General features: G+C 34.4%; 47 protein-coding genes (1 of these 47 only partly in view). 27 read left to right on the top strand and 20 right to left on the bottom strand.

Annotated features, from left to right (window positions below):
• Nucleotides 1-214 carry the 3' portion of a single-stranded DNA-binding protein gene (locus tag NU08_RS14230; protein ID WP_410501067.1) on the top strand. 110 nt of this gene lie to the left of the window's left edge, so only the last 214 of its 324 coding nucleotides appear in the window; its start codon lies beyond the left edge, outside the window; the stop codon is at nt 212-214.
• A 261-nt stretch (nt 215-475) separates the two neighbouring features.
• Here NU08_RS14230 and NU08_RS14235 read toward each other — a convergent pair whose 3' ends face one another.
• The 9 genes from NU08_RS14235 to metG form a co-directional block, all read right to left on the bottom strand.
• Nucleotides 476-1,168 (bottom strand): DUF2461 domain-containing protein, encoded by a 693-nt coding sequence (locus NU08_RS14235; RefSeq protein ID WP_129747848.1) that lies wholly within the window; start codon nt 1,166-1,168, stop codon nt 476-478.
• Nucleotides 1,169-1,253: 85 nt separating this feature from the next.
• Complete coding sequence (locus tag NU08_RS14240) at nt 1,254-1,439, bottom strand: hypothetical protein (RefSeq protein ID WP_029271150.1); 186 nt, start codon at nt 1,437-1,439, stop codon at nt 1,254-1,256.
• Nucleotides 1,440-1,521: 82 nt separating this feature from the next.
• Complete coding sequence (locus tag NU08_RS14245) at nt 1,522-2,040, bottom strand: ferritin (RefSeq protein WP_008465537.1); 519 nt, start codon at nt 2,038-2,040, stop codon at nt 1,522-1,524.
• Nucleotides 2,041-2,265: 225 nt separating this feature from the next.
• Nucleotides 2,266-3,402: an OmpA family protein gene (locus NU08_RS14250; RefSeq protein WP_129747849.1), complete on the bottom strand. Its 1,137-nt coding sequence runs from the start codon at nt 3,400-3,402 to the stop codon at nt 2,266-2,268.
• Between the two features lie 168 nt (nt 3,403-3,570).
• A complete protein-coding gene (locus NU08_RS14255; protein ID WP_129747850.1) occupies nt 3,571-4,965 on the bottom strand; it encodes a hypothetical protein in 1,395 nt (464 codons plus the stop codon).
• Between the two features lie 32 nt (nt 4,966-4,997).
• On the bottom strand, nt 4,998-5,627 hold the full coding sequence (locus tag NU08_RS14260) for a chloramphenicol acetyltransferase (RefSeq protein WP_129747851.1): 630 nt from the start codon (nt 5,625-5,627) through the stop codon (nt 4,998-5,000).
• Nucleotides 5,627-6,334: an HAD family hydrolase gene (locus NU08_RS14265; protein WP_129747852.1), complete on the bottom strand. Its 708-nt coding sequence runs from the start codon at nt 6,332-6,334 to the stop codon at nt 5,627-5,629. The genes NU08_RS14260 and NU08_RS14265 overlap by 1 nt, the downstream gene beginning before the upstream one ends.
• Nucleotides 6,335-6,645: 311 nt before the next feature.
• Nucleotides 6,646-7,533 (bottom strand): DMT family transporter, encoded by an 888-nt coding sequence (locus tag NU08_RS14270; protein ID WP_129747853.1) that lies wholly within the window; start codon nt 7,531-7,533, stop codon nt 6,646-6,648.
• 106 nt (nt 7,534-7,639) lie between these two features.
• Nucleotides 7,640-9,775 carry a methionine--tRNA ligase gene (gene metG / locus NU08_RS14275; RefSeq protein WP_129747854.1) on the bottom strand — a complete coding sequence of 712 codons (2,136 nt, stop codon included), beginning with the start codon at nt 9,773-9,775 and terminating at the stop codon, nt 7,640-7,642.
• Between the two features lie 446 nt (nt 9,776-10,221).
• On the opposite strand from metG, the gene NU08_RS14280 reads away from it, so the two are divergent.
• Both NU08_RS14280 and NU08_RS14285 read left to right on the top strand, forming a co-directional pair.
• Nucleotides 10,222-10,449 (top strand): CDGSH iron-sulfur domain-containing protein, encoded by a 228-nt coding sequence (locus NU08_RS14280; protein WP_129747855.1) that lies wholly within the window; start codon nt 10,222-10,224, stop codon nt 10,447-10,449.
• A 132-nt stretch (nt 10,450-10,581) separates the two neighbouring features.
• Entirely contained in the window at nt 10,582-11,712 is a 1,131-nt protein-coding gene (locus NU08_RS14285; RefSeq protein WP_129747856.1) for a DinB family protein, read from the top strand.
• 48 nt (nt 11,713-11,760) lie between these two features.
• On the opposite strand, the gene NU08_RS14290 is transcribed toward NU08_RS14285, so the two are convergent.
• The 3 genes from NU08_RS14290 to NU08_RS14300 form a co-directional block, all read right to left on the bottom strand.
• Nucleotides 11,761-12,393 carry a DUF4304 domain-containing protein gene (locus NU08_RS14290; protein ID WP_129747857.1) on the bottom strand — a complete coding sequence of 211 codons (633 nt, stop codon included), beginning with the start codon at nt 12,391-12,393 and terminating at the stop codon, nt 11,761-11,763.
• Nucleotides 12,394-12,457: 64 nt separating this feature from the next.
• Complete coding sequence (locus NU08_RS14295; RefSeq protein WP_129747858.1) at nt 12,458-13,360, bottom strand: PhzF family phenazine biosynthesis protein; 903 nt, start codon at nt 13,358-13,360, stop codon at nt 12,458-12,460.
• 194 nt (nt 13,361-13,554) lie between these two features.
• Nucleotides 13,555-13,992, bottom strand: coding sequence for a protease complex subunit PrcB family protein (locus tag NU08_RS14300; RefSeq protein WP_129747859.1), 438 nt, complete (start codon nt 13,990-13,992; stop codon nt 13,555-13,557).
• 307 nt (nt 13,993-14,299) lie between these two features.
• Between NU08_RS14300 and NU08_RS14305 the strand changes: the two genes are divergently transcribed.
• The 9 genes from NU08_RS14305 (at nt 14,300) to proC (ending at nt 23,586) form a co-directional block, all read left to right on the top strand.
• The gene (locus NU08_RS14305) at nt 14,300-14,839 is read left to right on the top strand and encodes a hypothetical protein (RefSeq protein WP_129747860.1); all 540 of its coding nucleotides are present in this window, start codon (nt 14,300-14,302) and stop codon (nt 14,837-14,839) included.
• 75 nt (nt 14,840-14,914) lie between these two features.
• Complete coding sequence (locus tag NU08_RS14310) at nt 14,915-15,838, top strand: hypothetical protein (protein WP_129747861.1); 924 nt, start codon at nt 14,915-14,917, stop codon at nt 15,836-15,838.
• A 159-nt stretch (nt 15,839-15,997) separates the two neighbouring features.
• The gene (gene serS, locus NU08_RS14315) at nt 15,998-17,269 is read left to right on the top strand and encodes a serine--tRNA ligase (RefSeq protein WP_129747862.1); all 1,272 of its coding nucleotides are present in this window, start codon (nt 15,998-16,000) and stop codon (nt 17,267-17,269) included.
• A gap of 79 nt (nt 17,270-17,348) precedes the next feature.
• Entirely contained in the window at nt 17,349-18,194 is an 846-nt protein-coding gene (gene lgt, locus NU08_RS14320) for a prolipoprotein diacylglyceryl transferase (RefSeq protein ID WP_129747863.1), read from the top strand.
• A gap of 44 nt (nt 18,195-18,238) precedes the next feature.
• Nucleotides 18,239-20,020 (top strand): tetratricopeptide repeat protein, encoded by a 1,782-nt coding sequence (locus tag NU08_RS14325; protein WP_129747864.1) that lies wholly within the window; start codon nt 18,239-18,241, stop codon nt 20,018-20,020.
• Between the two features lie 127 nt (nt 20,021-20,147).
• The gene (locus tag NU08_RS14330; RefSeq protein WP_008465514.1) at nt 20,148-20,459 is read left to right on the top strand and encodes a DUF4286 family protein; all 312 of its coding nucleotides are present in this window, start codon (nt 20,148-20,150) and stop codon (nt 20,457-20,459) included.
• 120 nt (nt 20,460-20,579) lie between these two features.
• The gene (gene rsmA / locus NU08_RS14335) at nt 20,580-21,365 is read left to right on the top strand and encodes a 16S rRNA (adenine(1518)-N(6)/adenine(1519)-N(6))-dimethyltransferase RsmA (protein ID WP_129747865.1); all 786 of its coding nucleotides are present in this window, start codon (nt 20,580-20,582) and stop codon (nt 21,363-21,365) included.
• On the top strand, nt 21,349-22,698 hold the full coding sequence (mgtE, locus tag NU08_RS14340) for a magnesium transporter (RefSeq protein ID WP_008465512.1): 1,350 nt from the start codon (nt 21,349-21,351) through the stop codon (nt 22,696-22,698). Before rsmA ends, mgtE begins: the two co-directional genes overlap by 17 nt.
• A gap of 111 nt (nt 22,699-22,809) precedes the next feature.
• Nucleotides 22,810-23,586, top strand: a complete 777-nt coding sequence (proC, locus tag NU08_RS14345) for a pyrroline-5-carboxylate reductase (protein ID WP_066033286.1) — start codon at nt 22,810-22,812, stop codon at nt 23,584-23,586.
• A 291-nt stretch (nt 23,587-23,877) separates the two neighbouring features.
• On the opposite strand, the gene NU08_RS14350 is transcribed toward proC, so the two are convergent.
• Together NU08_RS14350 and nhaA are read right to left on the bottom strand one after the other, a co-directional pair.
• Complete coding sequence (locus NU08_RS14350) at nt 23,878-24,417, bottom strand: hypothetical protein (protein WP_129747866.1); 540 nt, start codon at nt 24,415-24,417, stop codon at nt 23,878-23,880.
• Nucleotides 24,414-25,562: a Na+/H+ antiporter NhaA gene (gene nhaA, locus NU08_RS14355; protein WP_129747867.1), complete on the bottom strand. Its 1,149-nt coding sequence runs from the start codon at nt 25,560-25,562 to the stop codon at nt 24,414-24,416. Before nhaA ends, NU08_RS14350 begins: the two co-directional genes overlap by 4 nt.
• A 241-nt stretch (nt 25,563-25,803) precedes the next feature.
• Here nhaA and NU08_RS14360 point away from each other — a divergent pair, with 241 nt between their 5' ends.
• From NU08_RS14360 to NU08_RS14375, 4 genes are all read left to right on the top strand, one after another.
• Nucleotides 25,804-26,754, top strand: coding sequence for a 2-hydroxyacid dehydrogenase (locus tag NU08_RS14360; protein WP_129747868.1), 951 nt, complete (start codon nt 25,804-25,806; stop codon nt 26,752-26,754).
• 107 nt (nt 26,755-26,861) lie between these two features.
• Nucleotides 26,862-27,362 carry a DUF805 domain-containing protein gene (locus NU08_RS14365; protein ID WP_317126362.1) on the top strand — a complete coding sequence of 167 codons (501 nt, stop codon included), beginning with the start codon at nt 26,862-26,864 and terminating at the stop codon, nt 27,360-27,362.
• 15 nt (nt 27,363-27,377) lie between these two features.
• On the top strand, nt 27,378-27,656 hold the full coding sequence (locus tag NU08_RS14370) for a TM2 domain-containing protein (protein WP_095930301.1): 279 nt from the start codon (nt 27,378-27,380) through the stop codon (nt 27,654-27,656).
• Nucleotides 27,657-27,851: 195 nt separating this feature from the next.
• The gene (locus tag NU08_RS14375; RefSeq protein WP_129747869.1) at nt 27,852-28,232 is read left to right on the top strand and encodes a DUF805 domain-containing protein; all 381 of its coding nucleotides are present in this window, start codon (nt 27,852-27,854) and stop codon (nt 28,230-28,232) included.
• Nucleotides 28,233-28,296: 64 nt separating this feature from the next.
• On the opposite strand, the gene NU08_RS14380 is transcribed toward NU08_RS14375, so the two are convergent.
• Nucleotides 28,297-30,099 carry a GNAT family N-acyltransferase gene (locus NU08_RS14380; protein WP_111377625.1) on the bottom strand — a complete coding sequence of 601 codons (1,803 nt, stop codon included), beginning with the start codon at nt 30,097-30,099 and terminating at the stop codon, nt 28,297-28,299.
• 118 nt (nt 30,100-30,217) lie between these two features.
• On the opposite strand from NU08_RS14380, the gene NU08_RS14385 reads away from it, so the two are divergent.
• The 3 genes from NU08_RS14385 (at nt 30,218) to NU08_RS14395 (ending at nt 33,332) form a co-directional block, all read left to right on the top strand.
• The gene (locus NU08_RS14385) at nt 30,218-30,979 is read left to right on the top strand and encodes an exodeoxyribonuclease III (protein ID WP_129747870.1); all 762 of its coding nucleotides are present in this window, start codon (nt 30,218-30,220) and stop codon (nt 30,977-30,979) included.
• Between the two features lie 110 nt (nt 30,980-31,089).
• On the top strand, nt 31,090-32,034 hold the full coding sequence (locus NU08_RS14390) for a flagellar motor protein MotB (RefSeq protein WP_129747871.1): 945 nt from the start codon (nt 31,090-31,092) through the stop codon (nt 32,032-32,034).
• A 260-nt stretch (nt 32,035-32,294) separates the two neighbouring features.
• The gene (locus tag NU08_RS14395; RefSeq protein WP_129747872.1) at nt 32,295-33,332 is read left to right on the top strand and encodes an aldo/keto reductase; all 1,038 of its coding nucleotides are present in this window, start codon (nt 32,295-32,297) and stop codon (nt 33,330-33,332) included.
• 289 nt (nt 33,333-33,621) lie between these two features.
• On the opposite strand, the gene NU08_RS14400 is transcribed toward NU08_RS14395, so the two are convergent.
• The 5 genes from NU08_RS14400 to panC form a co-directional block, all read right to left on the bottom strand.
• The gene (locus NU08_RS14400; protein WP_129747873.1) at nt 33,622-35,586 is read right to left on the bottom strand and encodes a transglycosylase domain-containing protein; all 1,965 of its coding nucleotides are present in this window, start codon (nt 35,584-35,586) and stop codon (nt 33,622-33,624) included.
• A gap of 174 nt (nt 35,587-35,760) precedes the next feature.
• Nucleotides 35,761-37,122 (bottom strand): DNA repair protein RadA, encoded by a 1,362-nt coding sequence (gene radA, locus NU08_RS14405; protein WP_095930311.1) that lies wholly within the window; start codon nt 37,120-37,122, stop codon nt 35,761-35,763.
• Complete coding sequence (locus tag NU08_RS14410) at nt 37,122-38,276, bottom strand: alpha/beta hydrolase (protein WP_129747874.1); 1,155 nt, start codon at nt 38,274-38,276, stop codon at nt 37,122-37,124. Before NU08_RS14410 ends, radA begins: the two co-directional genes overlap by 1 nt.
• A gap of 203 nt (nt 38,277-38,479) precedes the next feature.
• Complete coding sequence (gene panD, locus NU08_RS14415) at nt 38,480-38,830, bottom strand: aspartate 1-decarboxylase (protein ID WP_008465481.1); 351 nt, start codon at nt 38,828-38,830, stop codon at nt 38,480-38,482.
• Between the two features lie 14 nt (nt 38,831-38,844).
• Nucleotides 38,845-39,693, bottom strand: coding sequence for a pantoate--beta-alanine ligase (gene panC, locus NU08_RS14420; protein ID WP_129747875.1), 849 nt, complete (start codon nt 39,691-39,693; stop codon nt 38,845-38,847).
• A gap of 106 nt (nt 39,694-39,799) precedes the next feature.
• On the opposite strand from panC, the gene NU08_RS14425 reads away from it, so the two are divergent.
• The 8 genes from NU08_RS14425 to NU08_RS14460 all read left to right on the top strand — a co-directional run bounded on the left by NU08_RS14425 (nt 39,800) and on the right by NU08_RS14460 (nt 51,486).
• Nucleotides 39,800-40,606 carry a glycogen/starch synthase gene (locus tag NU08_RS14425; RefSeq protein WP_008465476.1) on the top strand — a complete coding sequence of 269 codons (807 nt, stop codon included), beginning with the start codon at nt 39,800-39,802 and terminating at the stop codon, nt 40,604-40,606.
• Between the two features lie 22 nt (nt 40,607-40,628).
• A complete protein-coding gene (locus NU08_RS14430; protein WP_129747876.1) occupies nt 40,629-42,281 on the top strand; it encodes a DUF4270 domain-containing protein in 1,653 nt (550 codons plus the stop codon).
• Between the two features lie 9 nt (nt 42,282-42,290).
• Nucleotides 42,291-44,141 carry a glutamine--fructose-6-phosphate transaminase (isomerizing) gene (glmS, locus tag NU08_RS14435; RefSeq protein ID WP_129747877.1) on the top strand — a complete coding sequence of 617 codons (1,851 nt, stop codon included), beginning with the start codon at nt 42,291-42,293 and terminating at the stop codon, nt 44,139-44,141.
• A 309-nt stretch (nt 44,142-44,450) separates the two neighbouring features.
• A complete protein-coding gene (locus NU08_RS14440) occupies nt 44,451-47,279 on the top strand; it encodes a TonB-dependent receptor domain-containing protein (RefSeq protein WP_129747878.1) in 2,829 nt (942 codons plus the stop codon).
• An 84-nt stretch (nt 47,280-47,363) separates the two neighbouring features.
• Entirely contained in the window at nt 47,364-48,917 is a 1,554-nt protein-coding gene (locus NU08_RS14445; RefSeq protein WP_129747879.1) for an SGNH/GDSL hydrolase family protein, read from the top strand.
• A 237-nt stretch (nt 48,918-49,154) separates the two neighbouring features.
• Nucleotides 49,155-50,666 (top strand): F0F1 ATP synthase subunit beta, encoded by a 1,512-nt coding sequence (atpD, locus tag NU08_RS14450; RefSeq protein WP_008465465.1) that lies wholly within the window; start codon nt 49,155-49,157, stop codon nt 50,664-50,666.
• An 83-nt stretch (nt 50,667-50,749) separates the two neighbouring features.
• Nucleotides 50,750-51,031 (top strand): FoF1 ATP synthase subunit delta/epsilon, encoded by a 282-nt coding sequence (locus tag NU08_RS14455; RefSeq protein WP_129747880.1) that lies wholly within the window; start codon nt 50,750-50,752, stop codon nt 51,029-51,031.
• A gap of 185 nt (nt 51,032-51,216) precedes the next feature.
• A complete protein-coding gene (locus tag NU08_RS14460; protein ID WP_129747881.1) occupies nt 51,217-51,486 on the top strand; it encodes a hypothetical protein in 270 nt (89 codons plus the stop codon).
• Nucleotides 51,487-51,560 lie beyond the last annotated feature (74 nt).

Here is a 51,560-nt window from a genome sequence, read left to right on the forward strand (position 1 = left end):
CAAAAATGACAAGGGAGAAAAAGTAGAACAAACCGAATGGCATAGAATAACAGCTTGGGGAAAAACAGCAGAAATTATCGAAAAGTTTGTTGTGAAAGGGAAAGAAGTTGCTGTTGAAGGAAAATTGACACACAGAAGCTACGATGATAAAAACGGAGAAAAACGCTATATAACCGAAGTGGTTGTAAATGAAATTTTATTGCTGAGTAAATAACATTTAATATTCCGTTAGGAATATCTCGTCGGTAGAAAAAAAATGATGTTGTTTGTAGTGTCCTGTAGGGACACCTGTTTTGTGGAATAATTCATTTCACCAATCAAACGTTCCTACGGAACGTAAAACCATAATCCAAATCGAATTTCTACCGATGAGACATTCGTACGGAATGAAATGCTTTTAGAATTAAAGGACGATTAGTTAAACCCGACAGGTTTTTAAAATCTGTCGGGTTTAATATTTTGCAAAAAAATGTTTTTATATAATTGAAACCCCATTAGCGTCAGTTGTAAGAACCTCGCTCATGTAATCGAAAAAAGGTCTCATGTTTTTGAAAGCGTCTAAGGCCAGCTCTAAAAACTGCGGACTCAATACTTCCTTGTCAGTAAAACGTTTTATGACCAAAAATTGTTTGAAACGAAGCAAATCAATAGCAGGATGATCCACATCAAATCCTTTTGGTTTTGTTTTGAGCTGTTCTCCTTGCAAAGTGCCAAAGTTGCTTTTGAAAGATTCAGAATTCAGTATTTCCTGAAAGGTTTCAGGATCTTGGGCAAATTCGGTTCTTATTCGTTTTAAATCGGCAGCATTCGGTCCCCAAAATCCACCCGCGAAAAAGTTGTTTCCTTTTTCCAGATGAAAATAATAGCCGCCACGTCTTGCTGCGGTTGCTCGCGTATAACTTCCGCCCCAATAATGTTTAAAAGGTGTTTTATCTTTAGAAAAACGAATGTCGCGATAGATTCTGTAAACACTTTTTTTGCCAGAAGTATTTTCTAAAACATCCGTTTTGGAAAGTTCTTTTAGTAAAGCACCAGCAAAAGTTTCAATATGATTAAGTTCTATCAAATATTGTGGTTTATGCTCTTCAAACCATGGTTTGTTATTGTTTTCCTTTAGCTGAACCAAAAAGTCAAGACTAGATTTGGGAATTGTAATATCGTTTTTCATAATTGAATTTAAAAATCGAAAAATAGACTGCAATTTAAAACTAAAAAACCCACCAGAGAAATCTGATGGGTTTTTCTATATCGCGTTAAGCAGTTTTTTTGAATAAATCAAACATAGGACAGCGTGAGCAGCGTTTCTTTTCGCTCTTTTTATATTTTTCACAGCAAGAAGATTTACAATTCTCAATCTTCTTAATTTTATCAAGGATATCTTTGTTTTTCTTTTTCTTCTTATCCTTTTTTTTGTCCTTGTCTTTTTCTTTCTTGCTCACTTTTTCCTCTGAATTTTAAAAACAGAGACAAATATAAACCAAAAAAGTTATTTTTAAACATTCTAAATAAACTTTAACTTTTTTATTTAGGATTAATAGCGATTGAACTTGTAACTGTTAATTGCTGAATATCACGATCAAATAAATAAAGTCCACCTTTATCGTCACCAATTAAGTTGATTTTGTCTAAGATAGATTTAGCTGTAGCTTCTTCTTCAATTTGTTCAGAAACGTACCATTGTAAGAAATTGTGCGTCGCATAATCTCTTTCTTCAAAAGTAATATGAACCAATTCGTTAATAGATTTCGAAACAAAAAGTTCATGATTATAAAGCTCCTCAAACATTTCTTTGAAAGTCGTATAAGTTGTTTTTGGCGCTTTAAGATCTGTTACCTGAGCATGCCCTCCGCGTTCGTTTACATACTTAACCAATTTAAGCATGTGTGCACGCTCTTCGTCTGACTGTGTGTACATGAATTGCGAGATTCCCTCTAATCCTTGCACTTCAGCCCAACAAGCCATAGAAAGATAAGTTTGTGAAGATTCTGCTTCTATGCGGATTTGCTTGTTTAAAGCCGATTCAATATTTTTTGCTAACATAATAAGTGTCTTTTTTGTAAAATTAAGAAATTATTCATTTCATTTTTTCAAAAGCTCGAAAACATTAGACTTTTGAATTAGCCTTAAGTGGAATTAATTGGGCTTGATTTCCTCAAAATTGGCTGGATTTAAAAATGTAAATCATATTATTTTAGAAATAAGCAATAAAAAAAGCCCTTAAGAAAAAATCTTAAGGACTTTTTAATCGAGTCTATTAAAAAGAAATTATTTTACGATAAAAGTAACTCTTCTAGCTAATCTTCTAGCTTCGTCAGAGTCTTTTTGGATTGATGTATCTGCACCATTTGCAATAACATTTAAACGAGAAGAAGCAATTCCAGCTTTTTCAAAAATAGTTTTTACGTTTGTTGCTCTAGTGTTAGATAGTTTTTCGTTGTACTCAGCTTTTCCAACTTGATCAGCATAACCAACAAGGTCAAGAGAAGCAGAAGGATTTTTTCTTAAGTAATTTAAAACTACATCAATCGCAGCAGTTGAGTTTTCAATAGGAGTCGTTTTGTTGAAATCAAAATACACACTGTAGTACTTATCATTAATCATTCTTTTGATTAAATCACTATCAGTTGGCTGTGCATTATTTAATTGTTTTTCTACAATAACTTCTTTTTGTGCAGGTCTGTTTTTGATTTGTGATTCAAGATCTGCTACTTTGTTTTCCAACGCAGTAATATCAGCATTGTTACTTTCGCTAGAAATTACTGTCCAGTCTGCATGTTTTGTATTTTTACCTAAGTAAACGTTTAAACCAACAGTTCCGTTAAAAATCAAACCAGAAAAACCTCTGTTACCTGCAGCATAAGCTCCATCAAAAGTACGATCTTGAGATGCATTGAAAATAGTTGAGAAATCACCAGTTAAAGCAACTCTGTTTGATAATCTTATTTGTCCAGTTACCCCAGCAATAAAGTTACCCATTTCATCTGCTCCTTTGAAGTTATCGTTTCTTAATTGAGAATAACCAAAACCAGCATGTCCTAATAAACCAATAGTGTTTGTCCAAGTTTCAAAATTCATGATGCGGCCTAAGTTGGCTACCGCTTGTAAATCTAATCTATAGTATCTTGAATCAAAATCAATAGAGCTTCCTTTTGCGGTAAAACTGTTGTATCCAAAGTCTGCTTTCAAACCAAATTTGTTGTTAAGCATGTAGCGAACCCCTAAATCTCCAGTCCATGGACTTACAGTATTTGTATAATATCCATCGCTAAATGGTCGTTGCGGTTTGTTAAAACCTGCGCCTAAATCTATAGACCATTTATTATAAGCATTGTTACTTTCTGTTTGAGCATGTACTGCAGTTAACGCTAGGGCAAATGCAAGAGTCATTACAACTTTTTTCATTATGTTTTAATTTTAAATTTTTGCCCAAAACAACAATAAATTGTAGGTAAAAACTTTCTTTAAAAGCCAAAAAAGTATTAAAATAAGACTATTAGCAAAAAATTAAAGAATAAGGAATGACCCGTAAAATACAGGGATTTTGTGGTAAGTTGCTGATAACGAATTTGTTTAATCAAATCCGTCGGCAAATTTGCGCAAAACAAGTTGTTTCGCAGCAATGTCGTAATAACTTAAAATAATGTAGTTACTCAACTTAAGAGTATTATAAAGAACTGCTTCTTTATGAGAATCCAAAAAATAGTAAACTTTATCAGAAGCGAAAGGCTCGTGTGTTTCTTTGGTTAATTCTAACTTTTTGGTCCAGATGCTTTCGAAAAAGACAGAATAGTTGGTTTCAATGTTGTAATAGCCGTTTGAAGGAAAATCGCCAAAAGGATCATTAAAAGCAAAACCATTCATAGAAATCGATTTTAAATCGCTGCCCGAACCACCTAAAGTGATGAATAGATTTTTTTGATTCTTATAAACCGAAAGTCCAGCATCAAGAGAAGATAATGTTTTTAAAAACTTTGCTGTATTTTTTAATTGCTTTGGTGGACGATCTTCAATTTGCATGAGCAAAGGAGAATTGCCAAAACGGATAGTATCTTTCTTGGTAACTGCAAATGATTTTATAGTTTCGCCAGATTCATAATCTTTTATATCAAATAAAAGTTCGTCAGCGTTAACATTTATCTGGTATAATTTGTTTTCATGGTAATAAGAGTTAGACGTTTTTGGATTTTTCTCTCCAACAGGTTTCATAAACGTCTTCTCTATTATTTCCTGATTTTCTAAATTAATATCAAACAATTGTGTTTTTCTAAAACTTTGGTCTAAAGTTAGAATCAAACGGTTCGGAAGCGTGTAAAGTTTGCTTTTGGCACTTACTTTATATAACGGATTGTACTCACCAGAATCCATTTTCTCAATCGGATTTTCATTCAGAATCTGGTTGAATGTTTTCGGTTGGGTCTTTCTATCTATGAATTTAAAAGAACTGAAATCGAGGAATCGTTCCTCTGCCATTCCGTTTTTAAAAACAAAAGCAGTCAATGCCTGTTTTGTTTTGCTTTGCATCAATAAATAGAAATTATTGTCTTTTTGATATTGCGTTAAGAGATAATTCTCTTCAAGCGGAATTTGGAATTTTAATGCTCTGGAAGTTTTGTTTTCCAGGTAATATTTAATCAAAATGATTGTTTTTTCTTCTTTCGAAAACCAATACAAAGTCGGATTTCCGTCTTCGCTAAAACTATACCCCATCAAAGATCTGTTTTCAGTATACTGACGGTTTGTGACAAATTTGTCTCTTAAGAATAAAGCGCTATTGTATTTTAATATGGAAAGACTGTCTGCGCTGGCGGCAAAAACAAATACATCGCGAGTAGCCGTATTTTTGCCAGTCATGATTTCGGATTGCCCTACTTTGTTTTTTAAATCGATTGTATAAGAAGTCAGCACTGTCTGACTTAACACAACAGTACTTGATATTAAAAACAAAAAAAGGAAAATTCGTTTCATATGTTTTTTACGCACAAAAATTATTCCGCTTATTATTGATTCATAAGCTCTTGAAAAAGATCTACAAATTGACCAACGTGCATTCCATCCATTAAACCATGATGAACATAGACCGCCATTGACATGGTTCTTTTTCCTGTTTCAGAAACCATCATTTTTCCAAAGGAAATTTTAGGACAACTGTCTGGATACGTAAAACTGCGCGCATGAGTAATTGAACTGAAATTCAACCACGGAATTGCCGAAAAATGAATTAGATTATCATCATCAAAAGATCTCGTAAAAAGTCCGGTTGTATTTTGAATGCGTTCGATTTCGGTTAATGCAATTTGTTCGAATGTTTTAAAATCTGGGTGATATTCAATTAAAGAAAATCCAAAAGTACCATCTTCTCGACCAATTGTTGCCGAAGCATCGATACGGTCGTTAATGTATATTTTGTCTTCTGAAATTCGATATCTAAAATTTTCGATTGCGTTTACCGCAGTCAAAGTTTTATGCAAATAGAAAATGAAGAACGAAGCATTGATACTTTTTGCGGTTTGATACGCTTTTGTACAATCAATTTCTACCGTTGCGCCAAAAAAAGGTTCATCCATTTGTTTAAAATGGGCAAAATGCTCTTTTCTATTCCAATTTTCTAGGTCAAAAAGTGTTTTCATTATAATAAATTCGGAACCACTTCTGCGATAGTTTCAAATGAACTAAAATGCTCGTGTTCTATAGTGTGATTAATTTTTTCGTGTTCCCAAGTAGTGTGAAACGGAATATGAACGGCATAACCGCCAATTCCTAAAACAGGCAGAACATCTGATTTTAATGAGTTTCCGATCATCAAAAATTCGTGTGGCTCAATTTCTAAACGGCCTAAAAGTTTCTGATAATCGATTTCTTGTTTGTCTGACATTACTTCGATATGATGAAAATAATGTCCTAAACCAGAACGATGCAATTTGCTATGCTGATCTTTTAAATCGCCTTTTGTAGCAACAACCAATTTGTATTTGCCTTTTAAAGCTTCAAGCGTTTCTTCGATTCCGTCCAACAATTCGATTGGTTTTTCTAACAATTCTTTTCCGTATTGAATAATCTTTTCAATGACTTCCATCGGAATGGTATTGTTTGAAATGTTCATTGCGGCTTCAATCATCGAAAGGATATAACCTTTAATTCCGTAACCGTACAAAGGCAGATTGGCAATTTCGATTTTAAATAATTCCTGCGAAATGCCTTGATGCGAAAGATAATCTTCCATCAAAGCGCAAAATTTATGTTCGGTTTCTTGAAAGTAAGGTTCGTTTACAAACAAAGTATCATCGGCATCAAATGCGATTACTTTTAGGTTTGGTATTTTAGTTTTATGTAACATGGTGTTTTTGTTTCAAGTTTAAAGTTTTCTTTGTTTCAGTTTTTTTTGCCACGACCCTAGCAATAGCGAACAGTCGAAGCAAATTCACAAATTATACTAATTTTTTGCCACAGATTATTAAGATTTAAAAAATTATCTACTCAATCTGCGTGAGACTTTTTTAACCACAAATTACGCAAATTGCACAAATTTTTTTAGCCACAGATTAAATGATTATTCATGTTTTAAAAAATAAATCTGCTCAATCTGCTCAATCTGCGAGAGTTTTTTTTGCCACTCCCGATAACTATCGGGAGCGTGAAACCTTTTATTTAATCTTTAGAAAAAAGCCCTTTCAAAGAAATTGTTTTATCGTAAAAAGTAATTCGGATTCCGAAAAGCAGAATGATTCCGCCTAAAACCATCTGTAAAGTTATTTGTTCTTCTAAAAACAACCAAGCTAAAATTGAGGTAATTACAGCTTGACTCAATAAACTTAGTGAAACTCTCGTTGCGCGCATGTGCTGAGTGGCATAACTTATCGAAAGCCAAGCGCACAATTGACAAATGACTGCTTGTAGAACCAAAACAAACCAGCCTGCATTTGAAAATCCGGTGAAAGGTTCGTCTAATGAGTAACATAAAATTCCTAAATAAATACTCGAAGCAAATAAACTGATGGTCATAAACGACAAAACATCGATTTCTGAAAGAACATTTTTGCTGACCAAAAGATAAATCGAATATAAAATTCCAGATAAAACAGCAAATAGAAATGCTTTATCAAAGTTTAAATCGATAAAAAACTCAAAACCAACCAAAGTTACCATTCCGAATAAAGCGACTAGTGTTCCAATCCAGAAATTCGTTGCAGGTTTTGCTTTCAGAAAAAAGAAAGAACCAACTCCAACCCAAACTGGAGATAAATTGGTCAGCAACGAAGCCTGAGTCGCGCTCGATTCCTGAATGGCGATATTCCAAACAGCAACATCAGATGAGAATAAAACACCGCAAAGTATAGCCAAAAGGGCAAATTTTAGTTTTGGGAATTTAAAGTTTCCACTGAAAATGACATAAGGCAAAAGCAACACCACAGCAAAAAACATTCGGTAAAAAGCCGAAATTAATCCTGGTGTTAAACGTAATTTTACCAATATAGGAAAAATCGATATGCAAAGTATACCGCAGATTAGAGCTAATCTTGGTTTGGTGAGTTTCATTTTTAGTTTATTTTTTTCAAGTTTTTTGGTGTATAGTTTAAAAAAGAAAATTGCGTGAATCAATTAAATTTTAATCGACTCACGCAATTAATAAATATATAAATAATTAGTTTACAGTCGATCCATTAGGCGCATCAGCATCCGGATTAACAAAAACAAGTTTTCCTTCTGCATTTGTAGTCATCAAGATCATTCCTTGGCTTTCAACACCGCGTAAAGCTCTTGGAGCAAGATTTGCTAATACAGAAACACGTTTCCCGATGATTTCTTCTGGCGAAAAACTTTCAGCAATTCCTGAAACAATCGTACGAACATCAATTCCTGTATCTACTTTAAGCACTAAAAGTTTGTTTGCTTTTGGCATTTTTTCAGCTTCCAAAATAGTTCCGATACGAATATCCATTTTAGCAAAATCTTCAAACTGAATTAAATCTTTTTGAGGCTCTGCTTGCTTGTTTTCGGCAAGATTAGCTGTTTTTGTTGCTTCCAATTTATCTATTTGTTTTTGTATTTCTTCGTCTTCAATTTTAGCGAAAAGTAATTCTGCTTCGCCAATTTTATGTCCAGCCGGAAGTAAATCTGAGTTTTCAGAAATGTCATTCCAACCTAATGTTTTGTCGATAATGATGTCTTTTGCATCGCGATCTTTCTCTTTCAAGAATTTGCTGAAACCTGCAAAATGCTCTTTAAGATCTCCTAAATTCAATATTCTAGAAAGTTTCGCAGCCGTGAAAGGTAAAAATGGTTCAGCCAAAACGCTCAACGCAGCAGCAATTTGCAATGCTACATACATTTGAGTTTTTACACGCTCTGGATTGTCTTTCATTACTTTCCAAGGCTCTTCGTCAGCAAGATATTTATTTCCTAAACGAGCAACATTCATCAATTCGCCCAAAGCTTCACGGAATCTGTAACGCTCAACCGAACTTGAAATCACGGCTGGATACGCTTTTAATTCTGCTAAAGTTTGTTCGTCAACTTCAGAAAATTCGTTTGGAGTTGGAATAATTCCGTCGTAATATTTATTCGTTAAAACGACAACACGATTTACGAAGTTTCCGAAAACAGCAACCAATTCGTTGTTATTTCTAGCTTGGAAATCTTTCCAAGTAAAATCGTTATCTTTTGTTTCAGGAGCATTTGATGTTAAAGCATAACGCAAAACATCTTGCTTATCTGGAAATTCTTCTAAATATTCGTGTAACCAAACTGCCCAGTTTTTAGAAGTCGAAAGTTTGTTTCCTTCCAAATTCAAGAACTCATTTGCTGGAACGTTGTCTGGTAAAATATAACTTCCTTCAGCTTTTAACATCGCTGGAAAAATGATACAGTGAAAAACAATATTGTCTTTTCCGATAAAGTGAACCAGTTTTGTATCTTGATCTTTCCAATACGGTTCCCAATCTTTTCCTTCGCGCGCTGCCCATTCTTTTGTAGAAGAAATGTAACCGATGGGTGCATCAAACCAAACATAAAGTTTTTTGCCTTCGGCACCTTCAACAGGAACGTCAATTCCCCAATCTAAGTCACGTGTTACGGCACGAGGTTCTAATCCTGCGTCGATCCAAGATTTTACTTGTCCATAAACGTTGGTTTTCCAGTCGCTTTTATGCCCAACTAAAATCCACTCAGTTAAAAAATCAGTATATCTGTCTAAAGGTAAAAACCAGTGTTTTGTCTCTTTAAGAATTGGAGTTTCTCCAGTAATAGTCGATTTTGGATTGATCAAATCAGTCGCATTCAAAGTCGATCCGCATTTTTCGCACTGATCTCCGTAAGCTTCTGGATTATCACATTTGGGACAAGTACCTACAACAAAACGATCTGCTAAAAACTGATTTGCTTTTGCATCGTACAATTGTTCTGTCACTTCTTCGATAAAATCTCCTTTATCATACAATGTTCTAAAGAATTCCGAAGCTGTATCATGGTGAATTTTCGCCGAAGTTCTTGAGTAATTATTGAATGAAATTCCGAAATCTTCAAAAGATTTGCGGATAATTCCATCATATTTATCAATAACTTGCTGTGGTGTAACTCCTTCTTTTTTAGCTTTCATAGAGATTGCAACCCCGTGTTCATCGCTTCCGCAAATAAATGCAACATCTTTTCCTTGCAATCTTAAATATCTAGAATATATATCTGCAGGCACATAAACCCCAGCCAAGTGACCAATATGAATAGGCCCGTTGGTGTATGGCAATGCCGCCGTGATCGTATATCTTTTTGGATCTTGTATCATAATTCAATTTTATTGAGTGCAAAAATAAGCAATAGAATTGAGATTTTAATATTACGTGGAGATTCGCTTTTGTTTTCACAGAGTTGCAAGAAGAAAAAACGCAGAGATTCGCTAAGATTTTTTTGAATTTGGTTCTCGCGATCCCAATGGCTATCGGGAGGAGAGACGCAAAGTTTTTTTCGCCTTAAGTTGAGGATTAACAATGCAGTTTGTCATTCCGAGGAACGAGGAATCGCACTAGAAACTCCGCAATATAAAGCGTCAATCTTTGTCGAATCCCGTGTGTGATTCCTCGTTCCTCGGAATGACAAACTAGAACAAAAAACTTTGCGTCTTCGTGCCTTCGTGGCAAAACTCATATAAAATAGAACCAGTTTAAACTAGCATTGCAAGCAAAATCTTCAAAATATATTTCGCAATCTTTGCATCCGAAAAAAACAAATTTTATGAGCAAGACTAAATTAATCATCAATAAAAACGGATCAATCAAAATTGAGGGAGATTTTGAAATTATGGATCCAGAAGGAGCACTTTACGGTTTACAAGGAAGACAAGCGCTTGGACTTTGCCGTTGCGGACATTCTGCAAATAAACCATTTTGCGATGGAGCACACAGAAACAACTTCGAACACGATTCTGTTGCGTTTGATTTACCGCCAATGAAAACGAACTAATTCCTTTTGGGAAAGATATTAAAAACCGCATTCTGTTTAGATGCGGTTTTTTTGTGCAGATTTTTTTGTAAAAGTAAGTTATTACTTAGAAAAACAATCTTACATTTACCGCAACTTTATAATTTCCAAAAAATGAAAAAACTAATAATACCACTATTATCTCTGTTTTTTAGCGTAGGTTATGCTCAAACTCAGAAAACAGTTTCTACAGATTGGACATCGATCTGTCAGACAATTGATATCCAAACCAATATCAAGAAAAAGTTTAAAGTAACGGCTTATGTAAAAGTAGAATCTACAGAACCAAAATCTTGGGCAGGAGTATGGGCGCGTGTTGATACTAAAAATGATGAAGACGGTTTTTTTGACAATATGAGAGACAGACCAGTGAAATCTAAAGAATGGAATTCATATACTGTTGAAGGAACGATTGATAAAAACAGTAAATCATTAAGTTTTGGTGGTTTATGCCTATTTGATGGGAAGTTTTACTTTGACAAATTTGAACTTTTTATCGAAAATGATAAAGGTGTTTATGAGCCTGTTACAGTTTTAAATTCAAGTTTTGAATCGCCTATAAATAATGGAGAAGTTCCGAAATGGATTCAAGGTATTTCTAGTGACGCAATCGTTAAGGTAAAAGAGTATAAAATTACATCAGACAAATCGAGTGCTGACGGAAAAAGTTGCGTTCTTATTGAAGGAAAAGGTATAAAGCCAAGATTAGAAGCCAAAATAGGAAATGTTGATGGAGCTTCGCCAAAAATTGGTGATATGATTTCGATGCTGGAAGATCTTAAAGCCAGAGTTGAAAGAACGGTTAAAAATATGAGCCAGTATGAAATTGATTATCTTCATGATGCTGAAGCAAATCGAATTGGAGCATTAGTTATGCATTTGGCAGCAGCCGAAAAATACTATCAGGTTTTTACCTTTGAAAATAGAGATTTTAATGAAGAAGAAAAGAAGAAATGGGGAAATGCTTTAGATCTGGATCAAGGAGGAAGAGATGAATTTAAAGGTCACGATATTCAATATTATTTGGATATCTACAATGAAGTAAGAGCAAAAACAATTGAAGAATTAAAGAAAAGAGACGATGCTTGGTTTGCAGAAGTACAAACAAGATACGATTGGACAAACCAATATTGCTGGTTTCATGTTATGGAACATCAATCGAGTCATTTAGGTCAGATTTTGTTTCTGAAAAAGCGAATTCCGCCAGAACAGAAAAAAACGTTACCACAGGAAATTAAGAAATAAAACAAAGAAAGCTGCACTTTTTTAGATGCAGCTTTTTTAATTAGGTAATTATCCAAAATACTTGTCTAATCGAATTTGAATTTTCTCTTTATGGTCTGGAAAAGATGCTTTAGGATTTTTATTCCAATAATCAATTCCTTCTTGTAATACCGAAAATGCTTTTTCATTATTTCCAGCAATCAGAAAAAAATCACAAGCTTTGTAATGAAACCATTTTTCTTCAACCAATTTATTTGCAGCATTTTCCCAATTTGAGAGATTATCTAAAAATGGAACTCCTATATTTAAAACATTATTCTTTAGTGTTTGAAGTACATTCTCTCTTTCTTTTTCATTTATGATTTGAAAATGAGATTCTTTTTTACTGTTGATGACTGGAAATTCCCAACCTTTAATATTCCAATTCATTGCTCCTCCTAAACTGTCATTTATAGCATTTTCTCCAAATTCATTTAGATGCCATTTTAAATATTTCTTCGACGAAACTCCAAAAAAGATCCAAAACTCTGCAGACACATTGTCTTGGTTATGTCTGTTTGACTGAAAATGAATCGTTTGGACAAATTCATCAACCTTTCTTTTAAAAGTTAAAGTACTTTTTGAAAAAGTAAATCCAATTTGAGTTAAAGGCTCGAGTAAAGTTTTTTCGATACTTGTAGTTATGAGATCTTTCGGATTCATGATATAAAATATTCTAAAAAATACAAAAGTAGTAAAAAGATTACGTTTAGTGTTTTTTAAATAATTATATATAAAGTTCTCCTTTCATAGTTATAATTGAAGAACCGCCCACCAAAATATCTTCTTCACGATTCATAACTTCAATCATTGAGGACTGTTTTAATTTTACGCCTTGAAGAATTTTATATTCTTTTTCAGATTTAGTGAATTTCTTTTGCGTTAAAAAACCAATTAACGGACCTGCGGCGGTTCCTGTTGCGGGATCTTCGTTTATTCCGATTATTGGATTAAAAAATCTTGTTTCGACTATGTGATCTAGACCTTCTTCGGCTGGGGCGAAACAGTAAAAACCTTCGAAATCATATTCTTTTGAGATTTCGATTAAAAGCTTATTGTCAGGAACAAAACTATTTAATATTTCACTGTTTTTTATGGGAACCATAGTGTGCGCGACTTCGGTTTTAACTATTGTTGGCACAAAAGAATTTACATCCAGATCTTCAATCTTTAAACCTAAAGCTACTGCAATTTTATACGTTGGAATTTCTTGTTTGATGACAGCCGATTTTTGATGCATCTGAACAACTGGGTAAAGAGTGTTCAAGTCAAAACTTACAGTCAACGGAATTGCGGAATGATTCATAATTACAAAAGGCTCACTTTCATTCTGCTCGTCAAAAATTGGAAGTCCTTTTAAAAGCGCTCCGCAGACTGCACCTAGTAAATTATGTCCCGCACCATCGATTTCGATTCCGGTTGGGGTAAACGAACGAACTACAAGGGCTTTTTCTCTTGTAGAATAATAGACAAAAGAGGTTTCAGAATAGCGAAATTCTCGAGAAATATTCTGATAGGTTTCTAGTTTTAGATGTCCGTCTGTAAAAACTACAGAAAGCGGATTTCCTTTGTAGCTCTCATTTGAGAATACGTCTAAAACATAATATTCTAATGCTTTTCTTTGGGTCATATTTTCTGGTTTTGAAACTTAGTCGATTCTAAATGCAATAAAATTACAGTTTATAAAATTTCAAAACAACAGCTTTTATAACCATTATCCAATTTTAAAAAAAAATAGGGAGATTTTAAAAACCAATACTACTTCATTTTCAAATTTAGCATTTTTAGTTTATGCTTTTAATGACTTTGTAGAAGGTCAGAAGATTATTGCTCAAAAACCACTTTTTTGTCTGTTTTTGCTGTTTTCACAACATCATAAGGTCTGGAAGATTTCTTAGTAAGATTTCCATTTTTAAGTTTTTCAACCTTTACAATTATAGTATTTCGATTTTCGGTCATTTCTACAATATCGATCGAATGTCCGTCATTTGGTTGCGTTTTATCAATAACAGCAATAACTTGATATTGGCTAAAATCAATATTCATGTTTATTGCATTTTTAGAAATGTTCATTTCTTTCATGAAGTTATTCCAAGTTTTGGCGTCTTTAATAACCACATGTCTTTGGGCAATGCTTTTATCATTAGGAAAAGAATCTCCTTTGGCTACTAATGCAAATGGAACGTCAGACTGTGGTAATTCATCATTATCACAGCTAGTCAGCAAAAGCAGAACGCTAAATATTAATAGAATCTGTTTCATTGTTTTGGTTTTAGCTAGGAAAACTTTCTTGTAAAGTATTATTTCTTAAACAGATGCACTTTTTTATAAATGGTTGCTTAAAGGTAGTCAATTTTTGACCAACTTTTTAATTTATATTGATAACGTTGATTTTTGTTAAAGATTGTAAGGACAAACGAAGAAAAACTAGAAAAATTGTATTTCACGTCAAAAAGACTACTTTGCAGGTTAAACAGCATAAAAAATAATGCAAATTAAACATGTTTGAAAAGGAACATTCAAATATTTCCCGCAACTTTGCAAAAGAATCTTTTAAATAAAAACTCAAATGGAATTCGGTAAAATCATTATTTCAGAAACGGCGGCAAATAGCGAAAATCCTCAAGATGTTGTTAATTCGAATATTTCGGTAATCAATTTAATGCGTGAAGAAAAAATTGACGACGATTTAATTCACGAAGATGCTTTAATGAGTTATTACTTGGATTTTTATGCATCTAAATATGCTGAAGGAAATTTTTCTAAGTTTGTTTATGATTCGGGTTGGAATAAAGAATTGAACGAATTAATTGAAGAAGGTTTGGCTCTGATTGGCGCCGAAAAGCATTTGGATTTGTTTAAAGAACAATGCCGCAAATTGCGTTTGCAGAGTAATATTAAATTAGGAAAATTTCTAAAAGAGAAATATGATGCTCCAAATGCTTTTAAAGATTTGCTAAATAGTAACGCTTATTTTGAATTGGATGAAAATCTGGCAGAACTGAATGCTACATTTTTAAAATCACACCCAGATACAGAAGTTCTTTCGGTCGAAGAAATGTTTAAAACACTGGAAGAGTTTGTAGGTCACGAAATTAAGAGAGATTAAATTTTAATTTTTCTGCTAAGGTTTGTAAGAAAATTATATATTTGGAATGCCCTAATTTCTAACAAATCAAAGCCTATGAAAAAAACGATTCTTTTGAGTACCGTTTTGATGTTTTTATTTTCCTGCGGGAAAGATGAAAAAGTTAAAAACGATGCTGAAACTCAGTATCAAGAACTACTTTCGGAGACGCAAGCGCATCTTGGTCACAATAAAAAGCCACTAAGAAAGCTCATTTTTAAAAATCTGGATGAAATTGAAGATTCAAAAGAAATGAATCTGCAGCTGCTCTCAAAAGTAGCATCAAACCTAAAAATTAAATATTCAGATATTAAAATTAGCGAGACAAGTTCTATCAATTATGATGATCAAACCATTTTTTTTGTCCTAACGACCGTCGCGCACGATAAAAAAGCATTTAAAACCAGTGATGACGATGAAGAGTTGGGAAATTATTTTCAGCGTAAATACTTATTTGTAAATCGTGAAGACGGAAGCGTAATTGCCGAAGAGTTTGACGATAATTTAGGTTATTATGATAATGAAGCCATTCAGTTTTCGAAATCGCATATTCTGAAAGATTTGGTTTTTCTTAATGAAACGACTCCAGCAATTGCTTTTTATACCGAAGCGAGTGCAAGCAGCCGAATTGTTTTGTATTCGGAGAAGAAATTTACATTAATAACTTTGGCTGACAAGGAGATAAAAAAGGTTTTATACGAATATCCAATCCGATTGACCAATGGCGATTCCAACGGAAGCGGCACGTTTCAGATAGAAACTTTAGAAACCGGAATGAGTTTGTCAGATCATAAATCCAATGGTTATTTTGACTTGATCATTACCAAAAACTTTTCTTATGAAGAAGCCATTGAAAATGATTTGGAAAATGGAATTGCAGAAAAAAGCGATTTAAAAGTTAAAAAAGAAGTTGAAAAACTCAAGTTTAATGGAAGAGATTATGCTTTTCATAGAGACGACAGGCACCGTTTTCTAGAGTAAAACACATAAATTTCAAAAATAACATCAAGAGCACTTTACGGTGCTTTTGCTGTTTATAGGAGATTTCAGTTTTACTGCAAAACTTTGACCTAATGTTAACAAACATTTCCTTAAATTTGCTTCCGTTATAAAAAATACAATAGTTATAAAAAACAAGCTATGTTACAAATTGCATTTATTAGAGAAAATCAAGAGAAAGTAATCAAAGCTTTAGCAAAACGAAATATCGATGCTAAAAGCGTTGTGGAAGAGGTGGTTCAATTAGACGAAAATCGTCGTGCTGCACAGGTGGAATTAGACAATACTTTATCAGAATCTAATAAATTGTCCAAAGATATTGGTGAATTGATGAAAGCTGGCGAGAAAGCTAAAGCAGCAATCTTAAAAGAAAAAACAGTTTCACTAAAGGAAAAAAGTAAAGAACTGAGCGAAAAAACAGAAGCTTTGGCTGTTGAGTTAACCAATAAATTATACACTTTACCTAACCTTCCGGCTGATATTGTTCCCGAAGGAAAAACGCCAGACGATAACTTAAATGTTTTCCAAGAAGGAGATATTCCAGCTTTGCACGAAGGCGCACAGCCTCACTGGGAATTGGTAAAGAAATATGATATTATCGATTTTGAATTGGGTGTAAAAATCACTGGAGCTGGATTTCCTGTTTATAAAGGAAAAGGAGCAAAGCTTCAACGTGCTTTGATCAACTACTTCTTGGACAAAAATACAGCTGCAGGATACAATGAAGTTCAAGTGCCTCATTTGGTAAACGAAGCTTCTGGTTACGGAACAGGACAATTGCCAGACAAAGAAGGGCAAATGTATCATGCTGGAATCGACGATTTATATTTGATTCCAACTGCTGAGGTTCCGGTAACTAACTTGTTCCGCGATGTAATTTTAAACGAAAATGAATTGCCTGTTTTACAAACAGCCTATACGCCATGTTTCCGTCGTGAAGCAGGTTCTTACGGAGCACATGTTCGCGGATTAAACCGTTTGCACCAATTTGATAAAGTAGAAATCGTTCGTATCGAACATCCTGATAATTCTTATGCAGCGCTTGACGGAATGGTAGAACATGTAAAAGGTATTTTGAAAGAATTAAAATTGCCATACAGAGTTTTACGTCTTTGCGGAGGAGATATGGGATTCACGTCTGCTTTGACTTACGATTTTGAAGTGTTTTCTACGGCACAAGATCGTTGGTTGGAAATCAGTTCTGTTTCTAACTTTGAAACTTTCCAGGCAAACCGCTTGAAATTACGTTTCAAAGACAAAGACGGAAAAAATCAATTGGCGCATACACTTAACGGAAGTTCATTGGCACTTCCACGTGTTTTGGCTGGAATTATTGAAAATTACCAAACTCCAGAAGGAATCGTAATACCAGAAGTTTTACGTCCTTACTGCGGATTTGATATTATAAATTAATTTAGTTGACAGTCTCAGTCTCAGTTTTCAGTTTCGACTGTGAACTGTGACTGAAAACTGCGACTAAAAATTACCACTTATGAAAAACGGAATATTAAATTGGAACGTAGATCCTGTCATTTTCTGGATCACAGATAGTTTTCCGTTAAAATATTACGGAGCTCTTTTTGCCTGCGGGCTTCTTTTAGGTTTTTATATTGTTAGAAATATTTACAAAAAAGAAAACCTTTCTTTAGATAATCTTGATTCCTTATTGATTTATGTAATTGTCGGAACCGTTTTAGGTGCTAGACTTGGACATTGTTTCTTTTACGAACCTGATTATTTCTTTAAACATCCTATAGAAATTCTTTTACCAATCCAGAAGATTAAAGGCGCATATCAGTTTGTGGGCTATCAAGGTTTGGCAAGCCACGGAGGTTCGATTGGAGTTATAACGGCAATGATTTTGTACTGCCGTAAATACAAAGTGCAATTCTTGGGTCTTTTAGATAAAATGGCAGTTGCAGTTCCTGTAACAGGTGCCTTTATTAGAATGGGGAATTTTATGAATTCTGAAATCTATGGAAAACCAACCAACGGAAATTGGGGAGTTGTTTTTCAGAGAGACGATTTGATTCCGAGACATCCAACTCAATTATATGAAGCATTTGCTTATATAATGATTTTTGTGATTCTATTTTATATGTACAAATCAGAAAAAATCAGAAACGCACAGGGATTAATCTTTGGAACTTTCTTAACTTTATTATTTACAGCTCGTTTTATAATTGAATTTTTCAAAGAAAATCAAGAAGCTTTCGAGAATAGTATGCTGATTAATATGGGACAGATTTTGAGTGTTCCGTTTATTTTAATTGGTCTCGGATTGATTGTTTGGAAAACTAAAAAAGTCACAGTGGACAGTGACAGTTTGCAGTTTTAAATAAGACTGAAAACCGCGACTGAAAACTAAAAAAAAACTGCAATATGAAAAACATATTGATGTATATCGTTTTGTTATGTTCTGGTTTTGCGTTTGGCCAAAACGAGCAGCTGGCACAATATTATTACGATAAAGGTGATTTCGATAAGGCAAAGATCAGTTATGAAGAGCTTTTGAGAGCTGCGCCATCCAACACGCAGTATTTTTTAAGAACGGTCGATTGTTATCAGCAATTACAGCAGTTTGCTAATGCCGAAAAAGCAATTCAGGAGCGTTACAACCGTTACAAGCAAGGTGTTTTTTTGGTTGAGTTAGGATACAATTTTCAATTGCAGAAAAACGATTCGAAAGCTAAAAACTACTACGAACAGGCAATCGAAAAAATAAAAGTCAATCCGAATGATGTTTACGGAATTGCAAGTTCTTTCGAGAAAAAAGTTCTCTTGGAATATGCCTTAAAAGCGTATCAAACGGCAATGCAGGTTCAGCCAAATTTCAATTTCAATTTCCAAATCGGAATGCTTTACGGTCAATTGGGTAAAACCGATTTAATGATCGATTTGTTGCTGACGGAATCTTTTACAAATCCACAAAACACTAATTTGATTCAGACACAATTGTCTCGATTTATGAATGGTGAAACAGATAATACTGCTTTTAAAGATGCCATGCGAAAAGCATTAATCTTAAGAACTCAAAAAGATCAAGACGTTTTCTGGAATCATTATTTAAGCTGGTTTTATGTACAGCAGAAAGAATTTGGAAAAGCATTTATTCAGGAAAAAGCCATTTACAAGCGGGAACCAGAATCTTTGATGAGTATTGTCAATTTGAGTCAATTTGCGATGAACGAAGGAGATAATGATACAGCGGAAGAAATTCTGAACTTCATTCTTCAAAACACAAAAGATTTAGGTTTGCTGATTCAGTCAAATGCTTATTTAATGCAAATTAAGATTGATAAAGCTCAAGAAAAAGATTATCCTGCAATCGATCAAGAATTAAAGCAATTGCTGGCAACTTACGAAATCAGTCCTTTTACCTTATCTTTGCAAATCATTCAAGCCCATTTTCTGGCTTTTAATTTGAAAAAGACTGAAGAAGGAAAGGCAATAATCAAAAAAGCTTTAGAATTAAATTTAAACGAATATCAAAAAGCCGATGCTAAAATGGAGCTGGCCGATATTTTGCTTTTAGAAGAAAAATACAATCAGGCGCTGATTTATTATTCGCAAATTCAATTGGATTTAAAGAATGATGTCATGGCTCACGAAGCAAGTTTGAAAGCCGCGAAAACAAGTTATTATAAAGGCGATTTTGAATGGGCCAACAAACAATTCAAAGAATTAAAAGCGGCAAACACACAGTTAATTGCCAATGATGCTTTGGAATATTTTCTTTTAATTAATGATAATACGGCTGCCGATTCGACTCAAGTTGCTTTGAAAGCATTTGCAAAAGGTGATTTTTTAATTTATCAAAATAAAAAGCAGGAAGCAATTGCACAGTTTCAGAATATTTTAAAGACTTATAAAGGTCAGGAAATAGAAGCAGTAACTTTGCTTCGTCTAGGAAAAGTTTACGAAAGCCAGAAAGATTTTGCTTCGGCTTTAAGCCAATATCAGCAGATTATTGACAATCATAGCGACGGAATTTATGTTGATGAAGCATTGTTCTTCTCAGCAGAAATCTATAATGACGAGCTTAAAGATCCAGAAAAGGCAAAACCTTTATATGAAAAGGTAATTTTTAATCATCAAGACAGTATTTACTTTGTCGATGCCAGAAAAAAATACCGCGAGTTAAGAGGGGATAGGAATTTGTAATAGTAAATTCCAAAAATCAAATTCCAATAAGAAAAATTAGTAATATCATGATTTGAAAAGATTTAGGGAGTTAGAGGAAAAAACTCAGAACCTTAGCATCTTAGCATCTCAGAACCTTAGAAAAAAAATGATTATTTACAACGTTACCACAAACATACACGAAAGCGTTCACGACCAATGGTTAAAATGGATGCAGGAAAAACATATACCAGAAATTCTGGCAACTAATAAATTTTCTTCAGCACGAATTGTAAAAGTTCTGGTTGAAGAAGAAATGGGCGGAATTACCTATTCTGTACAATATATTACAGACAGTAAAGAAACGCTAGAGAAGTTTTATATCGAAGACGAACCTGAATTCCATAGAGAAGCATTAGGTTTATTTGCCGATAAAATGCTTTCTTTCAGAACAGAATTGGAGGTTATTTCTGAACATTAATCTATAGTGTTCAGTTTTCAGTAATTAGTATTCAGTCAAAAGAAATTAAATCTTTGTGTCTTTGAGCCTTTGTGGCAAAAAAAGAATACTTTTGCAGCCTCGTGGCAAACAAGAAATGAAATGGAAAAAGTAAAAGCAAAAAAACATTTAGGACAGCACTTTCTTAAAGACGAAAGTGTCGCAAAGGCTATTGCAGATACTTTAAGTCTTAAAGGATATGATGAGGTCTTAGAAATAGGGCCAGGAATGGGTGTGCTTACCAAATATTTACTTGAAAAGCCAATTACTACACACGTTATTGAGATTGATACAGAATCTGTAACGTATTTGGATGCACATTATCCAAAATTAAAAGACAAGATTATCTCTCAGGATTTCCTGAAGTATAATATAAATGAAGTTTACCAAAATAAACAGTTTGCCATAATCGGCAACTTTCCGTACAATATTTCTTCTCAGATTGTTTTTAGGACATTAGAGCTTAGAGACCAGATTCCAGAGTTTTCTGGAATGTTCCAAAAAGAAGTAGCCGAGCGCATCTGCGAAAAGAAAGGCTCAAAAACCTACGGAATACTATCAGTTTTAGCTCAGGCTTTCTATGATACAGAGTACCTGTTTACGGTTAATGAAAACGTTTTTATTCCTCCGCCCAAGGTGAAATCGGGTGTGATGAGAATGACCCGAAAGGAAGATTACAGTCTTCCTTGTAGCGAAAAGTTGTTTTTTACAGTTGTAAAAACCGCTTTTCAGCAGAGACGAAAAACATTACGTAACAGTTTGAAAACATTAAATTTATCAGACAATTTGCGAGAAGACACTATCTTTGATAAACGTCCGGAGCAGCTTAGCGTAGATGAATTTATTGAACTAACTCTAAAAATAGAAGCCAATGGAGTTCAAAGTTAGTAAAGAATTTATACATCAGTTAGAGGAGCTAATCAATAAGAAAAACGACAGTGAACTGGAAGTTTTGCTTAATGATCTGCACCATGCCGATATTGCCGAAATTTTAGACGAATTAGATTTCGATGAGGCAACCTATATCTTCAAGGTTTTAGATAGTGATAAAACAGCCGAAATTCTTCTGGAATTGGAAGAAGATCTGCGTGAAAACATCTTAAGCCGACTTTCGCCAAAGGAAATTGCAGAAGAGCTTGATGAGCTTGAAACCAATGACGCTGCCGACATTATCGCCGAACTTTCGCAGGAAATAAAAGCAGAAGTAATCTCTGAGCTGGTCGACGTTGAGCACGCTAAAGACATTGTTGATCTTTTGCGCTACGACGAAAACACGGCTGGAGGTTTGATGGGAAAAGAGCTTGTAAAAGTGAATGAAAACTGGACTGTCTTGACCTGCGTGAAAGAAATGCGAATTCAGGCAGAGAATGTTTCTAGAGTGCATTCAATCTACGTGGTTGACGATGAAAACCGATTAAAAGGAAGATTGTCACTAAAAGATTTATTGACTTCTTCGACCAAAACTCAAATTGGTGACGTTTATATCCGAAAATTAAATTTTGTAAAAGTTGATACCGAAGATGTTGAAGTAGCTCGTATCATGCAGAAGTACGACTTAGAGGCTATTCCGGTTGTTGACGAGTTGGGCCGATTGGTTGGAAGAATTACCATCGATGATATCGTTGACGTAATCAAGGAAGAAGCTGATAAAGATTATCAGTTGGCTGCGGGTATTACACAAGACGTTGAGTCGAATGACAGTGTTTACGAATTAACCAAAGCGCGTTTGCCTTGGCTTTTAATCGGAATGGTGATCGAAATTGTGGCTTCTTTTGTTTTGAAAGGAAACGAAGGTACTTTTCAAAAATATTCTACTTTAATCATATTTGTTCCGTTATTATCTGCAACAGCAGGGAATATTGGCGTTCAAGCTTCAGCAATCGTGGTGCAAGGTTTGGCTAATGGAACTTTAAAAGATTTTAGCCGCGGTTATTTCACGAAAGAAATTACCGTTTCGATGATTTCAGGAAGTATTATTTCATTGCTTTTATTGGGCTATCATTCTATCATGTATCAGCAGTATTTAGTAGGATTTGCCATTTCTATTTCTATGATTGTGGTAATTCTTTTTGCCGCAACTTTAGGAACTTTGGTGCCACTTTTCTTGAACAAAAACAAAATTGATCCTGCGATTGCAACTGGTCCGTTTATCACAACGACCAACGATGTATTCGGAATCATGTTATACTTCGGAGTAGCAAATCTGATTCTTGGATTCTAGATTTTTGCCACAAATTAGCCTTTTGCAGTGATTTAAAATCTCTAAAATCTGCGTAATTTGCAGGCGGAAAATGCTGTTTACCAACCAGAAATAAATTAAAGCCAAACCAAAATGAAAGTACACATTATTGGAGGAGGAAACCTTGGGGTTTCTATTGCCTTGGGAATTGCTAAATTCTCGAAAAACAACCAAGTTACTGTCACTAGAAGAAACACTGCAAGTATTCAATATTTATCAGAATATGGGATTACAGTTTCTAACGATAATAAACACAATATTCAGGAAGCTGATGTTGTAATCTTAACCATAAAACCGTATCAGGTAGATACTGTTTTAGCCGAAATTCTGCCAGTTATCCAAAACAAAACCATTGCTTCTGCAGTTAGCGGATTGTCTTTGGATATGCTTCAGTCTAAAACCAATTATGAGTATCCTGTAGTGCGCATTATGCCAAATATTGCGGCTCAGTTTGGAGAATCGGCAACTTGTATTTCTTTCCCTGAAAAATATGCATCAAATGCGTCGCCCGTTGTTGATTTATTTCAAGATTTAGGAACGGCTCCTGTAATTGATGAAAAACTAATGGATGCAGCAACTGTTTTAGGTGCGTGCGGAACGGCATATGCATTGCGTTATATTCGTGCATCTATGCAGGCAGGAATCGAAATTGGTTTTGATTCTAATACCGCTTTAGCAATTGCAGCTCAAACGGTAAAAGGAGCGGCTAAAATGCTTTTAGAAGAACGAGTGCATCCAGAACAATTAATTGACCGTGTAACAACACCGCAAGGCTGTACAATTGTTGGTTTGAATGAAATGGAGCACAATGGTTTCAGTTCGTCATTAATCAAAGGGATCAAAACTTCTCTGAAACAAATCAAAGGTTAGGTTTTAAAGAAATTCTAATATTTTAAATTTCAATATTTAAATTCCAAATTGCTTCGCCTGTTCGCTAACGCTCGGGTCCAATTTTAAAACTGGGGTTTGGAATTTTTTGTTTTACAAAATTAACCACAGTTTTGTCATTCTGAGGAACGAAGAATCACATTAGTAAGTCGACAAAGATTGACGATTTTGAATGGGGAGTTTCTACTGGGATTGCTTCGCCAGTTTGCTATCGCTCGTGTCTTTGTTTCTCAGAATGACAGATATTATCGAATAGCTTGGAATTTGGAATTTTTACTTTTTGGAATTTGCTTTAATGAGCTGAATATATTTCAACCCGCACTCAGAAATCTTAGTATACGAATTCATTGCATTTCCATAATTCTGGATCGTCAAAGTGTCTTTTACATACAAAGCATCAATACCAACTGGGATTTCTAAATCTTTAGAATTATCAGAATCAGTATCATCTTCATTGCTGATATCGCCTTCGTATTCGTCCCATTGAATTCCTTCTAAAGAAATATATTTTTCGCCAGAACTGCTTTTAGAAAAAACAGCTTTTCCTTTTAAATTTCTGTTTTGAGTCGTAAAAGTGTACTTGTAATCCTTTTTATCTTTCGAAATAGTCAATGAGATATTGCAGTCTTCAGCATTAGAAATATAAGTTCCAGAAATAGAATCTTTAGCAGAAGGAGCAAGGTTTTCATTTGTAACAGCAACTGTTTTTGCTGCTTTTTCTTCCAAAACTTTCTCTGTTTTCTGATGACAGGATAAAATTAGTCCTAACGGCAATAGAAATGAAAGGCGAGTTAATTTTTGATTGTTAATCATCCATTACTAGTTTTTTTGTTCAGAATATATTTTAGATATAAAAAGCCTGCTAAACCTGCTACGAAAGAAGCAATAAGAATCGCTATTTTGGAGAAAACAATGACTTCAGGATTTTTGAAAGCAAGAACCGTAATAAATATTGACATGGTAAAACCAATTCCGCCCAGCATTCCTGCTCCTAAAATATGTGCCCATTTTAAGTTTTTAGGCAACATGCACAAACCAGATGTTACGCCAACAGAAGAGAAAAGCAAAATTCCAAGCGGTTTGCCCACTACAAGTCCGAGAATGATTCCGTATGTATTAACGTGATTAAGACCTTCATGCCAGTTCTCAGTGATTGTTAAAGCCGTATTGGCAATTGCAAATAACGGAAGAATAAAAAACGCAACAGGCTGATGTAAAAAATGCTGTAATCGATACGAAGAGGTTTTTTCTCCGCCATCGCCAAACGGAATTACAAATGCTAAAATAACTCCCGTAATGGTTGCGTGAACGCCAGAATTAAGCATAAAATACCACATTATGGCTCCGCCAATTAAATACGGAATCAGATTATGAACTTTCATTCGGTTTAAAACAAATAATAGACACCAGATTCCGAGAGCAATTCCAAGATTTAAAAAAGAAATTGATGTGGTGTAAAAAACGGCAATAACGATAATAGCGCCCAAATCGTCGATAACAGCCAAAGCGGTTAAAAAGACTTTTAATGAGGCAGGAACTTTGTTCCCTAGAAGTGATAAGATTCCGATTGCGAAAGCAATATCGGTTGCCATCGGAATTCCGGCTCCGTTTTGTGTGGTTGTACCGTAATTTAAAGCCAAGAAAATTGCTGCAGGAACTAGCATTCCTCCAAAAGCCGCCATAATTGGCAGAGAAGCATTTTTAATATTAGATAATTCTCCATGATAAATCTCGCGTTCCAACTCCAATCCGATTAAAAGGAAGAAAATAGTCATCAATCCATCATTGATCCAATCTGTTATAGAATGTCCTGCAATTTCCTTTTCCCAAAAAGCAACGTACGGAACTTGAACAGAAGAGTTAGCGAGATAAAGAGATAAAATCGTGACAAAGAGCAAGATAATTCCTCCCGATTTTTCGTTTTCAAAAAAGGCTTTAAAAGTCTTGGTAAGTTTCATTAGGGAAGATTTTCTGAAGATTTATATGATGGATGCGGAATCCTTATTCTTTCAAAGTTAAAAAAAAATCCGAGCAATAAAAATACATTTGCCACGAAGGCACAAAGGCACAAAGTTTTTTATGTTTTTTGGTGTTAAATTATTTCTTCGTGACTTTGTGATTTTACGAGATTAAAATATATGACTCAAAAGAAATCTTAAACATTTCCCGTATTTTTGTGTTTCTAAAAATTCTAAATAAATGAGCATAAAAATTCTTCATATCGACAGTAATAATCCAATTCTTTGGAATCAATTAGAAGAAGCTGGTTTTGAAAACCACGCCGATTTTAAATCTTCAAAAGAAGAAATCGAAGCAAAAATTCAAGATTATAACGGAATCGTAATTCGAAGCCGATTCAAGATTGACAAGACTTTTTTGGATGCTGCAACAAAGTTGCAATTTATTGCAAGAGTTGGCGCAGGTCTGGAAAGTATTGATTGTGAATATGCTTCTGCAAAAGGAATTCATCTAATTGCTGCTCCTGAGGGAAATCGCAATGCTGTTGCAGAACATTCGTTAGGAATGATTTTGTCATTGTTTAATAATTTAAATCAAGCCGATGCAGAAGTAAAAGCGGGGCATTGGAATCGTGAAAGCAATCGTGGTCATGAATTGGATTTAAAAACAGTTGGGATTATCGGTTACGGAAATATGGGAAAAGCTTTTGCCAAAAAATTACGAGGTTTTGAAACAGAAGTTTTATGCTATGATATTTTGGATAATGTGGGCGACGAAAATGCCAAACAAGTTTCTTTGGAAGAATTACGCGAAAAAGCAGATGTTTTAAGTCTTCACCTTCCTTGGACACCAGAAACGGATAAAATGGTTAACAGGGCCTTTATAAATGCGTTTAAAAAGCCATTTTGGATTATAAACACTTCACGAGGTAAAAACATCGTTACAGCCGATTTGGTTGAAGCAATGAAAGAGAAAAAAGTGTTAGGGGCTGGTTTGGATGTTTTGGAATATGAAAAACTTTCTTTTGAAACCTTATTTCAAGAAAACAATACGCCCGAAGCGCTTCAATATCTTATGGAAGCTAAAAATGTCTTGCTGACACCTCATATTGCAGGCTGGACTTTTGAAAGTCATGAGCGTCTGGCGCAGGTAATTGTTGACAAAATTAAAGCGGTGTACGGCAAAAACTAGCCTACAGCCTTTAGAATTTAATAACGAGTTTTTTCTTGTAAATTTTATTTAGCGAGATTAGTTTTATTTGTTAATTTTTAATAATATTGTTTCCGAATTTTAAAAGAATGAGTCTAAATAGATTTGTTTTTGAAGTTTGGAGAAAGCCGAAAATCCGAAGAGTAGGCCCAAAAACAAACGACTTAAAAATTATGATTGAATGGTATAAAACTGCCATGTTTGATAACTATGCAAACTTTAGTGGTAGAGCTAGAAGAAGTGAATATTGGTATTTCCGTCTTGCAACAGCACTTTTATTTTTTGTATTTATTTTTTTAGGAGGGATACTAACGGCAATTCTAGGTACAACAGCAGGTCTTTCAATTGCAGTAGGATTGTTTTGCCTTTATGCGATAGCTTCTATCATTCCATCTTTGGCTGTTACAGTTAGAAGAATACATGATATTGGCAAAAGCGGCTGGACAGTTTTGGTTTCTTTAATTCCCTTAGCAGGACCTATCTGGATATTAGTTCTGTTAATAACAGAAGGGGAGCATGGTGAAAACTATTATGGTCCAGATCCTAAAAGTACCATTGAAGAAATTGATGAAATCGGAATTAATAATTAACTAAATAATATAAAAATGGAAACTACAAAACCAGAAAGCTGGAATACACCATCTCAACCAAGACAAGAGAATAAAAAAGTATTAGCAGGAATTATGGGAATAATTTTTGGATATTTAGGTATCCACAAATTTATCTTAGGATACACTCAAGAAGGAATCATCCAAATTGTAATTACAATCGTAACTTGCGGAGTTGGTAGTATTATTGGATTCATTGAAGGAATTATCTACTTGACAAAATCAGATGAAGATTTTTACCAAACATACCAAGTTGGTAAAAAAGGCTGGTTTTAAAAGAAAAATATATTTATCTCTAAATCCCATTCAGAAATGAATGGGATTTTTTATGCTTAAAAATGTCGTTTTCTAATACAATTTTGACTTTTATGTCCTGAAAATTAAATGAATAGTAGGTAACCTTGCGCTTAGTTAAAAAGTAAAGGAGAAACCGAAAATCCTTAAGAGTAGGGAAATTTTAAAAGATTTGTTATGTTAGAAATGTACAAAAAGGTAGTTTTTGAGAACTACGCAAATTTTAGCGGAAGAGCTAGAAGACAAGAATATTGGATGTTTACCCTAGTGAACGCTATTATATATATAGCTTTAGGTGTGATTGATGGTGTTGCTGGTTTAACTTTTGGTCCAGGAAAGACTGGTATATTAAGTTTAGTATATAATTTGTTAGTTTTAATTCCATCATTAGCTGTTGCCGTTAGAAGAATGCATGATGTCGCAAAAAGCGGATGGTATATACTTATTCCAATTTACAACTTAATTTTAGCTTGCACAGAAGGTGAAAAAGGCCCAAATCAATACGGTGCAGACCCTAAGAATCAATTAGAAGAAATCAATGAAATAGGGAAAGAGTAAATCTTTCTATTTTTACTAATAAAAAAAGCCGTTTCAATTTTTTGAAACGGCTTTTTAAGTTTTATTAATCTTCCTTCTCAGACAATTTCTTTTCCAATTCAATCTGAAACTCTTCTATAACAGGTTTCATAGTGCTTTCTGGAATATCTGCAATTCTAATGTACATTAAACCATCAATTGCATTATTGAATAATGGATCAACATTGAAAGCTACTACTCTCGCATTTTGTTTGATGTATTTTTTAATCAAAACAGGCAGACGTAAGTTTCCTGGTTCCAATTCGTCAATGATTTTGTCAAACTTATTCAAATCAGATTCTGCTTCGTCGAAAATGAAATCTTTGTCGGCGTCTTTCAGTTTTACTTTGTACGCTTTTTTCGGGTGAATATACTGCGCAATATACGGATCGTAATAATTAGATTTCATAAACTCAATCATCAACGATTTAGAGAAATCTGAAAACTGATTACTGATACTTACACCTCCAACTAAATATTTATGTTCTGGATGACGTAAAGTGGTATGAATAATACCTTTCCACAATAAGAACAAAGGCATTGGTTTTTGCTGATATTCTTTTACGATAAATGCACGCCCCATTTCGATTGATTTGTGCATCATGTCGTGAAGTTCTGGTTCAAATCTGAAAAGATCAGTTAGATAGAAACCTTCAATTCCGTATTTTGGATAGATTTCAGAACCTAATCCCATACGATAGGCACCTGCGATTTTTTTGGTTTCATCATCCCATAAAAACATATGGTGATAATATTGATCATATTCGTCAATATCAATAGATTCGTTTGTTCCTTCACCAACTTCACGGAAAGTAATTTCGCGTAAACGTCCAATTTCATGTAAAATGTTAGGGATTTCCTTTGCGCTTGCAAAGAAAACCTCATAGTTTTTGCTTTGTAAAAACCTGCTGTCGCTATCACGTAATGCCTGAACTTCATCAATCAATTTTGATTCGCTTGCAGGCGTAACAATTTTTTTAGGCGCTTTTGGTATTTTAAGGCTTGCTGTGTCAATCAGTTTGGTGTCTTTCTCAAACGGATTTGCCAGCATATAGGTTTTCTTTCTCAAGAATTCTGAGTATTCTTCAAAAGATTCGATCTCATTTTGTTCGCTAACAGAAATTGGTTTTCCGATACGCACTTTAATTACGCGGTCTTTTTGAGTCAAAAGCTCAGAAGGTAATTTTGCAGTACGTAAAGTATCATCAATTTTAGAAAGCCAGTAGAATAATTTACTGTTTTTGGCATGAAAGTAAATAGGAACTACAGGAACTTTAGCTTTTCTGATTAGTTTAAGAGCACCTTCTTCCCAAGGTTTGTCTACTACTAATTTACCGTCCTTATAAGTTGAAACTTCACCAGCAGGGAAAATTCCCAACGGTTTTCCGTCACTTAAATGGCGCAAAGTTTCTTTAATTCCAATTACGCTCGATTTTGCATCCTTGTGATTTTCAAAAGGATTAACCGGCATAATGTATTTTTTCATCGGAACAATTCTATGTAATAAGAAATTGGCAATGATTTTGAAATTTGGCTCTCTTTCAAGCATCAATTTCAAAAGCAAAATTCCATCAATTCCTCCAAGCGGATGATTTGAAATGGTTATATACGCACCATCTTTTGGCAGACGTTTTAAATCTTCTTCTGGGATTTCAAACTTAATTTCCATTTCGTCCAAAATTCCATTCAAAAAGTCAAGGTCTTCCAAATGTTTATTACGATCGTAAATTTTATTAAGGGTCGAGATCTTAAGAACCTTCATAAGAATCCAGCCAGAAAAGGTACCGAAAACTCCGTACTTTTCAACATTTATTGCCTTTGCAACTTCTTTCGCGGTAACTAAACCCATGTAGTACTTTTAATTTATTAGAACAGCGAACAAAGATAACAAAAAAGTCTACTTTTCATTGTTTCCAAGATAAACTTTGCACTTTTTTATTACATTTGGAATCCTAAAAAAATCACTGATGAAAATTATTTCTTATAATGTAAATGGAATTAGAGCGGCAATAAACAAAGGGTTTATCGAGTGGCTGCAGCAAGCAAATCCTGATGTAATATGTCTTCAGGAAATAAAAGCTACACAGGATCAAATTCCGGTAGATGATATTACGGCTGCGGGCTATCCGTTTCAATATTACTATCCAGCAACCAAAAAAGGGTACAGCGGTGTAGCAATTCTTTCTAAAACAAAACCGAATAATATTGTTTACGGAACAGGAATTCATCACATGGATTTTGAAGGAAGAAATCTTCGCGCAGATTTTGACGATGTTTCTATAATGAGTTTATATCTTCCGTCTGGAACAAACATTGAAAGACTGGATCATAAATTTATGTTTATGGATGACTTCCAGAATTATATAAACGAATTGAAGCTTACGATTCCGAATTTAATTATCTGCGGAGATTATAATATCTGTCACGAAGCCATAGATATTCACGATCCAGTTCGCAATAAAACGGTTTCAGGATTTCTTCCTGCAGAACGTGCTTGGTTGGATGGATTCATGAAATCTGGTTTTATTGACAGTTTCCGCCATTTCAACAAAGAGCCGCATCATTATTCTTGGTGGAGTTACCGCGCGGGAGCAAGAGGAAATAACAAAGGCTGGCGTATCGATTATAATTTGGTGAGCAATGTGTTAGAAAATAGATTGAAAAGAGCGGTTATACTTCCAGATGCAATGCATTCAGATCATTGCCCTATTTTAGTCGAAATTGATTAATTTTTGGTATTGTTCTTGTTGAGAGAAAGGTGGTTTAAATTCAAGAATTGATTTTGAATTTTGAAATTGTGAGATTTTAAACGCCTAAAATAAAAACCAATTAAAGTAAGATGATTAAAAAAGCCTCCATCGGATTATTGGCATTAGCCTTGTCCACAACGTCATGTGTTTCTAAGAAAATTTACAATGATCTTGAAACAAAATATTCTGATTTGAAAAAAGAAAACCGTTCTATCGCTGATGAAAACGAAAGTTTAAAGAAAGCGAAGAATCAGTTAGAAACCGATCGTGATAAATTGACTAAAGATTTAGCAAATGCTAATGATGATTTGGCAAAACAAAAAGCTGATCTTGCTGCCGAACAAAAGAAATATAAAGTGCTTCAGGATTCGTATAATGCATTGGAGAAAAACAGCAATGATGCATTAGAGAAAAACATGGCTAAAAACCGTGAATTATTAGCGCAGTTGGAAGCAAAAGGAAAAGCTCTTGCAGATGAACAAGCTCGTTTGGATAAAACGGCTAATCGTTTGAAAGAACTTGAAGATATGATTGCAGCTAAAGAAGAAGCAATGCGTAAATTGAAAGAAACTTTATCTAAAGCATTAACTGGTTTTGAGGGTAAAGGTTTAACAGTTGAACATAAAAACGGAAAAGTATATGTTTCTATGGAAAACAAATTACTTTTCAATTCAGGAAGCTGGGCTGTTGGAACTGAAGGAAGAAAAGCAGTTGTAGAACTTGGAAAAGTTTTAGGCGACAATCCTGATCTTTCTGTTTTAATTGAAGGACATACAGATGACGATCCGTACGCTGGTTCTGGACCTATTGCAAACAACTGGGATTTATCTACTAAAAGAGCAACGGCAATTGTAGCGATTTTGAGTGAAAACCCAAAAATCAATAAACAAAAATTAACTGCAGCAGGAAGAAGCGAGTTTTCTCCTTTAGCTAGCAATGCTACTCCAGAAGGAAAAGCCAAAAACCGTAGAATCGAAATTATCTTGACTCCTAGATTAGATGAGATTGCGGAGATGCTTAATAGTATTAATTAAGTTGCTAAGGTTCTGAGATACTAAGATGCTAAGATTTAAAAAAGGATTCAAGTTTTACTTGAATCCTTTTTTATTGGCAATAAAAAAACTTAGAATCTTAGCGTCTTAGTACCTTAATATCTTTAAAAAGAATCTTGTACTTTTTTTAACCTTTATCAAATTTAAATTTGAAAAATCCCTTTGTATCTTTGATCTCTAAAAAAAATTAAGAAGGTAAACTTAGAACCTTAGAATCTTAGCAACTCAGAACCTTAAAAAAAATGAAATACACAACATTACCTAACACCGATATAAAAGTTAGTAAAATTTGCCTTGGAACAATGACTTTCGGGCAGCAAAACACAGAAGCAGAAGGACACGAACAAATGGATTATGCTTTGGAAAGAGGAGTAAACTTCTTTGACACAGCTGAAATGTATTCGGTTCCTGCGAGTGAAGCAACTTACGGAAGCACAGAAAAAATTATTGGAACTTGGTTTAAAAAATCAGGAAATAGAGATAAAGTGATTTTGGCTTCTAAAATTGCTGGACCAAATCCGAATTTTGGATATATGCGTGAGAAATTGGATTTTTCGCCAGCAAGTATCAAATTTGCTGTTGAGCAAAGTTTAAAAAGACTTCAAACCGATTATATCGATTTGTATCAAATGCATTGGCCAGAAAGAAAAACGAATAATTTTGGACAGCGTGCTTTTCACGGACATGATGATGTTTGGGAAGATAACTTTAGAGAAATCCTTGAAACTTTTGACGGATTAATCAAAGAAGGTAAAATCAAACACATCGGGGTTTCAAATGAAAACGCTTGGGGAATGATGCGCCTTTTGGAAGAAAGCAAATACAACAATCTGCCAAGAATCAAAACTGTTCAGAATCCGTATTCTTTATTGAACCGTTTGTTTGAAGTGAATTCTGCAGAAGTTTCAAAATATGAGAATGTTGGATTGTTGGGATATTCTCCTTTAGCCTTTGGAGTTTTGACTGGGAAATTCTTGACGGGAGAAAGTCACCCAAAAGCAAGAATAAACCTTTTTCCGCAATACAAACGTTACAATAGCAATCAATGCACAGAAGCGACTAAATTGTATCAGGAAATCGCTAAAAAACATGGTTTAACGTTAACGCAATTGGCAATGGGATTTGTATTGCAACAGCCATTCTTGACAAGCGCTATTATTGGTGCTACAACTATGGAGCAATTAAAAGAAAATATTGATACGATTGATGTTACGCTTTCTAAGCAAATCTTGGCTGAAATTGATGCGGTTCAGGCTATAATTCCTGATCCTGCTCCTTAAAGTTTTTTTGCCATGAAGACGCTGGTTTTTTTGCGACGAAGGCACTAAGGCGCAAAGTTTTTTTAATCTCGCAATCCCGATAGCTATCGGGAGCAGAGTCGCTAAGTTTAATGTATTAAATTCAATAGCGTCCAGCTTTAGCTGGATGAAAATATAAACGCAAATCAAAGGGTTTTAGCCAAACTTTATCAGTTTGGCTAAAACCCTTTTCTATTTCAATCATATTCCCTTAGCTTAAGCTAGGGGCTATTCAAAAAACTTTGCGCCTTAGTGCCTTCGTGGCAGAAAATTACAAATCAAATTCATCATCAACAGCCAAAGAATCTGTTTTGACTGCAGTCGAATCTGGAACTTTAATTTTGATTAATGAACGCGCGTTTCCAGAAATATAAACTGGCAGTATTCCAATAGTATCTTCAGGAACTAAAAGCCCTCTTCTGAACATCAAATTCTTTAAGAATTTCTGGTTTTTTATAGCATAATCTTTTAGGTTTCCTTCATCATTAAACTGATACATGAATTTTCTTGGTTTCGGAATAATCGTTGCCAAGTATAAACATTCATCTACATTTAAAGCTGAAGGGCTTTTCTGGAAGTAAAAATGACTGGCTTCTCCAATTCCGTACACATTTGGTCCCCATTCGATAATGTTGAAATATACTTCCAGCATTCTTTCTTTGCTTACAATTCGGTTGTTTTCTAAAATGTAAACCAATAGAATTTCTTCAAGCTTTCGCGAAAGCGTTTTTTCTCGAGTTAAAAAGACATTCTTAATCAACTGCATGCTTATCGTACTGGCACCGCGCGAGAATTTCTTCGTTCTAATGTTTTTCAGAATCGATTGTTTGAAAGCTTCGTTTATGAATCCACGATGAGAGAAGAAAGAAGGATCTTCTGTCGTTAAAACACATTTTCTTAAATAAGGTGAAATTTGATCCAAAGGAGTGTAATTTGGATTCGCATTTCCAACCAAAATAGGTCTTTGCAATACGTTTTGAATAATGGCACGATATACAAATTCGCCATTTAGTTTGTTTAAATCGGCTTCACCGTATTTCGTAATTCTTAAATCTTCTTTGTTCAGCTTACTGTCAAAAACAAGTGTGTTTGGTTTGTTTTTATTGAATTTAAAATCCAGTTTGTAATCGAAATTTCCAGTTGCCTGCATTCCTTGAAAGTGTGTAAATAAACCGTCAGGAAGGGAAACGATGAAATCCTGCGCTTTCATTTTCGGAATGTTTACTTTCAAAGTATAAATGGTGTCTTTTTCAGTATCATACGAAACGTAAGGACGAACTTTAATTTTATTCAATTGCATTGTTGAACTGCTGTCAATAGAAATGAAACTATCGCCTAGTAAGAATCGATAATCAAAACGGGCATTTTTTATCACCACATCTTTGCTCGCAATTTTCGGATGATTGATTTTAAGATTGGTAATCGAAGTATAACCATCAATATGCAATTCGCTTCCGCTTTTGTCAATATTTTCAAGATTTAATCGAATAGAATCAAAACTTGCTTTAAGATTGTATCTTTCGTCAAGATATGGAACGCGAATGGCTTCGGTATCTAAATTGAAAAATCGAATATCAGCTTTTTTATTTCGTGGATCGGCAAATCCTTTGATGTTCCAACGCTGGTCAAAATCTTTAGCTTGAACATGCAGATTTGTTTCTAATTGTTTATTGCTTAAAACCAATTTATCGACATCAATATTGGTTTGTTTTCCGTTGTCGTCGATTTTGAACTTGAAGTTTTTCAGATCCATATCAGTTGGAACTAAATTCAATACTTTAGAAATGATTCTGTAAGCAAATGAAGCATACTTTCGTTTTTCGTTAGATTCTGTTTCTTCGCGATCTCTTTTTAGAAAAGCATCAAAATTTCGTTTTTTGCCTTTTTTTACTAATTGAATATAGCCATTGTCTACTTTTAGAGTTCCGACTTGAACATCTCCAATCAATAAGTTGCTTAAACTAATGCTCGTTTCCACATTTTTTATTTTGACGAGCGTATCAGCATTTATTGGAGCTAGAACTACATCTGTTAATTTTATAGTCGATAAACCATCAAACGAAGCCGATTCTACAGAAAAGTTACTGTTGTATTGAACAGCCATTTTGTGGGTAACTTTTGCGATGGCTTGTTTTAAAAGTGAATTACGAAAATAATACAGTCCGATGCAAAGCGCTAAAATTACTATTCCTAGTATTTTTAATGCCTTGTATATTTTTTGTTTTGGAAAATTCATAAAGTTGGTTTTCAAAAGAATTTAGAAATTTTTGAAACGTAGTATTGTTTTTTTGCCACGAATTGCGCGAATTTCTCGAATTAATTTTAGATAATGTAAAATGTATAAATTCAGATTTTAAATTTAAAATAAAATTCGTGTTTAATTTGTGTAATTTGTGGCAAAAAGAAAAAATTAACCAAAAAGGATACTTGCCACATCTTCAATTTTTGCAACAAGCTCAATCTTAATTCCTGTGTTTTTTAAAGCAATTTTATTGTATTTGGAAACAAAGATGGTATCGAAACCTAATTTTTCAGCTTCCTGAATGCGCTGATCTACACGATTAACAGGACGAATTTCACCAGAAAGTCCGACTTCGCCGGCAAAACAGAAACCTTTTCCAACCGGAATATCTTCGTTAGAAGATAAAATTGCGGCAACAACGGCTAAGTCAATGGCAGGATCATCAACAGAAATTCCGCCTGTAACATTCAGGAAAACGTCTTTTGCTCCTAAACGGAATCCTGCTCTTTTTTCTAAAACAGCCAGAATCATATTTAGCCTTTTGGCGTTGTAGCCTGTTGTACTTCTTTGAGGCGTTCCGTAAACTGCTGTGCTAACCAAAGATTGAATTTCAATCATTAACGGGCGCATGCCTTCTAAAGTTGTAGCAATTGCAGTTCCAGAAAGTTCTTCGTCTTTATGCGAAATTAGAATTTCGGAAGGATTTGAAACTTCTCTTAATCCGCTACCAAGCATTTCGTAAATACCAAGTTCAGAAGTTGAACCAAAACGGTTTTTTAGCGAACGTAAAATTCTATAAATATGATTTCGATCGCCTTCAAATTGAAGTACAGTATCAACCATATGTTCTAAGATTTTTGGTCCAGCGATATTTCCGTCTTTAGTAATATGCCCAATTAAGATTACGGGAATATTACTTTCTTTGGCAAATTTGATTAGTTCTGCGGTGGTTTCACGAATCTGAGAAATGCTTCCTGCAGTCGATTCGATGTAGTCAGTGTGCAAAGTTTGAATTGAGTCAATAATGACCACTTCAGGCTGAATGGTTTCAATTTGTTTGAATATGTTTTGCGTTTTGGTTTCCGTTAAAATATAGCAGTTATCGCTATTTGGCGTTATTCTTTCGGCACGCATTTTTATCTGTTTCTGACTTTCTTCTCCAGAAACGTATAATGTTTTATAAGGTAACTTTAATGATACTTGAAGTAAAAGTGTACTTTTTCCGATGCCGGGTTCACCGCCCAAAAGCGTTAAAGATCCAGGAACAAGTCCGCCACCCAAAACACGATTCAATTCGCTGTCGGTAGTATCCATGCGAACTTCCTGTGTAGAATCAATTTCGTTAATTTTTAAAGGTTTTGGCGCTTTGCTTGTTGGAGTAGGTTCGCTTTTCCAAGCTACTTTATCCTGTTTCTGGATAATTTCTTCGGCAATCGTATTCCATTCTTTGCACGCGTTGCATTGCCCTTGCCATTTGGCATATTGGGTTCCGCAGTTTTGGCAGAAAAAGGAAGTTTTAACTTTTGACATTATTTACTTTTTTTAGCAAGTGTATTCATTTCGTCAATTTTCTCATACATCATGTCTTTGTTCAAATCGCCAATTGGCTCCATTTGAGAAGCGTTTTGGTATTTTTTCGAAGCGTGTTTAGGATCACCTTGTTTTTCATACATTAATCCTAATTCATATTCTCCCAACATGGCTTTAGGGTAATTTACATTTCCTATTTCAGCCATTTTTCCTAGTTCGCTATAGGCATTTCTTTTTAAAATAAGATTTTCTACTACTTTAAAATCGCTCATTCGAACAGGAATTTGAACTCCTAAAGCTTCAGACATTGTAGCATATTTTTTTTCTAAATATTCTGCATAACCTTCTTGAAGAACCGCAATTTTGTCGTTGTATTCGGCAGAATTTATAGGTCTATATACTTCAAAAATCTGGTACAATGCACTTGGTATAGAATGCAATACTTCTGTGTAATGTGTTGCGCCTTTGAAAACATCATATTTATAATTCACTAACGGATTATTAGCGATTTTAATATTACTGTTTAATTTATCTATTGGTTCTTTAATTTTCTTGATATCACCTTCTCCAGCAGAAAGGTAATAGAAAATAGGGCTTTTTATTTTAGCAAATTTCTCTGCAATACGCACTTCCATTTTTGGAGCAAGCTCTGGACTTAAGCAGATGTATGCATTAAAAAGCGGAATTTCTTTATACAAATAAAAATTAGCAAAACTTGCCGTTACATCATGACCCGCAATAAGTCTGAAAGGCGTGGTGCGATATTTTTTCTCGATATAAGGAATTAATTCTGCTCCTATAAATTCGAAAAATTTTGCTCCTTTTTCAAAAGGAAGTCCTTCGTTTTGATCAATTGTTGTGTCATCGTAGCGTTCTTCATCTTTGTTTTGATGAATTCCGATGATGATCATTTCTGGAATGTCATCCCAATAAGTTCCATAACTTATGGCTCCAGAAAACGGATCAAATAAGTAATCTCCATCCAATAAATAAAGAACAGGATATTTTTTTTCTTTGTTTGCTTCATAAGAAGCAGGAAGTCCAATCGTAATTCTGCGTTCTTCTCCCAGTTTTTCTGATTTAATGTTGTCGAACGTTTTTTGGGCAAACGACGAGAACGAAATCAAAAGTGTCAGTAGGTAAACTTTTTTCATGATTTGTGGCATTTCAGTAAATTAAAAAAGTATTGAAAATAGTGTAGCAATATACTATTTTATTTGCTTCTTTGTTAATTGAGGTAAAAATTGAAGCACAGTGTTTTAGCATCAGAACCAGTTTGGATTGAGGCAAAAGAAAGATGTTTTGTTCAAAAATGGCTTTTGACAAAGTAGGGAAATTCGGTAAGAAAAAGAAAATCTTAGGTTAAAGAATTGTCATTTTCGTTCGGGAAAATAATCCAAGGCTTGAAGGTTTTTGCTTCTTCAAAATCTAGGGTTGCATAAGAAATGATAATGATGATGTCATCTTTTTGAACTTTTCTTGCAGCAGGACCGTTTAAAGTGATTTCGCCTGAATTTTTTTCACCTTTAATAGCGTAAGTTTCAAAACGTTCGCCATTATTGATGTTAACAATAGATACCTTTTCGCCTTCAATAATGTTTGAAGCCTCTAGTAGCGTTTCATCAATAGTAATACTGCCAATATAATTTAAATCGGCTCCGGTTACTTTAACACGATGAATTTTTGATTTTATAACTTGAATTTGCATGATGCAAAGTTAGATTAATTTAATGAAATGGTGTCTATCAGTCTTATAGAATTAACAAATACCGCTATAAATGCTCGGTATTTTTTGTCATTCTCTTTTTGATTGATAGGTAAAAGTGTAGATTCGTCAGCAATAACAAAATACTCTAGTTCAAATTCTTTGTTGTCTTTGAAAGAATTTTCTACAAATTCGATTGTTTCTTGCGGACTATGATTTTGAAAAATCTCTTTTGCTTCAGTTAAAGTTTTGTAGATAATTGAAGCGTTTTTTCTTTCTTCAGTTGTCAAACGTTCGTTTCTAGAACTCATTGCAAGCTGATTTTCTTCTCTAAAAATTGGACACCCAACAATGTTTACAGGCAATCCAGTTTTTTCTACTAATTTTTTAACAATCTGTAATTGCTGAAAATCTTTTTCTCCAAAATAAGCATTTGTTGGAGTTACAATTTCAAAAAGCCTTTTTACAATTGTTCCAACACCATTAAAATGACCAGGTCTGAATTTTCCTTCCATCTGGTTTTCTAATCCGTCGAAATCAAAAGTCTGCGAAACGGTATTTCCTTCATAAATGTCTTCGACTGAAGGTGCGTATAAAATGATTTTATCACTTAATGTACGCATTTTCTTAACATCTTCTTCTAGCGTCCTAGGATATTTTGCTAAATCTTCTGGGTTGTTAAATTGTGTTGGATTGACAAAAATGCTCACTACTGTGTCATCGTTTTCTTTTAACGAACGTTGCATTAAAGCCAAATGTCCTTGGTGTAAAGCGCCCATTGTTGGTACAAATCCGATAGTTGAATTTGCGGTTTTGATAGTTTTAAGATAGGCTATCAACGCTGCTTTACTGTAGAAAATATGCATTGAGGTATTATTAAAATTTATGCAAACATAATATATTAGTTATAAACTGCATAAAATTTTGTAATTTTGCGACGTTTTTATTACCAAAATTAAGTAAAATACTATTATGAAAGATAAGAGGATATTATACGTATCATCTGAAGTCGTGCCTTATTTGGCTGAAAATGAGGTTTCTTTAATGTCTTATGACGTTCCGAAAATGATTAATGATCAAGGCGGTCAGATAAGAATTTTCATGCCGAGATATGGGAATATCAATGAGAGAAGACATCAATTGCATGAAGTGATTAGACTTTCAGGGATGAATTTGGTAGTGAATGACTTAGACATGCCGTTGATTATCAAAGTAGCATCTATTCCGAAAGAGAGAATCCAGGTTTATTTTATCGATAATGACGAATACTTTAAACGTAAAGCCACTTTTACAGATGAAGAAGGTGCTTTATATCCTGATAATGACGAAAGAGCCATTTTCTTTGCAAAAGGTGTTGTAGAGACTGTAAAAAAATTAAACTGGGTTCCAGATATTATACATGTTCATGGCTGGCTTGCGGCAATGCTTCCAATTTATATGAAGCATTATTATAAACATGAAGCCTTGTTTTCTGAAACTAAAATCATCACTTCTGTTTACGGACAATCATTTGATGAAAATTTAGATTTAGAAATGATCAATAAAGTTAAATTTGACGGTGTTCCTCATGAAGCCGTATCAGATTTAGAAACTCCAAATTACGAGAATGTTTTAAAAGCTAGCATCTTACATTCTGATGGTGTAATTATTGCATCAGAAAATGTTTCTCCAAGTTTAACAAAATTTATAGAATCTTCAGGAAAACCTTTTTTACCTTTCGCCGGGAAAGATGGATTTGCAGATGCTTATACAAATTTCTACAGAACATTTGGACTTTAAATTTTAAATTTTATTATTAGACATGTATAAAACTTCTTTTTTTAAGAAAACTCTTTTGGCTGTAATGGCTATTTTTCTATACTCTTGTGACAAAGATTTTAATGCAATTGGTGACGGTTTGGTTGGAGATGATCACTTTGGACTTGAATCTGAAAAATATGATGTTTTAGCTTTTAATCAAGAAGTTACTCCTGTCCAGTCGAATAATATGACGCCAAATGCGCTTGGTATTTTTGATAATCCTCTTTTTGGAACTACGACTGCAAATTTTGTGACTCAAGTAGGGCTTGAATCTTATCCTCCGACTATTGGAATAGCTCCAGTTGTTGATAGTGTTAAAATAGAGATTCCTTATTTCAGTCATGTTATAGCTACTGGTAAAGAGGGAGACAGTACCTATGAATTAGATTCTATTTACGGAGATAAAAATGGAAAACTAAAATTAAGTGTTTATGAATCTGGAATTCAGATGAGAAATAGTTATTTTAGTGGGGGTAATCAGTTGCCACAGTTTTATTATACAGATCAAAATAATGAATTCTCAAATAAGAAAGTTGGGGAAAGATTAAATAATGGTGGAGCTTTAGAGAATGATGAGTTTTATTTTAGTTCGAAAGAAATTGTAATCAAAACAACTAATTCGGATAAAACTGTAACGACAGAAAGAAAAAAGCCTCAGATGACTTTGCATCTTAATACGCAATTTTTTCAAGATAAAATATTAAAAGCGGATGCTTCAAAACTTGCGGCTGAAGATGTTTTTCAGGAATATTTTAAAGGTTTATATTTTAATGTTGAAAAATCTGGATCTAGTCCAAGCAACATGGCTTTAATAAATTTTAGCGAAGGTAAAATTACAATTTTTTACAAAGCCAAAACAGAGGCTACATCAGATGTAGAGAGTAAGAAAATCGTATTGAATTTAAAAGGTGCTTCGGCGGCAACATCAAATACAGCTAATTTTCTGGCTGATGCACGAAATCCTGAGTACGAAAGTGCTATAACTACTAACGTTAATAAAACTGTTGGAGATGAAAAACTTTATCTAAAAGGCGGTCAAGGATCTTTAGCTATTATAAAGCTTTTTAATCAGACGGATGTGATGGGATATGATGAAAAAGGTAATGTGGTAAATGCGTCAAATAAGGTTCCTGATGAATTAGATGAAATTAGATATAATGTGGCTAACAAAAACTGGAAAGTTAACGAAGCTAACTTAGTATTCTATATTGATGCCACTAAAATGACAGGTACTGAAGAGCCAAATAGAGTGTATTTGTATAATTTTACAGATAATACTGTTTTGGCAGATTATTCTAGCGATCCTTCTTCTGCTTATGGAGGCTTGATTACTGTAGGTTCTGACAAAAGAGGGAAGAGTTATAAAATTAGAATCACAAGCCATTTTCGTAATCTAATTAAGGATGCGACGGCTAAAAATGTTGATTTAGGACTGGTTGTTTCTCAAAGTGCTACAATGCTTACGTTTAATGCGTTGAAGAACAAGATTCAAATTAATGATGATCCAATTGAATATTTTTCTGTAGCACCAAGAACATCAGTTATGAATCCTTTGGGTACAGTCTTATTTGGAGGAAAGAAAGGTGGTTCACCTGATTCTGAACAAGAAAAGAAAAGATTGAGACTCGAAGTATACTACACGAAACCAAATTAATAAATATATATGTGTGGAATTGTTGGATATATCGGTCACCGAGATGCCTATCCTATTGTAATAAAGGGATTAAAGCGTCTTGAGTACAGAGGATATGATAGTGCCGGCGTTATGCTGTATGACGAAGAGTCGGGCATTAAAGTTTGCAAAACAAAAGGTAAAGTTTCCGATCTTGAGGCTAAAGCCAATGAAGGTTTTACAACAAACGGAAACATTGGAATTGGACACACGCGTTGGGCTACTCATGGGGTTCCAAATGACGTGAACTCGCATCCTCATCTTTCTAATTCTGGTGATTTGGCAATCATTCATAATGGAATTATAGAGAATTATGCGCCTTTGAAAGAGGAGCTTATCAAAAGAGGTTATACTTTTAAATCAGATACAGATACTGAGGTTTTAGTTAATTTAATAGAAGAAGTTCAAAAGAAAGAAAATATTAAATTAGGTAAAGCGGTTCAGATTGCGTTAAACCAAGTTGTTGGTGCATATGCAATTGCTGTTTTTGATAAAAAAAATCCAAACGAACTTGTTGCGGCTAGATTAGGAAGTCCGTTGGCAATTGGAGTTGGAGAAGGGGAGTATTTTGTTGCCTCTGACGCTTCACCATTTATTGAATATACTTCTAATGCTGTTTATTTAGAAGATGGTGAAATGGCTAATATCAGATTGCATAAGCCTATCAAAATTAGAAAAATCCAAGACGACTCTTTAGTAGATCCTTATATTCAAGAACTTCAAATGAACTTGGAGCAGATTGAAAAAGGAGGGTATGACCATTTCATGCTTAAAGAAATCTACGAACAGCCAAGTGTAATTAAAGATACTTACAGAGGAAGACTTCATGCAAATGAGGGAATTGTTCAGATGGCTGGTGTTGAAGATAACTTGGAGAAATTCTTAAACGCAAAACGTATTTTAATCGTGGCTTGCGGAACTTCTTGGCATGCAGGTTTAGTAGCAGAATACATTTTTGAAGAATTTACACGTATTCCTGTTGAAGTAGAATATGCTTCGGAGTTTAGATACAGAAACCCAATTATCAATAAAGATGACGTAGTTATTGCTATTTCACAATCTGGTGAAACTGCAGATACTATGGCGGCTATTAAATTGGCTAAAGAAAACGGTGCGTTTGTATTTGGAGTTTGCAACGTGGTTGGTTCTTCTATTTCTAGAGAAAGCCATGCAGGAGCTTATACGCACGCAGGGCCAGAAATTGGAGTAGCTTCTACAAAAGCTTTTACTACTCAAATCACTGTTTTAACAATGATTGCTTTAAGATTAGGAAAAGCTAAGGGAACTTTATCAAATACAGATTTCCACACGTATCTTCAAGAATTGGAAATCATTCCAGACAAAGTTGCGGAAGCATTAGAAACAAATGATAAAGCAAAAGAAATTGCAGCTGCTTTTAAAGATTCGCCAAACTGTCTTTATTTAGGTAGAGGATATAATTTCCCTGTTGCTTTAGAAGGCGCATTGAAGTTGAAAGAAATTTCGTATATCCATGCAGAAGGGTATCCAGCTGCTGAAATGAAGCACGGTCCAATTGCTTTAATTGATGAATTAATGCCTGTTATTGTTATTGCGCCAAAACAAGGACATTACGATAAAATTGTAAGTAACATTCAGGAAATTAAATCAAGACGTGGTAAAATTATTGCTGTAGTTACAAAAGGAGATACTCAGGTTCGTGAATTGGCAGATTATGTAATCGAAATTCCAGAAACTTCAGATGCATTGTCACCATTAGTTACAACAATTCCGTTGCAATTGCTTTCTTACTACATTGCGGTTATGAGAGGTTGTAATGTTGACCAGCCTCGTAACTTAGCGAAGTCGGTTACTGTGGAATAGATTCTATTTTAAATATTAAATATGTTAAAAAAGCGAGATTTAGGTCTCGCTTTTTTTTATTGTCAAAAATTTTTTTGAGCGTATGTATTTTTGTGAATTTTTCAGTTTTTTGATAAAAATTTATATGTATGCATAGTAAACTGATTTTTCTTTAGGTTTTATTTGTTTTTATTTTAATAAAATGAATTAGTGAATAGTTAAAATATTGTATAAAATCGTGATAAATATCAATTTTATTTAACGTTTTTTTATACATATTAAAATATTTGTGTATTTTGGCTATATATACTAACAAAAAAACTAACCCTAATGAGAGTCTACTTGCTAATTATGTTGTTATTCAGCGGAGTATCTTTTGCGCAGAATACAATCACAGGTTCGGTTACAGATAGTAACAAGCAATCTATTCCTGGTGCCAATATTGTTGTGGTAGGAGAAAATACTGGTGCTTCTACAGATTTTGATGGATCGTTTAAATTGACCACTAATGCTAAACTGCCTTTTTCTGTAAAGGTTTCCGCAGTAGGATTTGAGTCTAAAACGGTAAGCGTAACAACGACAAATCAAAAAGTAAATGTGGTTTTAAAAGGTGAAGAAACAAAACTAGATGAAATTGTAGTTTCGGCATCAAGAACGCCAGAAAGAGTTTTAGAATCTCCTGTAACTATTGAAAGAATGGGGGTCCAGGAAATTAAGAAAACAGCTTCTCCTTCTTTTTATGATGGCTTGGAAAACATGAAAGAGGTTCAGATGAATACGAGCAGTATGTCGTTTAAGTCAATCAATACGAGAGGATTTGCTACGGTTGCGAATACTCGTTTTATGCAGCTAGTAGATGGAATGGATAATGCGTCTCCGTTATTGAACTTTGTTTTAGGAAATATGATTGGGGTTTCGGAAATTGACGTTCAAAGTGTGGAATTGCTTCCTGGAGCATCTTCTGCTTTATATGGAGCCAATGCTTTTAACGGAATTTTATTTATGACTAGTAAAAGTCCGTTTACAAATCAAGGGATTTCTACTTATTTTAAGTATGGTGCAACTTCGCAAGATGCCGCAGGAACAAATAGTTTTTATGATTTCGGTATTCGATTTGCTCACGCATTTAATAAATATTTTGCTGCCAAAGCAAACTTTACTTATATGCAGGCAACAGATTGGTATGCTACAAATTATGAGGATAAAACAAGAGCTGGCATTGATAGAACAAATCCTAGTTATGATGGGATAAATGTTTATGGAGACGAAGCAGCGACAAATATTAAAGGTGTTGGTCAAAAGTTAGAGGCAATGGGACTGATTCCTGTGGGGGCATCTAACCTTTTGCCAAATTCTATGGTTAGTAGAACAGGGTATAATGAAATTGATTTAACAGATAACAAAGCAGCCAATAAGAAAATTGATTTCTCTTTACACGGAAGACCTTTCGGGGACGAAAGATTGGAAATTATTTGGCAGAGTAAATTCGGTACTGGAAATGCTGTTTATCAAGGGGCAAACAGGTATTATTTGAATGATTTTTTTATGCAACAGCATAAATTAGAGTTTAAAGGCAAAAATTTCTTCTTGAGAGGATATATGACAGGTGAGGATGGAGGTCATTCATATGATATGATTTTTACGGGAATTAACGTAAATAGAAAATGGAAAGACGATAATACTTGGTTTGGTCAGTACGCAGGAGCATTTATTCAAGGAACTTTAGCAGGTATGACGCCAGAACAAGCTCATGCAACTGCGAGATCTACGGCTGATACAGGTCGTTTTTTGCCTGGTACGGCAGAGTTTAAAAATGCATTTAATCAGGTTATAAGTGATCCAGATGTTTTAACTGGATCAAGATTGGTTGATAATTCAAAAATGTATCATTCAGATGCAAACTACAATTTTAGAGATATAATTAAGTTTGCTGAAATTCAGGTTGGAGGTTCTTTTAGGGCGTATGAATTAAATTCTCACGGAAGAATCTATACTGATGCCAATAGTCAGATAAATTATAATGAATATGGTGCATATGCGCAATTGATGAAGAAATTTATGGATGATAGATTGAAGTTTACGGGATCTCTTCGTTATGATAAATCTAAAAACTTCGATGGTAATTATTCTCCGCGTTTGTCTCTTGTGTACTCAGCTGGAGAAAAAAGAAATCATAATTTCAGAGGGTCTTTCCAAACAGGATTTAGAAATCCAACAACTCAGGATCAATACATAGGATTTAATATTGGAAATGCGGTATTGCTTGGTTCTGCTCCTGATAACTTGACAAGGTTTAATGAAACTTTTAATCTTAGTGCAGAAGGTCAGATGTATGCAGGAAGCCCGACAAAAGTAATGAATGGTAATGATGCTTATGGGAACTCTTACATAGCAAGTTCGGTAACTGCATTTTCTGCAATGGCAGGAACAGATCCAGTTGCAGCAGCAGCACTGTTAAAAAAATCGAGAGCGAATTATGTGAAACCTGAAGAAGTAAAAGCTTTTGAGTTAGGGTATCGTTCTGTTTTTGAAGGTACATCGATAGATCTTAACGGTTACTATAATATATATAACAACTTTATCGGTAATTTAAATGTGGTTTCTCCTTTCTACGGAACTGCTCAGGATAATCCAAATATTGCTGCAGGTGTTTCAGATCCAGGTGTTCAATCAATCAGAGCGCTTCAGAACGGAGAATATAGAGCGTATCAATTATACACAAATTCAGATGTAGAGATACATTCATTAGGATTTGGAGTTGGACTTTCTAGAAAAATAATTTCTGACTTCGAATTAGGAGTAAACTATAACTATGCTCAGTTTGATTTTGATCAAGCAAAAGATCCAAGTTTTGAGCCTGGATTTAATACGCCAAAACATAGAGTTAAAATGTCAATTGGAAATGATAAGCTGTTTAAAAATTTTGGATTTAATGTAAGCGGAAGATGGAACAGTGAATATTTATGGCAGGCTGGTTTTGCTGATGGTATAATTAAAGAGGCAACTGTAATTGATGCTCAGATAAATTATGGAATTCCAAAATTAAAATCAGTAGTAAAATTAGGAGCAGCCAATATCGGCGGAAAAGAATATTACCAGGTAATTGGGGCTGGATTAATAGGACAGCAGTATTTTGCTTCTTGGACAATTAATCCATAATTGATTGTAAACTCTAGGTCAAATTCATTATTTATGTTTCTAGACGCTTAGTTTGGAGGCAGATAATTATAAAAATTATAAATTATGATAAAAAATTTCAAGTGGCTTTTATTGGTTTCGTTGACCTTTATGGCTTGTAATAGTGATGATGATGTGGCTCCAGTGGTAGAGTCATCTGATGGTAAAGCTTTGACTGCTGGAAGTGCTGATTTTTCTAAATATGTTGCTTTAGGAGATTCTTTTGCCGCAGGTTTTAGTGATAATGCTTTGTTTATTAAAGGGCAAGAAGGGGCTTATCCGAATATTTTGGCACAGCAATTTGCTTTAGTAGGTGGAGGTGAATTTAAAACGCCTTTTGCAAATGATAATGTAGGTGGATTGTTGTTAGGAGGGAATGTAATTAGCGGACCGCGTTTGTATTTTAATACAGCAATAACGCCAGAACATCCGAATTCAACTGTTGATCCTGTAAGTGGAGTGCCTACTACAGAGGTTACAGCACATTTATCTGGGGCGTTTAATAATTTAGGGGTTCCTGGGGCAAAAAGTTTTCATTTGCTTGCTCCTGGTTATGGTAATGCTGCAGGTGTTGCTACAGGAACAGCAAATCCATATTTTGCTCGTTTCGCATCTAGTGCAACAACAACTGTTTTGGCTGATGCGTTAAGTCAAAATCCTACTTTCTTTTCTTTATGGATCGGAGGTAATGATGAGTTAGGATATGCAACGGCTGGTGGAGATCCTACGGTTAATCCTTTAACCCCTCCTGCTACTTTTGATGGTGCTTACAAAGCTTTGGTTGCTCAGCTTGTTGCTGGCGGAAGAAAAGGTGTTGTGGCAAATCTTCCTGTCATAACAACACTTCCTCATTTTCATGTAATTGCTTATAATCAACTTAGTCAAGCAAGTTTAACAGATAAAGGAGTTAGTTTGATTCCAACTTTAAATGCGCAATTGTATGGTCCTTTGCATAATGCATTAGCATTTTTAGGCCAAGGTGATAGAATTAAGCTTCTGTCTTCAACAGGAAATAATCCGTTATTGATTGTAGATGAAACGTTGCCTGATTTGTCAGCAAATTTAAAGGCAGTACTAATGGGTGGTGGATTAGATGTTAATACTGCGACCGCAATGGGGATGATTTTTGGAAGAGCGAGACAAGCATTGCCTACTGATTTAATTGTTTTAGGGGCTTCTACAAGAATAGGTAAGGCGCCAAGTGTTGCTTTAGACGGAATCGCTTCGCCTTCGCCATCGTTAGCGCAATTAGGGGTTACTTTTCCTTTGCCAGACAGATATGTTTTGTTGCCATCTGAAGTAGATGAAATAGGAGTGGCAACCGCAGCTTATAATGCAACTATAAAAGCGGCTGCTGAAGCAAATGGTTTGGCAATTGTTGATGCGGAATCAATTATGTCTGATTTAAATAAAGCAAGCGGAATTACAATGAACAATTTTACACTGAAAGCTACTTTTGTTACTGGAGGTATGTTTTCTTTAGATGGAGTTCATCCTACTCCAAGAGGGTATGCTTTTATTGCTAATAAATTTATTCAGGCCATTAATGCTAAGTATGGTTCTAACTTAAAAGGTGTGGATATTGGTAATTATCAGGTTCTATTTCCAAAACAATTATAATTGAAGAATTAGTTCAATATCAAAAAACCGCTCATTTTTACAGATGAAGCGGTTTTTTTCTTTTATTAAAAAAATGCTGTTTTTGTTGTTTTTTGGACAAGTTTTATGAATCAAACAAAATCATGCTATTTTTTATGAAAAAAAAATTGATTTTATATTTTAAAAAATTATCTTTGCGCTCTGAAAAAAGAGGTATTTTCGATAAACCTAAATAGCTATTTAATAAATACATAAGTAATGTCAAAAGTAATAGGAAAAGTTGCTCAAATCATTGGACCAGTAGTTGACGTAGTTTTCAACGGTAAAGATGTTGAACTTCCAAAAATTTATGATTCACTAGAAGTCACTAAAAAAGACGGAACTATCTTAGTTCTAGAAGTACAATCTCACATTGGAGAAAACACTGTTCGTACAATCTCTATGGACTCTACAGACGGTTTGTCTAGAGGATATGAGGTAGTTGGAACTGGAAGTCCAATCCAAATGCCAATCGGTCCAGACGTATATGGAAGATTATTTAATGTTGTTGGAGATGCAATTGACGGTTTAGGTGATTTGCCAAAATCTGGAGAGAACGGTTTGCCAATCCACAGACCAGCACCAAAATTTGAAGATTTATCAACTTCATCTGAAGTTCTATTTACAGGTATCAAAGTAATCGATTTGATCGAGCCTTACGCAAAAGGAGGTAAAATTGGTTTGTTTGGTGGTGCTGGAGTAGGTAAGACAGTATTGATTCAGGAGTTGATCAACAATATCGCAAAAGGTCACGGAGGACTTTCTGTATTCGCTGGAGTAGGTGAAAGAACACGTGAAGGAAATGACTTGCTTCGTGAGATGTTAGAGTCAGGAATTATTAAATACGGTGAAGATTTCATGCACTCTATGGAAAATGGAGGATGGGATTTATCTAAAGTAGATATGCCAGGAATGAGAGAGTCTAAAGCTACTTTCGTTTTCGGACAAATGAATGAGCCACCTGGAGCTCGTGCACGTGTGGCACTTTCAGGATTATCTATCGCTGAGTATTTCCGTGATGGAGCTGGATCAGACCAAGGAAAAGATGTATTATTCTTCGTTGATAACATCTTCCGTTTTACTCAAGCAGGTTCTGAGGTATCAGCACTTTTAGGACGTATGCCATCTGCGGTAGGTTACCAACCAACATTGGCAACAGAGATGGGTGCAATGCAAGAGCGTATTACATCTACAAACAAAGGATCTATTACATCTGTACAAGCGGTTTACGTTCCTGCGGATGATTTAACTGACCCTGCGCCAGCTACAACTTTCGCGCACTTAGATGCTACAACTGTATTGTCTCGTAAAATTGCTGAGTTAGGTATCTATCCTGCGGTTGACCCGTTAGATTCTACTTCAAGAATTTTAACTCCACATATCTTAGGAGATGAGCACTACAACTGTGCACAAAGAGTAAAAGAAATTCTTCAAAAATACAAACAATTACAAGATATCATCGCGATCCTTGGTATGGAGGAGTTATCTGAAGAAGATAAACTTGCTGTAGCAAGAGCACGTCGTGTACAACGTTTCTTGTCTCAGCCTTTCCACGTAGCAGAGCAATTTACAGGTATCCCAGGTGTATTAGTTGATATTAAAGATACTATCAAAGGATTTAACATGATCATCGATGGTGAGTTAGATCACCTTCCAGAGGCAGCTTTCAACTTGAAAGGTTCTATTCAAGATGCAATCGAAGCTGGAGAGAAAATGTTAGCTGAAGCATAATAATATTGGTTGTTAGTTGTTAGTTGTCAGTTGTTAGAAAGCAACCATCAACCATCAACCATCAACTATTAACTAAAAAAAATATGATTTTAGAAATAGTATCACCAGAAGCGAAATTATTTTCAGGAGAGGTAACATCAGTTAGCTTGCCGGGAGTTAATGGAAGCTTTCAGATTTTAAATCATCACGCCCCAATTGTTTCAATCTTAGAAGAAGGAACAATTAAAATTGCAGCTCCAAGCTTCAGTTTTTCTAAGGAGGCTGCTGATAAATTTACGAGAGTTAATGACCAAACTTATACTTTAGAGATTAAGTCAGGGACAATCGAAATGAAAAACAATAAGATAATTGTATTAGTTGACTAAAACAATTTCAAAATAAGTTGAAAAGCCAGACAGTATTGTCTGGCTTTTTATTTTATTTTATTTATTGGTCTTAATGTTATCTGTCAGAAAATTAACAAAATAGGTAAAAAAGCGAATAAAAAAATGTAATATTTTACTGTATATACACTACGTTTGTAAATGTATTAACATTTAAAAAAAATATTATGAAAAAAGTTTTTTTAGGAATGCTGCTTATCGCATTAGGTTTTGGGACAATGTCTCTAACCACAAGTTCTGATAATGTTACTAAAGTTTCTGTAGAAGCTTCAAATGTCGTATTTGGTCCAACGTATACCGCTCCTTGGCTGGGAATCTGTTGTGAATCGCCACTCACTGCTGCGGAACGTGATATCGTGAAACGTGGCTATCCTGCGACTACGCAATACACTATTAATAGTACAACAAGTAATACGGTGACGTACACGATTTATTAAACTGCTTACAGCAAAATATATTTAAAGCCAGATTTGAACATGCCCCAAAAAGTTAGACACTATTTGGGGCATTT

The organism is Flavobacterium anhuiense, assembly GCF_004151235.1.
In the GTDB taxonomy this organism is placed as follows: Bacteria; Bacteroidota; Bacteroidia; order Flavobacteriales; family Flavobacteriaceae; genus Flavobacterium; species Flavobacterium anhuiense_A.

Bases quoted from the DNA above. Each gene is read 5' to 3' on its own strand.
- NU08_RS14410 (WP_129747874.1), bottom strand. From the start codon at position 38,276: ATGAAAAAAGTTTACCTACTGACACTTTTGATTTCGTTCTCGTCGTTT.
- metG (WP_129747854.1), bottom strand. From the start codon at position 9,775: ATGATACAAGATCCAAAAAGATATACGATCACGGCGGCATTGCCATAC.
- proC (WP_066033286.1), top strand. From the start codon at position 22,810: ATGAAAGTACACATTATTGGAGGAGGAAACCTTGGGGTTTCTATTGCC.
- radA (WP_095930311.1), bottom strand. From the start codon at position 37,122: ATGTCAAAAGTTAAAACTTCCTTTTTCTGCCAAAACTGCGGAACCCAA.
- NU08_RS14260 (WP_129747851.1), bottom strand. From the start codon at position 5,627: ATGAAAACACTTTTTGACCTAGAAAATTGGAATAGAAAAGAGCATTTT.
- lgt (WP_129747863.1), top strand. From the start codon at position 17,349: ATGAAAAACGGAATATTAAATTGGAACGTAGATCCTGTCATTTTCTGG.
- NU08_RS14395 (WP_129747872.1), top strand. From the start codon at position 32,295: ATGAAATACACAACATTACCTAACACCGATATAAAAGTTAGTAAAATT.
- NU08_RS14360 (WP_129747868.1), top strand. From the start codon at position 25,804: ATGAGCATAAAAATTCTTCATATCGACAGTAATAATCCAATTCTTTGG.
- glmS (WP_129747877.1), top strand. From the start codon at position 42,291: ATGTGTGGAATTGTTGGATATATCGGTCACCGAGATGCCTATCCTATT.
- NU08_RS14460 (WP_129747881.1), top strand. From the start codon at position 51,217: ATGAAAAAAGTTTTTTTAGGAATGCTGCTTATCGCATTAGGTTTTGGG.
- mgtE (WP_008465512.1), top strand. From the start codon at position 21,349: ATGGAGTTCAAAGTTAGTAAAGAATTTATACATCAGTTAGAGGAGCTA.
- rsmA (WP_129747865.1), top strand. From the start codon at position 20,580: ATGGAAAAAGTAAAAGCAAAAAAACATTTAGGACAGCACTTTCTTAAA.
- nhaA (WP_129747867.1), bottom strand. From the start codon at position 25,562: ATGAAACTTACCAAGACTTTTAAAGCCTTTTTTGAAAACGAAAAATCG.
- NU08_RS14270 (WP_129747853.1), bottom strand. From the start codon at position 7,533: ATGAAACTCACCAAACCAAGATTAGCTCTAATCTGCGGTATACTTTGC.
- NU08_RS14440 (WP_129747878.1), top strand. From the start codon at position 44,451: ATGAGAGTCTACTTGCTAATTATGTTGTTATTCAGCGGAGTATCTTTT.
- NU08_RS14350 (WP_129747866.1), bottom strand. From the start codon at position 24,417: ATGATTAACAATCAAAAATTAACTCGCCTTTCATTTCTATTGCCGTTA.
- NU08_RS14375 (WP_129747869.1), top strand. From the start codon at position 27,852: ATGTTAGAAATGTACAAAAAGGTAGTTTTTGAGAACTACGCAAATTTT.
- NU08_RS14325 (WP_129747864.1), top strand. From the start codon at position 18,239: ATGAAAAACATATTGATGTATATCGTTTTGTTATGTTCTGGTTTTGCG.
- NU08_RS14295 (WP_129747858.1), bottom strand. From the start codon at position 13,360: ATGACCCAAAGAAAAGCATTAGAATATTATGTTTTAGACGTATTCTCA.
- NU08_RS14430 (WP_129747876.1), top strand. From the start codon at position 40,629: ATGTATAAAACTTCTTTTTTTAAGAAAACTCTTTTGGCTGTAATGGCT.
- panD (WP_008465481.1), bottom strand. From the start codon at position 38,830: ATGCAAATTCAAGTTATAAAATCAAAAATTCATCGTGTTAAAGTAACC.
- NU08_RS14290 (WP_129747857.1), bottom strand. From the start codon at position 12,393: ATGAATCCGAAAGATCTCATAACTACAAGTATCGAAAAAACTTTACTC.
- NU08_RS14330 (WP_008465514.1), top strand. From the start codon at position 20,148: ATGATTATTTACAACGTTACCACAAACATACACGAAAGCGTTCACGAC.
- atpD (WP_008465465.1), top strand. From the start codon at position 49,155: ATGTCAAAAGTAATAGGAAAAGTTGCTCAAATCATTGGACCAGTAGTT.
- NU08_RS14245 (WP_008465537.1), bottom strand. From the start codon at position 2,040: ATGTTAGCAAAAAATATTGAATCGGCTTTAAACAAGCAAATCCGCATA.
- NU08_RS14285 (WP_129747856.1), top strand. From the start codon at position 10,582: ATGAAAAAACTAATAATACCACTATTATCTCTGTTTTTTAGCGTAGGT.
- NU08_RS14305 (WP_129747860.1), top strand. From the start codon at position 14,300: ATGGAATTCGGTAAAATCATTATTTCAGAAACGGCGGCAAATAGCGAA.
- NU08_RS14235 (WP_129747848.1), bottom strand. From the start codon at position 1,168: ATGAAAAACGATATTACAATTCCCAAATCTAGTCTTGACTTTTTGGTT.
- NU08_RS14250 (WP_129747849.1), bottom strand. From the start codon at position 3,402: ATGAAAAAAGTTGTAATGACTCTTGCATTTGCCCTAGCGTTAACTGCA.
- NU08_RS14390 (WP_129747871.1), top strand. From the start codon at position 31,090: ATGATTAAAAAAGCCTCCATCGGATTATTGGCATTAGCCTTGTCCACA.
- NU08_RS14445 (WP_129747879.1), top strand. From the start codon at position 47,364: ATGATAAAAAATTTCAAGTGGCTTTTATTGGTTTCGTTGACCTTTATG.
- NU08_RS14255 (WP_129747850.1), bottom strand. From the start codon at position 4,965: ATGAAACGAATTTTCCTTTTTTTGTTTTTAATATCAAGTACTGTTGTG.
- NU08_RS14425 (WP_008465476.1), top strand. From the start codon at position 39,800: ATGAAAGATAAGAGGATATTATACGTATCATCTGAAGTCGTGCCTTAT.
- serS (WP_129747862.1), top strand. From the start codon at position 15,998: ATGTTACAAATTGCATTTATTAGAGAAAATCAAGAGAAAGTAATCAAA.
- NU08_RS14280 (WP_129747855.1), top strand. From the start codon at position 10,222: ATGAGCAAGACTAAATTAATCATCAATAAAAACGGATCAATCAAAATT.
- NU08_RS14400 (WP_129747873.1), bottom strand. From the start codon at position 35,586: ATGAATTTTCCAAAACAAAAAATATACAAGGCATTAAAAATACTAGGA.
- NU08_RS14380 (WP_111377625.1), bottom strand. From the start codon at position 30,099: ATGGGTTTAGTTACCGCGAAAGAAGTTGCAAAGGCAATAAATGTTGAA.
- NU08_RS14365 (WP_317126362.1), top strand. From the start codon at position 26,862: ATGAGTCTAAATAGATTTGTTTTTGAAGTTTGGAGAAAGCCGAAAATC.
- NU08_RS14310 (WP_129747861.1), top strand. From the start codon at position 14,915: ATGAAAAAAACGATTCTTTTGAGTACCGTTTTGATGTTTTTATTTTCC.
- NU08_RS14300 (WP_129747859.1), bottom strand. From the start codon at position 13,992: ATGAAACAGATTCTATTAATATTTAGCGTTCTGCTTTTGCTGACTAGC.
- NU08_RS14385 (WP_129747870.1), top strand. From the start codon at position 30,218: ATGAAAATTATTTCTTATAATGTAAATGGAATTAGAGCGGCAATAAAC.
- panC (WP_129747875.1), bottom strand. From the start codon at position 39,693: ATGCATATTTTCTACAGTAAAGCAGCGTTGATAGCCTATCTTAAAACT.
- NU08_RS14455 (WP_129747880.1), top strand. From the start codon at position 50,750: ATGATTTTAGAAATAGTATCACCAGAAGCGAAATTATTTTCAGGAGAG.
- NU08_RS14370 (WP_095930301.1), top strand. From the start codon at position 27,378: ATGGAAACTACAAAACCAGAAAGCTGGAATACACCATCTCAACCAAGA.
- NU08_RS14265 (WP_129747852.1), bottom strand. From the start codon at position 6,334: ATGTTACATAAAACTAAAATACCAAACCTAAAAGTAATCGCATTTGAT.